The sequence below is a fragment of the Bradyrhizobium sp. LVM 105 genome (genome assembly GCF_003957705.1).
GTDB lineage: Bacteria > Pseudomonadota > Alphaproteobacteria > Rhizobiales > Xanthobacteraceae > Bradyrhizobium > Bradyrhizobium frederickii.
In genome coordinates this window covers 1-55,705 of the sequence record NZ_QZMV01000007.1, presented here as the reverse complement: position 1 = coordinate 55,705, position 55,705 = coordinate 1, and the positions used below count along the sequence as shown (strand labels likewise).

Genomic DNA, 55,705 nt, shown 5'->3' with positions numbered 1-55,705 from the left:
GCAATCGACGCAACGAGTGTCTTGTCGACGTTCACCTTCACGGCTTACCCCTGATCCGCTTCGGTGACGAGGGCGAGCTTCTTGAATCCGGCGCCGGACAACAGGCCCATCACCCTGGCCACGGTGCCGTAATCCGCCTTCTTGTCGGCGCGCAGATAGATGCGCTCCTCGAGGCCGCCGCGCGCGTCCGTGATCGCCTTCAGCTTGGGGATCAGCTCGTTGATTGCGATCTCGGAATCGTTGATGAACACCTTGCCCTTGATGTCGACCGACATCTGGATCGGCTTCTGGTCGTTGTTCTCGAGGCTCTTGGCCTGGGTCTGCGGCAGGTCGAGCGGCACGCCGACCGTGAGCATCGGCGCCGACACCATGAAGATGATGAGCAGCACCAGCATCACGTCGACCATGGGCGTGACGTTGATCTCGGCCATGACAGGCTTGCGCCGGCCTCGGCGCCCGCCGCCGCCGGACGAACTCGCAACGTTCATCGCCATGATCGCGTGCCCAAATTGCCCTTCACACTATACATGCCGCCGGTCAGCCCCGCTCGTCGATCTGACGCGACAGAATGGCGGAAAATTCATCGGCGAAGCCTTCCAGCCGCTGGGCCTGCCGGTTCACCTCGGACGTGAACTTATTGTAGAAGATAGTGGCAGGAATGGCGGCGATAAGGCCGACGGCCGTCGCAAACAGCGCCTCCGCGATGCCAGGCGCCACCACCGCCAGAGAGGTATTTTTCGACGCCGCGATCGACTGGAAGCTCGACATGATGCCCCAGACCGTGCCGAACAGGCCGACGAACGGGCCGGCGGAGCCGACCGTCGCGAGCACCAGCAGGCGCCGTTCCAGCCGCTCCACCTCGCGGGCGATCGAGACGTTCATGACCTTGTCGATGCGCATCTGCAGGCCCGCGACCGAGCGGGCATGGCTCTCGAACGACCGTTTCCACTCGCGCATCGCCGCGACGAAGCATGCCGCCATCGAATGCGTCGGCTTGGCCGAGAGCGTGCGATAGAGCTCCTCGATCGATTCCCCCGACCAGAACGCCTGCTCGAAGCGGTCCATCGAGCGGCGGGTGCGGGCAAACAGGAAGATCTTGTCGATGGCGATGGCCCAGACCCAGACCGAGCAGGACAGAAGTCCCAGCATCACCGCTTTCACGATCCAGTGAGCCTGCCAGAACAGCGCGATCAGCGACACGTCCGCGGAAGCGGCAACCGGAAGGGCTGACTGAGCCACGTCGGCCGGATTCATAAGCAGCATCCTCTCAAGGCGATCGTTACCCGATGTGCCGGCCAGCAAATGGCTGCCGGTTCCCCAATGACCGCGCTAGAACCGGCGCGGCCGGCAAGCCCGCTCAAAGCCTTGTCTTTCTGGGGTGCAGGGGCTCGTCCAAAGCCGGCCGCCTGCATTCCCTGCCAAGATGTCAAAACTATGGGCCTTTGGCCCCGGGCCTTGACGGGCCTCGGCTTCGGGCTTTGGGCACGACTGTCCGCCCTTACCAGAGCCCGGCGTTGGTTAATGCGAGGTTACCAGGGGTGAATTGGGCTGCAGGAAAGGCAGGCGGCGCAGGCGGTTGGCGCCCGGACGAGCTCGGGCCGTGTCCCGGCTCGGCAGCGCATCGTCGGGCGGATGCTGCGCTGAGCCGCGGCACGATGGTTATCCCTGCACCGTGGACCGGAGGAACCACCCCTCCTCCGGAAAATTGTCCCGAAAATCACTTTCCGCGAGGTCTTGCCATGACCATCAACCCCAAGACGACCGCCGCCATCGGCGATCACCCGCTCCACCCAATGCTCATCCCCTTCCCCATCGCCTGTCTGGTCGGCGCGCCCATCGCTGACCTCGCCTTCATCGGAACCGGCGACAATTTCTGGGCCAGGGCCGCGATGTGGCTGATCGGCGCCGGCATCGTCATGGCGCTCGTTGCGGCCGCGGCCGGCTTAACCGACTTCTTCAGCGAGCCGCGCATCCGCCGCCTCGACGATGCCTGGTACCACATGGTCGGCAATCTCGCCGCGGTCGTGCTTGCCCTGGTCAATTTCTACCTGCGCTACGCGCAAGGCACGGAAGCGGCCGTCACGCCGTGGGGCGTGGTGCTGTCGCTGATCGTCGTCGGCATCCTCCTGTTCACGGGATGGAAGGGCTGGGAGATGGTCTACCGGCATCACGTCGCGGTGCTGGATGCGCCGGGACAGACCAGTTCGGAGCCGGTCACGCCGCAGCACGGCGGCGAGAGCCGCCGCCGCGCGGCCTGAATCAACGGCACGTCGCGGCCGGCACCGGCGACGATCCGCGCGCTACTGGCTGGCGCGCTGGCGCAGTCCGAACGCACAGAGCCAGCCGCCGCCCGCCTTCATCGATGGGCGTCAGGCCGCGGAAGCGGGCTCGGGGCAGTTGATCAATCGTGCGGGATTTCCGACCGCGGTGCAGCCACCGGGAACGTCGGAGGTCACAATTGTATCGGCGCCGATCCTGGCGAAATCGCCAATCCGGACATCGCCCAAGATGGTCGCGCCCGCACCGATGAACACGCCGCGGCCGATGCGCGGCGAGCGCGGCGGCAGCTCAGTGCTGCGGCCGATGCTGACATTCTGAAGGATGGTGACCGCGTCACCGATCACGACATTGGCGCCGATCACGACGCCCGTGGCATGATCGAGATAGACGGACGAGCCGATGCTAGCCGCCGGATGAATGCTGACCTGCAGGACGTTCGACGCCTCGTTCTGAAACAGCAGCGCCGCATCGCGCTGATCACGATGCCAGAGCCAGTTCGAGACGCGCCAGGCTTGCAGCGCGACATAGCCTTTGAAATGCAGCAGCGGCGCCAACAGGCCGGCGATGGCGGGATCGTTGCGCACGATGGCCTGCAGGTCGCGGCCGGCCGCTTCGATCAGTTCCGGCGAAAATTGAAATGCGTCGCGGGAAAAGGCAGCGAAACGCGCTTGCTCGGCGGCGTTGCCGCCAAGCCTGCACCCGATGAGATCGGCCAGAGCCGCCGCAAGGCCGTCATGGGCGAGGACGGCCCCGGCAAGCGACTTGCCGAAGACGGGATCGGATGCAGCCGCACGCTGCGCCTCGTCGCGGATCTGCTGCCAGAGGCGATCGTTCGTCGCGGTCAGAGCTGCCGTCATCGCCGCCTCCGGGGTGTCGGGCTTGCTTCACGTCTCAAACATAGTCCGCCCGCCCCCTGCGCGCCATGCCGCAGGCGGAGCGGCGCGACCTGAGCAGCATGCCGCAGCTCCCCGTGAGGCTACGAGCTTGCATGCCAGGCATCCGCAACCATATAGTCAGTTTAATCCTCGGCCGATGCTGCTTTGGCCGGGATGTCCATGCAAAGCAGCTCGTTCGAGCCCCGCGGTGGTCCGCCATCCGCGGGTTTTTCGTACCCCGGTGGCCCTCGCTGCTGCCGACACGAATCCCGCATTCCAATACCTGAGGTCACACCAAGACATGTCGCCTAACGCGCCCGCCGACGACCACCACGACGACATCATGTATCCCTCGGCCGTGCCGTTCCTGCTGGTCCACCTCGGCTGCGTTGCGGCGATCTGGTCGGGCGTCACGTGGCAGGCCGTCGCAATCTGCATCTCGTTGTACGTCGCGCGGATGTTCGGCATCGGCGCCGGCTACCATCGCTATTTCTCGCATCGGGCATTCGCGACCAGCCGGGTGTTTCAATTCATCCTGGCGTGCCTCGCGCAAAGCAGCGCGCAAAAGAGCGTGTTGTGGTGGGCGGCCAAGCATCGGCACCATCATCTGCATTCCGACACCGAGATCGACGTGCATTCGCCGCGTCATCGCGGCTTCGTGTACAGCCATCTCGGCTGGATCTTTTACCGCCGGCACGATGCGACCGATCTCGTCAAGGTCTCCGATCTCGCGGCCTATCCGGAGCTGATGTGGCTGCATCGGCTCGAGCTGCTGCCGGCCGTTGTGCTTGCGTCGCTCTGCTTCCTGGTTGCGGGATGGTCGGGTCTGGTGGTCGGCTTCCTGTGGAGCACGGTGCTGCTCTATCACGCGACCTTCTGCATCAATTCGCTCGCCCATGTGCACGGACGCAAGCGCTATGTGACCGGCGATGATTCCCGCAACAACTGGCTGCTGGCGCTCTTCACCCTGGGTGAAGGCTGGCACAACAATCACCACGCCTACCAGAGCAGCGTGCGACAGGGTTTTCGTTGGTGGGAGATCGACGTCACCTATTACATCCTTAAAGTGCTGTCCTGGCTCGGAATCGTCTGGAACATGAAAGCGCCGCCCGAACAGGTGCTGCGCAACGAGCAGCCGCTCGGCGCCCGGGTCATCAATCGGGCGGCCATCGAGCTCGCCGAACGGTTCGATGCACAGAAGCTGGCGCAAGCGATCTCATCGGCGCGACGTCGGGCCGATCTCGCCCAGCTGCAACTGCCGACGCTGCACGACATCCTCAATCGCGCGCATGAAAGCGTCGATGCACTGGCGCATCTGCATCTGCCGAAGATCCCGACCCGCGAAGAGTTTCTCGCCGAGGCCAAGGCGATCTTCGCGCGAACACGATCGCTCAACGAGATCGTGGATCACGCCTACGAGCACTTCCTGGCTTCGGTTCACGCCCAGCTCGTGACAGTGCGCTGAACTCTCGGGGTCATGCGCCTTCCATCAAACGGGTCGCAGGCCTGTGCCCACGCTCCCCCAAAACCAAACCGCCCGCCTGCGGGTTGCGCAGACGGGCGGCTCGGGGCCATCAGGACTTTGGGGGCATGCGCCTGAAGGCTTTGAGAGGTCAGGCTTGAAGGTCAGCCCTGCTGCTGGTCAGTCGGCGGCGGGGTCGGACGCGTCTTGTGCTGCGCCATGAACTGGTCGAACTCTTCCTTGTCCTTGGCGTGACGCAGACGGTCGAGGAAGTTCCTGAACTCGACCTGCTCTTCCTCGAGCCGGCGCAGCGTTTCAGAGCGGTACTCGTCGAAGGCACGGTTGCCGGAGGACGGCGGGCCGAAGCCAAAGCCGAAGCCACTGCGCTCCATGCGGCCGCGCATGCGGTCCATCTTGTACTGCATCCGCTCCATCTTGTTCTGCCAGCGATCCTGGCTGCTCCAGCACGACATTCTTCTGCTCCCGAGTGTGAAAAAGAGAAGGGCAAGTCCGATCGGCCACCAGATGATGAAGCCGAGGATGGTCACGGCGATCCAGCCGGGATGCCAGGGCGTATCCAGCATCCGGGGGCGCTCGTACTGTTGGTATTGATCCGAGGGGCCGCGCCATCGATTGACATCAGCGGTGTAGGCCATTTCCCATCTCCATCACGGCACCTGCGCCGTTGTGAATGTAAATAACATTTACATAGCTAGACGATCTACGGATTTTGTCAAGCTGGGCGCAAGACACGCCCGCGTGATTATTGCGTCACATTATTTATTTCGGCTTGCCCCAGGGGCCCCCGGGCGGCACGCCGGAACCGGAGGAGGCCTCCGGTGGCACCGGCGGCGGCTCGGCGCCTTTCGCCGGCGGACGGCGATCGGTCGGGAAGCCGAGACCGCGCAGATAGATCAGCACCTCGGCCTCGAGCAGCTCGTCCGGAGACATCGGCAGTTTTCGTCGCGCGGCGTCGCCACGGGAGAAGAGCGAAGCCACGCCGTGCGCCATGGTCCAGATGTGCAGCGCCATCATCATCGCCGGCGGCCGCGGCATGCCGGGCGGCGCTAGCGCTGCAAGCCGCTCGGCTGCGGCGCGAATGATGTTGAACGCACGTTCGCTCGCGGCCTGCAGCGCCGGATTGACATCGACCGGCAGACCGGACTCGAACATCGCATTGTAGAAGGCCGGCTCCTCGCGGGCGAAGGCGAGATAGGCCTTGCCGACGCGTTCGAACGCGGTGACCGTGTCGGGACGACCGTCGTCCCAGGCCGCGGTCAGGCGCGCCTCGAATTGCTCGAAGCCGCGCTGGGCAATCGAGGACAGCAGTTCGTCACGGTCGCGGAAATGCCGGTAGGGCGCAGCCGCGCTGACGCCGGCCATGCGTGCGGCATCGGCGAAGGTGAAGCCGGCGGCGCCCTTCTCGGCGATCAGCCCGAGAGCGGCCTGCAACAGGGCCTCCTTCAGATTGCCGTGGTGATAGCCGCGCTCGGCGCGGCGCTGTTCCTTGCGCCAGCTCATGTGAACGAGCTTTACATGAGCCCGGCGTGAAGGTCACTAGCGCGAGGCGGATTGGTTAACCCGTATTTTCACCGTCGTTCCAGGGCGATGCAAAGCCTCCAACCCTGGTGCTGCAATGGCGCACCAGGGAATCTCGGGATTTCGGGTCAAGCCGCCCCGGAATGGCGATCGCGGAGACTACATCTGCGGAATCGGCAAGACAGGCATGACCTCGATCGCCTCGCCCGGGAAGATCGCAAAATGCGGATGGTTCTCGAACAGCTTTGCGGCTTCCTCTTGCGAGGCAGCTCGCACCACCGTGAAGCCGGTCAGTGCGTTGCTGATCTCGGTGATGCCGCTTCCGTCGATCCTGCGGGTTTTGCCGAGCGGACCGCCCAGCTCGACGATGACGTCCTTGTGCTTCTCGACCCAGCCATGCCAGGCGGCCATGCCCTCGCGCTCTTTTGCCTTCCGTTCGGCCTCGGGCATCGCGTGCCAGGCCTTCATCTTTTCGCCGCTCATGCTGCCGAGATAGACGGCGAGGAATTTGTGTTCGGTGCTCATCGGTCTCTCCTTTGGTGATATGTTGATGCCAGCCGCGATCTGATCGCGACCACGCCGCTACGTCTTCAGGTCGCCGAAACCGGCCGCGGCGGCCTGCACGTCAGGCGGAAAGTCGGCCAGCTCCTGCACCTGCCGGATCTCGATGATTTCGTTCGGGGAGGCCGGGCACTGCTTTGCCCAGGCAATCGCCTCGGCCCGCGAGGCAACCTCGATCATCCAATACCCGCCCAGGACTTCCTTGGCCTCGGCGAATGGGCCGTCGGTGACAATCGGCGCGCCGGTCGCAAACGAAACCCGTGCGCCCATCGAGGGCGGGTGCAGGCCGTCGAGCGTGATCAGCACGCCCGCATCCTTCAGCGCCTCGTTGTAGCGCATCATCGCCGCGACCCGCTCGGGATCGAGCTGGACGTCCGGCGGCGCGGTTTCGTAACCGAGCGGGATCATCAGCATCATGAATCGCATGAAATGTCCTTGTTCTTCCTCGTCGTTTGCCGAGGCGTCGAAAGGCGCATGCTCGGGATGACGGCAGATTTGCGCCCGCCGCCTGCGCGTAACGTTCCTCGTGCGCGGGCCAAGCAGGCCGCGCTCCCCTGCAAGACGAACGATCTCTGCCGGAACCGACATTGGGGCAGGAATTATTTTGGGCGGCCAGGTTCCTCATCGAGACCAAAGCGAAGTAAAAGGAATCCCGCGCTCGCGCGACCAATTTCGACAAAGGACCGATCAGCCGATGCCCCCTGCCCCGCAAAAAGTCGCCCTCGTCACCGGAGCCGCGCGCGGTATCGGGCTTGCGACCGCGAAGAAGTTTTTGGCCGAGGGCTGGCGTGTGGCGCTGCTCGACATCGAGGGCGAGTTGCTCGGCCGCGCGGTCGCCGAGATTGACCAAGGTGAGGCGACGCTGGCGCTGACCTGCGACGTCTCGGACGCAGCCGCAGTGAGCGATGCGATGGCGACGGTCGAGCGCCGATTCGGCCGGTTAGATGCGCTCGTCAACAATGCCGGCATCGCGGTGTTCGCGCCGCTGATGGAGACATCCGAGACCGATTGGCGACGCGTCCTCGAGGTCAACCTCACCGGCCCCTTCCTCTGCACCAAGGCGGCCGTGCCCTTGATGCGCGAGGGCCATGGCGGGGCCATCGTCAACATCACCTCGATCTCGGCGGTGCGCGCCTCGACGCTGCGCTCGGCCTACGGCACCAGCAAGGCCGGGCTTGCGCACCTGACCAAGCAGCTCGCGGTCGAGCTTGCCTCTCTCAACATCCGCGTCAACGCGGTCGCGCCGGGGCCGGTCGACACGGCAATGGCCAAGCAGGTGCACACCAAGGAGATCCGCGCGGACTATCACGACGCCATTCCGCTCAACCGCTACGGCCTGGAGGAGGAACTTGCGGAAGCGATCTACTTCCTGTGCTCGGCAAATGCGAGCTACATCACCGGCCAAATTTTGGCCGTTGATGGCGGCTTCGATGCGGCCGGCATCGGCCTGCCGACGCTGCGCGGTCAAAGGCGGAACGGGTAGACACGGAATTGTAGGGTGAGCGTAGGCGCGTGAGCGCCGCGCCCACCACATCACAATGGTGGGCACGCTGCGCTTTGCCCACCCTACGAAAACCGAGCTTGTGGAGTGCTCCATGCGACGCGCTGCTCTTGTCCAAGCTCTGATGCTTGCAGCCACGCTGCTGGCCTCCACGCCCGCCTCCGCGGAAATCCGCATCATTCAGTCGCCGGGCGGACAAGTGGGGCCGTTCCTCGATTTGTTCGAGAAGGTGCGTGAGAGCGGCGAGCGCGTGGTGATCGATGGCCCCTGCCTGTCTGCCTGCACGCTGGTGCTGAGCATCGTGCCGGGCGAGCGCATCTGCGTCACCAAGCGCGCCGTGCTCGGCTTCCATGCGGCACGTTCGGTCGACCGCCGCGGGCGCCTTTATGCCGAACCGGAAGCATCGGTCGCGGTGCTTGCCGCCTATCCCGGCCCGGTCCGCGACTGGATCAGCCGCCGCGGCGGCCTCAGCTCGCGATTGCTTCTGCTCAAGGGCCGTGATCTCGCCGCGATCTATCCGCGCTGCCGCTGACGAATTCGCCAGCCGCAGGCAGGTGAGGCGAATGAGCTCTTATGTGAACCGCGTCACATCAAAGGCATCTGGCGTGGCTGGCCCGAGGCCATAAGACAGGTTCCCTGTGCTCGCACCCAATGTGCGCACCGGGTCTCTACGCCATCACGCTTTGGCTGCCTTCAATAAAGAGTCTGAATCACCGGCACCAGCTTCATGCTGGCGCAGATGAGCATCCCCCAAAGAGCAAAATTGATCTGTAGCGCCGCCGCCATCGGTCGCTCCCTTGCAAGTGACGTCCACCCCAGTTTGTAGATTTTATGAATCACAAATAGCGATTCTGACGTGCAGATCACAGCCCAATATTGCGCCAATTGTTGTGCGATGCAGTCCGCACGATTTCACGAAGCGGCCTCACTGCTCCCGCAAAGTATGCGAATCGTAAGTTCATTCCTCGGCCATGCCGGCCAACTCGTTTGCCTTAAGTTCCATTTGACCGACGCTGTGCAAGTTTCCTGTGCGGGACTTGCGCATTGCGCAGTGAAATTTGGGTCCCGGCATGATGCGACACGGCTTCATCTTGCTCACTTTCTGCACAGCGCTGCTTGGATGTGCAGTCGCGCCCGCGCAGGAGCGTCGTCCGATCGCCTGGGATGGCCTCGGCCAAGATCCGAACAAGAGCCCGAGGCGCCCTCATATCGCGAAGCAGCGCGCAACAAATCCTCCGCCCGCAGCAAGCGATCCCAATCAGGAGCGGCAGCGCGTGCTCGGCACCTTGCGGCCATACTCCGAGGCGTGGTGGGCGGTTCACGACGAGATCGAAGCGGAGAACGACAGGCAGCTCGGCACCAAGCTCGTGATCTGCCCCCGCTGTGTTCAGCCGCGGCAGGACGAAGACGTGACCGGATCGACCCGCTGAGCAAGCCCACCACAGATCCGGGCACGATGCGATAGGCCCATGGATCCCCTCTCGCGCAAAGATGGAGAGAGGGGATCGCGGCTCAACCAATCATGCGCGCGGGCGCGCGCGTCACATTTCCTCGGGACAATTCACCATCCAGGGAATGCCGAACTTGTCGACGCACATGCCGAAGCCCTTGGCCCAGAAGGTCTTGCTGAACGGCATGGTGACGGTGCCGCCGTCGGCGAGCGCGTTGAACTTGCGCTCGCCATCGGCGGGATCCTTGACCGTGAACGAGATCGAAAAGCCTTGCGGCTTGCTGAAATGCTCCGGCGGCACGTCGGAAGCCATCAGCACGCTGCCGTCGGGCAGCGACATTCGCGCATGCATGATCATCTTCTCGCGGCCGGGCGCGGCGGGCATGTCCGGCGGCGCGTCGGATGACCGCATCATGGCGTCGATCTTGCCGCCGAGAATCCTGGCGTAATGATTGAACGCCGCTTCGCAATTGTCCTGATAGAACAGATACGGATTGAGCATCGTTTCTCTCCTCTTCGTTTGCGCTGAGGCTTAGTGCTTCTCGGTCAGCTTCTTCAGGCTGGCGAGACCGGCCTCGAAATCCTTGCCGATCATGCTGTCCATGTTGATGAACACCTGCATGATCTTGGACATGAACGGAGCCGGACCGTACATCGCCCAGGTGACCAGTGTGGCATCGCCTTGCGGCACAAAGGTGAACTCGGCGGTATTGTGACCCTCGAACGGCCGCTCGAAATCGAGCTTGATGCGAACCTTGGACGGCCCGTTCGCCTCGAGGATCTCCATGCGGCCGGCGCCGACATTGTTGTTGCCGTCCCAGGCATAGGTCGCGCCCTTGCCTTCCGAGGGTCCACCGAAGCTGCGCTTCATGGCGGGATCGCGGTTCTCATAGGGGGACCAGCCGGTCCAGCGGTGGAAATCGGCGACTTGCGGATAGATCGCACCGGCCGGCGCCTTTACCGCGAGGCTGCGCTCGACGCGGAAGGCGTCGGGCTTTGTCAGCGCGAAGACGAGGACGCCCGCGATTCCGGCGACGAGCAGGATGGCGATGATGGCAATGGCTTTCAGCATGAGAGGCTCCGTGGATACGGGCCTAGGACGAACGGGAATGGCTGGGGCCGACAATTCGAAGGCGAAATTATTCTACCGTCATTCCGGGGCACCCGAAGGGTGAACTATGGTGCGCAATTGCGCACCTGAGAATCTCGAGATTCCGGGTTCGGTCCTGCGGACCGCCCCGGAATGACGGCGACCATCACTTCACCTTCACGCTCCCTTTGCCTTCGGCTGACTGTCCCGGATCAGGCGATCGAGATGCATGCGGATATGAGCGGCTTCCGCGGACGTGTTGGCGAGCGCAATGGCGCGGTCGAAGGCGATGCGGGCCTCGTCGTTGCGGCCGAGCTGCATCAGGAAGGCGCCGCGCACGCCGTAGAAATGGAAATAATTGGCGAGCTTCGGGGCCAGCGGCTCGATCAGATCGAGCGCGGCTTGCGGCCCCCTCACCTTGGAGACCGCGACCGCGCGGTTGAGGGTGACCACGGGAGAGGGTTGCACGACTTCGAGCGCGCCGTAGAGCAGGTCGATCTGCGCCCAGTCGGTCTCCTCCGGTGCCGACGCGCGGGCATGCAGCGCGGCGATCGCGGCCTGGATCTGGTAGGGCCCGCTGCGGCGATGGCGCATCGCCTTGTCGATCAAGGCAAGCCCCTCCGCGATCATGGTCCCGTTCCACAATGAACGGTCCTGATCGTCCAGCAGGATCAGCGTGCCATCCCCGGCGAAACGCGCGGCGCTGCGTGCATGCTGCAACAGAATGAGCGCGGTCAGCCCCATGATCTCCGGCTCGCTCGGAAACAACCGCAGCAGCAGCCGTGCCAGCCGGATCGCCTCCTCGCAGAGCGGCTTTCTGATCTCTGCGGTGTCACCGCTCGCCGAATAGCCCTCGTTGAAGATCAGGTAGATCATCGCCGCGACACCGGCGAGCCGCTCGGAGCGCTCGACCGCGCCGGGCGTCTCGAACGGCGTCCCCGCCTCGGCGACCTTCGCCTTGGCACGGGTGATGCGCTGCTCCATCGCCGCCTCCGAGACCAGGAAGGCACGCGCGATCTGCTTCACGGTAAGGCCCGAGACGATGCGCAGCGCCAGCGCGATCTGCTGCGTCGCCGGCAATTGCGGATGGCAGCAGATGAACATCAACCGCAGGATGTCGTCGCGGTAGTGCGAACCGTCGAGCCGCTCGGCCAGCGCACCCTCGGCGTCGTCGAGATCGGAGATCGCCTGGTCGTCCTCCGGCAGCGGCTGCTGCCTGCGCGTGCGTCGCACCTCGTCGATGGCGACATTGCGGCCGACCATGATCAGCCAGGCCGCAGGATCGCGCGGCGGCCCATTCTGCGGCCAGGTCTTCAGCGCGCGCAGACACGCGTTCTGGAAAGCCTCCTCGGCCGTATCGAGGTCGCGGAAATAGCGCAGCAGCGCGCCGACCGCCTGGGGGCGCGCCGAGGTCAGCGCGGTCTCGATCCAGGCGGTGTCGGCCTCGCTCACGTCAGGTTTCCTCCGGGCCGGAACACGCCGACGGGGCGCACCTCATAGGCACCGCCCGGATTGGCGGCGCCGAGATCGCGCGCGACGTCGAGAGCCTCGTCGAGATTCTTGCAATCGACGATGTAGAAGCCGAGCAGCTGCTCCTTGGTCTCGGCATAGGGGCCGTCGAGCACCAAGGGTGGGTCCTCCTTGCGCAAGGTCGCCGCCGCTGTGGTCGGCAACAGCCGCGCCACCGGACCGAGCCGGCCTTGGCTCGTGAGCTTCTCCTGCACCACGGCGAGCTTCTTCATCACGGCCTCGTCCTGCTCCTTGCTCCAGGAGCCGACGAAGTCCTCATCGTGATAGCAAAGGATGGCATAAAGCATGGGCGGCACTTTCCTCGTCTGTTCTAAAGACGCGCCAATATGCCCCGCCCCGACAGGACTGCGGAAAAAATTTGCAAGAAAAATCCGGCAGATCGTGCCAAGGAAGGCCTTCTTGAGCGGAACCTTGACGAGGCACTTCGAATGACCACGGGCACACTGGCCGTCCTGATCAACAGCACGCAGCAGAACTGGTTGCCGGAACGCTGGAAGGCCCGGTTCGACGCGGTCTGCGGCGATCGCCGCGTGGTGCTGCTGCCGGATGCCGGGCTCGATCCGGCCGAGGTGCACTATGCCGCGGTATGGAAGCCGGTGCCGGGCGATCTGGCCTCCTTCACCAATCTCCGCGCGATCTTCAATCTCGGCGCCGGCGTCGACGCGCTGATGGCGGACAAGAGCCTGCCTGACGTGCCGCTGGTGCGCGTCGCCGTGCCCGACCTCACCAACCGCATGACCGAATATGTCGTGCTGCACGTGCTGATGCACCACCGCCAGGAGCTTTATCTCAGGCAATCACAGCGCGAGAAGCGCTGGGAGCCGAAATATCAGTGGCCGGCGAGCGCAGTGACGGTCGGCGTCATGGGGCTGGGAACGCTGGGTGCCGATGCCGCCGACGTGCTGCGGCGGCTCGGCTTCGGTGTCGCCGGCTGGAGCCGCAGCCCGCGCACGATCGACGGCATCGACTGTTTCCATGGCGCCGCGCAGATCGATGCCTTCCTGCGCAAGACCGACATCCTGGTCTGCCTGCTGCCGCTGACGCCGGAGACGCACGGCATCCTCAACCGCGACGCTTTCGCCAAACTCAACCGCAACAGCCCGCTCGGCGCGCCCGTGCTGATCAATGCCGGCCGCGGCGGCTTGCAGAACGAAGCCGACATCCTGGCCTGCCTTGACGACGGCACGCTGGGCGCAGCCTCGCTCGACGTCTTCGTGCAGGAGCCGCAGCCGGCGGACAGCCGGTTCTGGACCCATCCCAAGGTGGTGCTGACGCCGCACAACGCAGCCGATACCGATGCGGACGCGATCTCGGCCTACGTCGCCGAGCAGATCGCGCGGTTCGAGGCTGGCGGTGCGCTGGAGAACGTGGTGGACCGAGCGCGGGGGTACTAGGCGTTGGCTGGCTGGAAGAGGCGCTGCCGCTCCATACTCGCTGTCGTCCCCGCCTAGTGCGCAATTGCGCACGGGGGCGGGGATGACACCATTGGCTGGGCTGGCAGCCCGGGCCATCCTAACGATCCCCCACAACCTCCGCGCTCCACCGGTATCCCGTTCACCCTCTCTTAGCGAGAAGTTGATAAGCGTCGTCAACCAACGCTCACACAACGAGTCGGACATGCGCGCGAGCCTCGGCCTCAGGATGCGGATCACGGTTGCCCTTGCGGTGACGGCGGCGGCGACTGCCCTGTTTGCCGTGCTCGGGGCGATGTGGATCATCGCTGGGATCATCGACCGCGCCGATCAGCGCGAGCTGCGCAGCCATTATGATGCCCTTCAGTCGCGCATTGCCGAGGAATCCCACCGCGCCGCCGCCATGAGCGCGGTCGTCGCCGCGATGCCGGCGACGCAGGACGCGATGGCCAAACAGGACCGCACCGCCCTGGTCGGCCTGTTCGGGCCGGTGTTTGCCGCCACCAAGTCGGAGTACGGCGTCGATCAGTTCCAGTTCCATATCGCGCCGGCGACCTCGTTCCTGCGCGTGCATCAGCCGGCCAAATTCGGCGACGACCTCTCCGGCTTCCGCAAGACCGTTCTGGTCGCCAATCAGGAGCATAAGGTCGTGGTCGGGCTCGAAGGCGGCGTCGCGGGGCTTGGCATCCGCGGCGTGGCACCGATCGCGCAAGGGGCCAAGCATCTCGGCACGGTCGAATTCGGCCTGACCTTCGGCCAAACCTTCCTCGACGATTTCAAGGCGAATCGCCGCGTCGACGTCGCCTTCCATCTCGCCGACGGCTCGGGCTTCAAGTTGTTCGGCGGCACGCTGAAGGGCAAGAGCTTCTTCGACGCGGCCGATTATGGCCGCGCCACCGCAGGCGGGTTCACCGTGAGGCAGGCCAAGCTCGACAACACGCCGGTCGCGGCGCTGCTTGGGCCGATCAAGGACTTCTCCGGCAAGCCGCTCGGCGCCGTCGAGCTGGTGATGGACAACGCCGATTACGAAGCCTCGGCCGACCGCGCCTGGCTGCTCGCCATCGGCATCGCCGCGCTCGGCCTCGTGCTGGCCGCGATCGTCGGCTATCTCATTGCCCGCAGCATCTCGCGTCCGATCCTCTCCATCACCTCCGTCATGCGCGAGCTTGCGGACGGGCGCCTCGACGTCGCCGTTCCCGCCAGCAAGGCGAATGACGAGGTCGGCGCGATGGTGAAGGCGGTCACGGTGTTCCGCGACAATGCCGTCAGATTCAACGAGCTCCAGGCCGAGCAGCTGGAAGCCAAGGCAAAGTCGGAAGCGGAGAAGCGGCGCGCCTTCGCCGCGCTTGCCGACAATTTCGAGGCCAGCATCCGCGACGTCGTCACCACGGTGTCCTCGGCTGCGGTCGAGATGGAGCATACGGCGCGCTCGATGTCGGCCATCGTCGAGCAGTCTCGACAGCAAACGGGCGCGGTGTCGTCCGCATCGGCGCTGGCCTCTGAGAATGTGCAGACCGTCGCGGCAGCGGCGGAAGAATTGTCTTCTTCGATGACCGAGATCAGCCGCCGCCTCGCCCATGCGACCGAGGTGGTCGGCAAGGCCGCCAGCGACGGTCGGCAGTCGAATGCACGCGTGCAGAGCCTTGCGGAAGCCGCACAGAAGATCGGCGACGTCGTCTCATTCATCAACGGCATCGCAGGACAGACCAACCTGCTGGCGCTGAACGCGACGATCGAGGCGGCGCGCGCGGGCGAAGCCGGCCGCGGCTTTGCCGTGGTCGCTTCCGAGGTCAAGGCACTGGCGACACAGACGGCGAAGGCGACCGAGGAGATCGGCGCTCAGGTCACCGCGGTGCAGGGCGAAACCACCGGCGCGGTGGATGGCATCCAGTCGATCTGCGCGACGATACAGCAGGTCGACGAGATCTCCGCCGCGATTGCGGCTGCGGTCGGCCAGCAGGGCACGGCGACGCAGGAGATCGCACAGAACGTCCAGCAGGCCGCCGCCCGCACCGGCGAGGTCTCGCAGAACATCGCGGGCGTCACCGACGGCATCGCAGCCACCGGCACGGCGGCAGAGGAAGTGCTGGGTTCGGCGATCGAGCTGTCGAAACAATCGCAGCGGCTGCGGGACGAGGTGGATCGCTTCCTCGCGCAAATCCGCGCGGCGTAGCTGGACGCGGGATCGCGCCCCATCCTCGCTGTCGTCCCTGCGAACGCAGGGACCCATACCGCGTGATCTATCGATAGCGCGTGGTCTTCGCCTCGAAGACTCCTCAACTCCGAGTCTTCGCCAAACCTCTCCCTGGGGTTATGGGTCCCCGCGTTCGCGGGGACGACAGCCTACTCCTTGGCCCCTACCATCAGATCGATCGCGCCCTTGACGATTGCCTCCAGCTCCTGGCGCGACACGCGCGCGCGGGAGCGGATGGCGATGCTGTGGACGGTGGCTGATGCGATCTGTGCCAGCACGAGCGGATCGGCATTCTCCGGCAGCTCGCCCTTCTCCCTGGCGCGGCGGAAGCAGCCCGCAAAGGCCTTGTCGAGCTCGCTGAGGCCGTCGAGCACCATGGCGCGGATCTCGGGATCGCCGACGGCTTCCGACGCCGCCGTCACCACCGTGAAGCAGCCGCGCGGGCCGGTCTCGCCGGACAGATAGATGTTCAGCGCCGAGGCGAAGATGCGCTCCAGCCGTTGGCGCACCGGCATTTCCTCGCGAAAGATCGCAGCCATGGATGCGCGCGCTTCCTCGCGGTAGCGCTGATAGCTCTTGATATAGAGCTCCCGCTTGTCACCGAAGGCGCCATACAAACTCGGGCGGTTCATGCCGGTCGCTTCGCTCAAATCGTCGAGCGAGGTCGCGGCGAAACCTTGCTTGCGGAACAGGTCCAGCGCCTTGCCGAGCGCGATATCGGGCTCGTACGCGCGCGGACGGCCGCGGCGCTTCGGCTCATTGGCGGCAATCGGCGGCTTTGATTTTTGTACCATTTCGCAAAATAATCCTTGACCGACCACATATTATGCAAGACAGTACAAAAATCAATCTGGCCAGGTTGAGCGAAACCTCAAGAATTGCCCAAGGAGGCTACAGATGGATCTCTATTTCTCGCCGCTCGCCTGCTCGATGGCGACGCGCGTCGCGCTGTATGAAGCCGGCGCCGAGGCGAACTATCTCGAGGTCGACCCGCCGACCAAGACCGTGCTGAGCGACGGCTCCGACTTCCGCGCTGTCAATCCGATCGGCCTGGTGCCGACGCTGCGCACCGACGACGGCGTGGTTCTGACCGAGAACGCAGCGATCCTGCAATACGTCGCCGACCGCTTCCCGCAATCCGGGCTCGGCGCCGCGGAGGGCATCGATCGCACCCGCCTGCATCAATGGCTGTGCTTCATCGGCACGGAGCTGCACAAGGGCCTGTTCGTGCCCGTGCTCGACCGCAAGGCGCCGCAGGAGGTCAAGGCCTATGTGCTGGAGAAGAACCTGTCGCGGCTCGACTATCTCGACAATTACCTGAAGGGGCGCGACTTCCTGCTCGATCATTTCAGCGTAGCGGACGCCTATCTCGTCACCGTCATCAACTGGACCATGGCGACGCCGCCGATCGAGCTTGCGAAATGGCCGAACGTGAAGGCCTATTACGAGCGCCTGCGCCAGCGGCCCTCAGTCGCAAGAGCGATCGCGGAAGAGTTCGAGCTGTACAAGGCCGAGCTGGCGCGCAAGAAGGCGGCGGCATAGGTCGGGTTCGACGCCGCATAGCCATGCCGATCAAGTCGTTGTCCCCACGAGGCGGGGACAACGACCTTCTTTGAGATCGCCGCTTTTCCCGGCGGCCAGGAGGAGCTGCGTTCGTTCAGGCGGCCCGAACGCCGTCGAGAAAGCGGCCGACCTCCGTTCGCAGCCGATTGCTGTCGGTTGAAAGCGCTTGCGCTGCATCGAGCACCTGCGCGGACGCCGAGCCGGTTTCGGTCGCTCCACGCTGGACGTCGGCAATGTTCGACGAGACCTGGTGCGTGCCTTGCGCAGCCTGCTGGACGTTGCGCGCGATCTCCTGGGTCGCCGCGCCCTGCTCCTCGACCGCCGCCGCGATGGCCGACGAGATCTCCGACAAGGCCTTGATCGTACTTCCGATCGTCTTGATGGCGTTGACCGAATCCTGGGTCGCGCTCTGAATGCCGGAAATCTGCTGGGAAATCTCGCCGGTGGCCTTGGCGGTCTGCTCGGCCAGGGCCTTCACTTCGGAAGCGACCACGGCAAAGCCGCGGCCGGCTTCGCCCGCCCGCGCGGCCTCGATCGTTGCATTCAATGCGAGCAGATTGGTCTGGCCTGCGATGGTGGTGATCAGCTCGACGACGTCGCCGATCCGCGCCGCAGCCTTGGAGAGCTCACCGACCTTGTGATCGGTGAGGCGTGCCTGCTCCACCGCCTCATTGGCCATCCGCGCGGATTCCTGCACCTGCCGGCCGATCTCGTTGACGGAGGATGACAGCTCCTCCGTCGCGCTCGCGACGGACTGCACGTTGGTGGAGGCCTCTTCGGAAGCCGCCGCAACCATCGTTGCAAGCTTCTCTCCGCGCTCCGCGGTCGAGGTCAGCGTGTTCGCCGAAGCCTCCAGCTCCGTCGAGGCCGACGAGACGGTCTCGATGATCTCGCCCACCGCGCTCTCGAAGCTGCCGGCGAGCTTGTTCATCTCTATCTTGCGCTGGGCAGCCGACCGTCTCTCCGTCGCCTTCAGCTCGTCGCGGTCAAATCGAACGATGGCCTGCAACGTCTGCAGATTTCGAAGAGCCTCGCCGAGTTCGTCGTCTCGCTCGACGACGATGCGGTTGTCGAGCTTGCCCTGGTTGATGCTGAGCATGGCGTCGTTCAGGCGCTGAAGCGGGCGGACGATGGCACGGATGGTCTGCCGGCCGACGAGTCCGCCGATGGCGATGCTCGCCACGAGGAGGGCAAGCGCACCGCCGACCAGCCAGCCATATTCGCGCTCGGCCGCATCGTATTCCGCCTTGGCTTCCTTGACCTGGATTGCCACAAGCCTGTCGAGGTCGGCCTTCGCCGCCTGATACAGTTCGCGCGCCCGCCCGGCCAGCAAGGTGGCGAGCTCCTCATACTTTCGCTCGGCAGAGAGCGACAGCGCCGGCTTCAGACCTTGCTCGACATAATTCATGCGCTTGGGCGTAACGCTGTCGGCAACGCTTTTTTCTTCCGGCGTCAAGTAGGTCGCTATGTAGTCAGCCCAGGCCTTTCCGACCTTCTCCACGTTGGCATTGACCTTGGCTGCAATTTCGTCGACCGGCTTTCCAGCCCGTCCGTTGGTGGCCGCCTCGAACAGCAGCACCGTGTTGTCTCTCATCCGGTCATTGATCTCGAAGAGCTGTGCCAGCGGCACCGCACGGTCTTCGTAAATCGATTTCAGCCGCGAATTGCTCTGGCGCGTGCCCTGCAAGCCCATGACGCCGATCACGAGCAGGAAGAGCGAGAGGATGGTGACAAGCGTGACCAGGCGCGCATTGAGCGTGCCGGTGAAGATGGCCAATCGATCGCCAAACGAACGTCGGCGGAGCACGCCGGCATCCAACCTGTAGTCATGCGGCTTGTTCTCGCGGATCTTCGCATACACCTGCTCGGCCTCGGCGCGCTGGTCGGCGGGCAGCTTGGTGCGGATCGAGCTGTATCCGACGATCTGTCCGTTCTGCCGAATCGGAGAGGCGGTCGCCAACACCCAGTAGAAGTCGCCGTTCTTGCGCCGGTTCTTCACCGCGCCCGACCAGGACTTGCCTTGCTGGAGCGTGGCCCACAGATTTTCGAAGGCCGCGGGCGGCATATCCGGATGGCGGATAATGTTGTGAGGCTGCCCCATCAGCTCGGCCTCGGAAAATCCGGAGGCTTCGACGAACTGATCGTTGACGTAGGTCAGCTTTCCTTTCGTATCGGTGTGAGAGGCGATGAGTGTCTCATCGGTAATCGGATATTCGACGGGCGTGACCGGAAGATTGGTCCGCATGAGAGCCTCCAGCGCGGCATTCGCAAAAATCGAACCTGTGAACTTCAGGTAAGCGCCGAAAGGATTTAATTTGCCTAAATTTCCCGAACTCATCGCACGCTGAAATGACGCTGCAACTGACTATTTTCGGCAAAAACGCACTCAACGCGCGAGCCGGAGAGAGCCAGGCAACCAGCGGATGGTCAAAAGAGAGTCACGGCGCTTCGGTCGTGACACATCGTCGGCCTACGACATGCGCGGTCGCGCTTGCGACTCCTACCCGTACAGCAGCCGCGGTAGGATCGTGACGATGCCCGGCCACAGCGTCAGCAGCAACACGAAGCCGATCATGATCATCAGGTACGGCATCGTGACGCGCGCGATGTAGCCGAGGCCGTCTTCGGTCAGGCCCTGGATCACGAACAGATTGAAGCCGACCGGCGGGGTGATCTGCGCCATCTCGACGGCGAGCACCAGGAACACGCCGAACCAGACCTCGTCGAAGCCCGCCCCCTTCACGATCGGCAGCACGATCGGCAGCGTCATCACGATCATCGAGAAGCCGTCGAGGAAGCAGCCGAGGATCAGGTAGAAGACGATCAGCACGACGATCAACATGAAGGGCGACAAACCGAGCCCCTTGACGAAGGCGGCGACCGCCTGCGGGATGCCGAGGAAGGCCGCGGCATTGCCGAGGATCGAGGCCCCTAATACGATCAGCGCGATCATCGAGCAGGTGACGACCGAGCCGATCAGCACGTCGCGCATCACCTGCTGCGACATCGCGCCCTGCGCCCAGGCCACCAGCGCCGCGCCGAGCACGCCGACGGCGGCGGCTTCTGACGGCGTGGCGAGCCCGCCATACATCGAGCCGAGCACGCAGGCGATCAGGAACAGTGCCGGCGCGAGGTCCTTCAGCGCAGCGAAGCGTTCGCTCCATGGCACCTGCGAAAGCTTGGCTTCAGTCTCCGGCACCATCGTGCGGTCGAGACTCGTATGCAGCATCACCCAGGCCATGAAGGTGGCGGCGAGCAGGAATCCCGGCAGCACGCCAGCCGTGAACAGCTTCAGGATCGAGACGTCGCCGAGCACACCGTAAATGATCATGATGTTGGAGGGCGGAATCAGGAAGCCGAGCGTGCCGGCACCGGCGAGCGAGCCGATCGCGATGTCGCGCGAATAGCCGCGGCGCAGCAGCTCGTTGAGCGACATGCGGCCGATCACCTGTGTGGTCGCGGCCGAGGAGCCGGAGATCGCCGCAAAGATGGTGCAGCCGATCACGTTGACATGCAGCAGGCGGCCGGGCAGCAGGCCGGCCCAGGGCGCGAGGCCCTGAAACAGCGACCGTGACAGGCGGGTGCGAAACAGCAATTCGCCCATCAGGATGAACAGCGGCAGCGCCAGCAGCTCCTGCGTGGTCAGGATGTTCCAGGCGTATTGCGGCAGCAGCTTGTCGAGCGGGATCGAACGGAACATCGCGAGCAGCAGCGTCGCGGTGAGCGCAAGCGTGAGGCCAATCCAGACGCCGCACGCCAGCAGCGCGAACAGGATCGCGAACAGTGCGACGACTTCGATGGTCATGCGATCTTGAATCCGGGTGCGGGCAAGGCGGTCATTCGACGGGCGAGGCCTTCATGCGATGATCCTCCAGGGGCAGGCCGAGCGCGGCCTGGATCGCGCGCGCCAGGAACTGGAGCGTCAGCAGCAGCATGCCGAAGGTGACGATCGCCTGTGGAAACCACAGCGGCGTGTCGCTCGAGGTCGAGACCTGGCCACGCACGAAGGCGCTCCAGGCGAACTTCGCCATGGCCGAGGTCAGGAACGCCATGAAGGCGAAGCCGGCCGCCGCCGAGAGGATCTCGAGCGCGCGCTGCACTGGCGCCGGCACGTTCTTCAGCAGCAGCACGACACGGATATGGCCGCCGACGCGCAAGGTCATGGCGGCGCCGAAGGTGAAGGACGCCGCCATGAGATAAGAAGAGTATTCCCACGCGATCGAGATGCTGGGCGGGAAGAACGGCAGGAAGTTCGACAGGAAGCGCGTCGCGACCTCGCAGAGCATCAGCAGCGTCAGCATCAAGAGACAGCCGCCGCCGATCCAGCCGTCGAGCCGGCCAAGGCGATCGATGCCGTCGAGCAGGATGCGCAGCGGCGCGGGCGCCGCTGCGTTGAGACTTTGCGGTGCTTCGGGCGAGACGCTCACCACGGCTCCGCCCTCAGCCACGCTTCATTTCGGCGAGATAGGCCCGCACAGGCTTGTCCGCTGCCGGCACGCGCTTGAGGAAGGCGTCGAGCTGCGGCGCAGTCTTGGCCCGAATGTCCGTCATCATGGCTTGCGAGACCGGCACCACCTCCATGCCGCCTTCCTTCAGGCGGTTGAGGCTGTCGACGTCGGCCTTGAGCGAATTGGCCCAGAAGCCCGGCTCCATCTTCGCCGCAATATCCGCGACGAGCTTCTGCTGGTCGGCGCTGAGCGCCTTCCAGGACTCGAGATTGACGGTGAGCATCTGCGACGACCAGACGTGATTGGTCGGGTAGACGTATTTCAGGAACTCCCAGAACTTGCCGTCGACGCCCGACACCGACGAGGTGGAGACGCCGGCCACCGCGCCGGAGGCCAGCGCGGGGATCGTTTCGCCCCAGGGGATCATCACGGCCGCCATGCCGACCGCATTCAGCATGTCAACCGCATTCTTGTCAGGCACGCGGATCTTGATGTTCTTCAGGCCCTCGACGTCGGCGACCTTCGCCTTGAGGTGCAGATATTGCGTCGGCCATGGCACGATGTAGAGAATCTTCTGGTTGTTGCGCGCGGCGATCTTCTCGTATTCGGGCCGCACGTATTTGTGCAGCACCTTCAACTCGTCCACCGAGCCGCAGAGGAACGGAATGCTCTCGACGCCCATGAAGGGCTCGTCGCCGACCTGCTGGATGTTGAGGACGTCGGCGAGCGGCACCAGGCCGTCGCGCACGGCGCGCAGGTGCTCGGGCCCCTTGAAGCCGAGCTGGCCGCCGGCCTTCACGGTGATCGCGACCGAACCGCCCGTCTGCTTCTTCACCTCCTCCGCGAAGGCCATCGCGTTCTGGGTGTGAAAGTTACCGTCGGGCCAGACCGTCGACATGTCCCAGCTCGTCGTCGCCGCCCGCGCACGGGTCGAGATGTGACCTGCGGCGAGCAGCGTCGCTGCGCCCGCGGTGAAGTTCCGTCGCGTGATCATTGCACCCCTCCGTTGATCCAAGCGCCCTGACGCGTCAGCGCGCGTACCCGTAAACTGCAGCGGCATTGCCGGCGGACACGAGCCCGCTTTCGATATCGTCCTTGACCGCCGCACGCTCGCGCGTCGCGGGATCGCCGATACCGGCGCCGCCGGGCGTCAGCACCACCAGCCGATCGTCCGGCGGCACCTGCTGAAAGCCCTTGCCGCGCAGCTTCTTGCCGGACTTGAGGCCGACATAGCCGGCCTCGCCGTTTCGGCCGCCATCGCGTCCGCGCGGCGGATGATCGATGCGGTCGAATGCCGCCAGGATGTCGAACGGCGCATCGACGCCGCTGCCGACCTCGATGATCTGGCCGAGACCGCCGCGGGTGCGCCCTGCCCCGCCGGAATCCGGCCGCAGCTCCTTGCGCCAGAAGATCAAAGGCGTCTGCGTCTCCGCGATCTCGACCGGCGTGCCGCGCACGCCGCTCGGATAGGCGGTGGCCGACAGGCCGTCCTTGCCGAAGCGCGCGCCGGTGCCGCCATTGGAGGTCACCGCCATCGAGAACCCGTAATTGCCGCCGACGCCGGAGCGGGTCTGGCCGCGCACGTTGAGATTCCACAGGCAGGAGGTGCCTTCCGCCGGCACACGCTCCGGAATGATCTGGCGCAGGCAGCCGAACACCACGTCCGGCAGCATCTGGCCGATGATATGGCGCGAGGCAACCGGCGCGGGCTTGGGCGCATTGAGGATCGCACCCGCCGGCGCCGACACCGTCAGCGGCGAGAGCGAGCCGGCATTGTTCGGAATCTGCGAGGCGACCACACAGCCGAGGCCGAACACTGTATAGGCGGTGGTGTAGGACAAGGGCACGTTGATGCCGAACTTCGAGGCTGCGGATGTGCCGTCGAAATCGACGTGAATGCCCGCATCCGAGATCGTCAGCGTCGCCGCCAGCGTCACCGGGGCATCATAGCCGTCGACCACCATGGTGTTGCGCCAGCTGCCCTTCGGCAGCTTCGCGACCTCGGCCAACACGGCCTCGCGCGAGCGATCGCAGATGTAATCGCCGAGCTCGTCGAGCGTGTCGATGCCGAACTCGCTCATCATCTCCACCAGTCGCTCGCAGCCGACGTCGTTGCAGCCGGCCAGCGAATAGGTGTCCCCCTCCGTATCGATCGGCAGCCGCGTGTTGGTGCGGATCATCGCCATCAGCGTCTCGTTGACGACGCCCTGGTTGATCAGCTTCAGCATGGGGATGTAGAGCCCCTCCATGAACACGTCGGTGGCGTCGGGCCCGAAGCCGATGCCGCCGATATCCATGAGATGGCTGGTGCAGGAGAACAGCGCCACCGGCTTGCCGTCCTTGAAGCAGGGCGTGGTGACGACGAAGTCGTTGAGGTGGCCGGTCCCCATCCAGGGATCGTTGGTGATATAGGCGTCGCCCTCCTTCATCGTCTCGATCGGAAAGTGGGCGATGAAGTGCTTGACCGATTCTGCCATCGAGTTGACGTGGCCGGGCGTGCCGGTCACCGCCTGCGCCAGCATGCGGCCCTTGAGATCGAAAACGCCGGCCGAGAGGTCGCCGCATTCGCGCACGATCGGACTGAAGGCGGTGCGGAGCAGCACCTGCGCCTGCTCCTCGACCACGGCGATCAGCCGGTGCCACATGATCTGAAGGTCGATCAGGCTCGCGCCATTTGCCTTGCTCATGATCAGGCCGCCTTTCGTTCCATGACGATGCTGCCGGCACCGTCGATATGCGCGTCGAAACTGGTGGAGACGAAGGTGGAGGTCTCGTCCTCCGCGATCACGGCCGGGCCCGCGATGGTCGCGCCCGGCGCCATGTCCTCGCGGCGATAGAGCGGGATCTCGATCACCTCGCCGGCGCGGCCGTCGAAGAATTTGCGGCTGCCGGCCGCCTTGCCGGCGGGCTTGCGCGCGACGGCCGCAACGGTCGGCGGATTGCGCGCCTCGGTGGTCGCGAGCACTGACCAGCTCAGCACCTCGATCGCCGCCCCCGGAATCGACCGCTCGAACATCGCTGCATAATCGGCCTCGAACTTCCGGCGCAAACCGGCGAGATCGGCCGCCGTCAGCCGCCGGTTCGGCAGCTCGACGGAGATCTCATGGCCCTGACCGACATAGCGCATGAAGGCAGCACGACGCTCGCGCACCGGCGCGCCGGCCGCGCCAGGCTCAACCAGCGCGCGCGCTTCGGTCACCATGTCCTGCAACAGGTCGGAGACCGCCTCAGTGTCGAAATCGTCGAGCCGGACATGGCGGCTGCGCACCAGCTCATAGGCGATCGGCGCGGCCAGGAAGCCGACGGCCGAGCCGACGCCGGCATTCGAAGGCACGATCACCCGGGAGACGCCGATCTTCTCGGCGACACGCGCCGCATGCAGCGGCGCAGCACCGCCAAAGGCGATCAGCGTGTGCTGGCCGACGATCTCGCCACGCTCGACCGCATGGACGCGCGCCGCACTCGCCATGTTCTCGCAGACGACCTCGTGCACCGCGTAGGCCGCGGTTTCCGCGGACAGGCCAAGCGGCTCGCCGACGTCGCGCAGCAGTGCCTGCTTCGAAAGCTCAGGGTCGAGCTTGATCGTGCCGGCCGCGAACGCATCGGGATCGATCATGCCCAGCGCAACATCGGCATCCGTTACCGCCGGACGCCGGCCGCCGCGACCGTAACAGGCGGGGCCAGGCTCCGACGAGGCACTCTCCGGGCCGACCGTGACGCGCTTCATGGCATCGACATGGGCGATCGAACCGCCGCCGGCGCCGATCTCGACCATCTCGATCACGGGAATGCGCACCGGCAGGCCGGAGCCCTTGAGGAAGCGCGCGGCGCGGTCGACCTCGAACACGCGCGAGGTCTCGGGCTGGTATTTCTCGATCAGGCAGATCTTTGCGGTGGTGCCACCCATATCGAAGGACAGCACCTTGCTCTCGCCGAGCCTTGCCGCGATCTGCGCCGCGAAGATCGCGCCGCCGGCGGGGCCGGATTCGACGAGGCGCACCGGAAAGCGCCGCGCGGTCTCGATCGACGTGACGCCGCCGCCTGAAGTGACCAGGTAGATCGCGCCGCGGAATTGCTCGACCTGCAAGGCGTCGGCCATGCGCGCGAGATAACCGTCGATCAGGGGTTGCACATAGGCATTCGCGACCGCAGTCGATGTGCGCTCATACTCGCGGATCTCGGGACAGACGGCGGAGGACACGGTCACGGAGACGCCTGGCATCTCCTCCGCCAGGATCGCAGCTGCACGTCGCTCATGCTCGGGATTGGCGTAGGAGTGCAGGAAGGCGATGGCGACGCTCTCGACGCCCAGCTCGCGCAATTTCGGCGCGAGTGCGCGCACTGAAGCTTCGTCAAGCGGGAGGCGGACGGCGCCGTGGGCGTCGACGCGCTCGGGCACGGTGAAACGAAGGCTGCGCGGCGCCAGAGGCCTGGGCTTGTCGATACTGAGATCGTACTGGTCGTAGCGGCTTTCGGTGCCGATATCGAGCACGTCGCGAAAGCCTTCGGTCGCAATCAGGGCAGTCTTGGCACCCCGGCGCTCGATGATCGCGTTGGTCGCCAGCGTGGTGCCGTGAATGAAGACATCGATGTCGCTGATATGGGCGCGGGCATCGGCGAGGATGAGACGCATGCCGTCCAGTACCGCCTGCTCGGGCCGCTGCGGCGTCGTCAGCACCTTGCGCGTCTTGCGATCCAGGCCAACGTCCAGCACGATGTCGGTGAACGTGCCACCGATATCGACGGCAAGCCGCACTTCGGCTCCCTCAAGCATTCCAAATTCTCCGTGCTGATCGTCAAGACTGCGGTCGAAAACGCAGCAATTTCCATGCCATGAACGGCAAGGACCAAGCCGCGTCCGGCTATTCTGCTTGGCACCTATGCAATAGGCAAGGCGTGTTCGGCACTGGCGCGATCAGAGCAGGAATGCAAGCGCCGCCTCGCAGCGCTCCTCGACTTTCAGCGTCAGCAGATCGTCGGCGCGGGTGCGGCCGAGATTGACGGCCGCAATCGGAATGCTGCGTTGCGCTGCAGCCTGTACGAACCGAAATCCGGAATAGACCATCAGCGACGAGCCGACGATCAGCATGGCGTCGGCCTTAGCCAGATGATCCTGCGCTGTGGCGACGACGTCGCGCGGGACGTTCTCCCCAAAGAACACGACGTCAGGTTTGAGAATGCTGCCGCAGGCTTCGCAAGGAGGCACCTGGAAGGACGAGAATTCCTCGTGCTCCAGATCGGCGTCGCCATCGGGAGCATCGGCGGCATCGAGTGTCAGCCATTCCGCATTGGCGCGGCCGAGCGCATCCTGGAATTCGCTCCGCGGCGTCTTGCGGCCGCAGCCCATGCAACGAACGAGATCGAGCCGGCCGTGCAGGTCGATCACCTGGCGGTGGCCGGCGGATTGATGCAGCCGATCGACGTTCTGGGTCAGCAGCATCTCGCACCGCCCGTTCGCCTCGAGCCGGGCCAGCGCGTGATGCGCGTCGTTCGGCTTGGCCTGGCCGAACCGCCGCCAGCCGATCAAGCTGCGTGCCCAATAGCGCCGCCGCGTATGCTCGTCCGACATGAAGGCCTGGAAGTTGACCGGCTGGGTCCGCTTCCAATTGCCAAAGCTGTCGCGATAATCGGGAATGCCCGAATTGGTGCTGCAGCCGGCGCCGGTCAGCACGAACAATTTGTCGTGCCGGTCGATGAAGTCCTGGAGCGGCGGGTTTGACATGGCCCCTATGTAGTCTGCGCGCCGCGGTCTTGCCAGATCAATGCCGCCCATCGTGGCGGCCTGCGATAGCGGATGGGCGGGATATCTCCGGGTCTGCCTTGCGCGCGGCTTGTTGCAGCGTCAGCCGGAATTCGTCCCGCTTCTCGTGCACCGAGGCTATCGCGGGCCCGACCGCAACTCCGAGGCCGATCAGCGCGGCTTCGGAAAGCTGCAGGCTTGCCTCGATGGTTTCGGGCACAGCATCGGTTGCCCCGATCGCATAGAGGTGGCGGGCATGCTCGGCATCCCGCGCACGCGAGACGATCAGCACATCCGGGCGCACCGCGCGAACCCGCTCGACGACGGCGTCGATCGCCGACCGCGACTGGATGGTGATGATCACGCCGGTCGTCTGCATCAGGCCGCAAGCTTCGAGGAAGCCCGGCTCCGTCGCATCGCCAAAATAGACCTTGTGACCGTCGCGGCGGTCGCGTGCCACGGCGATTGCCTCGTGATCAACCGCGATGTAGTTCAGGCCGTGGCCGGTCAGCAGCGAGCAGACGACCTTGCCAACGCGGCCATAGCCGACCACGATGGCCTGCGCCCGGTCGCCGGGCGGGCGAACCGCCAGTTCAGGATCTGGCGTGCGCTCGCGACCCAATTTCGCGGCCAATCGTTGCCCGAGCATGCCCAGGAGCGGCGTCAATGCCATCGTCACGGCGGTGACGGCAACGGCAAAGCTCGACACACCAGGCTGGATCAGGCCGCCGGCCGCCGCCATTCCGATGCTGACGAAAGCGAATTCGCCGACTGGACCCAGCAGGAATCCGATCTCGATCGCCGCGGACCATGACAGCCTGAAGAGGCGGCCCAGGACGATGAGCACGATCGCCTTGCCGGCGAGAATACCGACAACGGCGGCCAGCAGCCAACCCGGCTCGCGCAAGAACACGCGAAAGTCGATGGCCATGCCGACGGTGAAGAAGAAGATGCCGAGCAGCAGGCCCTTGAACGGCTCAACGGTGGCCTCGATGGCTTTGCCATACTCCGTTTCCGCCAGCATCAGTCCTGCAACGAAGGCTCCGAGCGCCATCGACAAGCCGGCTTGGTGGGCGGCCAGTCCTGCGCCGACGATGACGAACAAGGTTGCGGCGACAAACAACTCGGTCGAATGGGTGCCCGCAACCATCTGGAAGAGCGGACGCATCAGCAGCCGTCCGAGCAGAATGAGGACAGCGACCGCCAGCGCGGCCTTTAGAATCGCACTGGAGATGTGCGCCAGGACGGAGCCGCCGCTGTCTGCGCCGAGCACCGAGACGAAAACCAGAATGGGAACCACCGCGAGATCCTGGGCAATCAGCACCGCGAAGCTGGCACGCCCGGTCGTGGTCGCAAGCCGCTTCTCGCCGGACAGAAGCTCGAGCACGATCGCGGTAGAGGACAGCGCAAGACTGGCGCCGAGGATGACGGCCATATCGGAGCTCTGCCCGGAGAGAAGCGCCACGCCGAAAATCATCGCGGACGTCACCAGCACCTGCAGGCCACCGAGCCCGAACACCAGACGCCGCATCGTGACGAGCCGCCGGAAAGACAGTTCGAGGCCGATCAGGAAGAGCAGGAATACGATGCCGAGATTGGCGATACCCTCGACGTTCTGCGCATCCGTCACCGTAAACCAGTACAGGAACGGTATTTCTCGGACGAGCGAGCCGAGCCCGAGCGGACCGAGAATGGCGCCGGCGCCGAGATAGCCCAGCACGGGATTGATGCCCCAATGGCGGACAATCGGTACCACGACGCCGGCGGTCGCGAGGACCACCAGTGCGTCACTGTAAGCGTTGATGTTGATGGGTGTGGTCACGAGCCCTTCATGTGTCGGCACTCGCAATAGCGGTAGCGTCGTCGAGGGTCGATAGCACACGGCGCCGCAGGCCCCTGCCCGGTCGCAGCCACCATCCCGGAGGTCCGAAGCCGACGTTCAGCTTGCCCAATTCTCCCGGAATTCCGGGAACAGTGTCAGGCCTCCGCACGCATAGAGGGTCTGCCCGGTGATGTAACTCGCATCGTCGGAGGCGAGGAAGGCGAAAACGGCGGCGATCTCCTCCGGCGTGCCGACGCGCCCCATGGGAATGTGGCTGGTGACGACGCCGCGCTTTTCGGGGTCGCCGGTCCAGGCCGCATTGATCGGCGTATCGATCGCGCCGGGCCCGACAGCGTTGACGCGGATGCCGCGGCCGGCAAATTCGAGCGCCAGCGTGCGGGTCAAATTGGCCATGCCGCCCTTGCTGATCGAATAAGCGAGATAGCCGGGCTTGGGAATGATCTGGTGCACGCTGGAGCAGTTGATGATGCTGCCGCCTCCGCCGCGCTTGACGAAATGTGCAAGTGCCCTCTGCGCGCAGAGCACGGCGCCGTTCAGATTGACGTCGATGATGCGGCGATAGGTTTCGACGTCCAGCGCCTCGCTCGGCGATTCCTTCTGGAAGCCGGCATTGTTGACGAGACAATCCAGGCGCTTCCAGCGCGAAAGGATCGCCTCGAACATCGCAGCAATGTCCTGCTCGTCGGCGACATTGGCCTTGACGATGCAATGATCGGGCTCGCCGTGGCCGCGGTCGCTCGAAGCCGTCCGAGCGAGTGCCAGCGTCTCCTCCGCCCGCTCCTCGTGCTCGAAATAATTGATGGCGACGGTCGCACCTTCCTGCGCAAGCCTGACGGCGACGGCGCGGCCGATGCCCTGCGAGGCGCCGGTCACCAGCGCATATTGGCCGACAAGGCGCGAGGGAAACGAAGTCGAACGATCGGGTTGCGGCATGTGTTCTCTCCAGATGCATCATCATGGATGGAACCGGCGTTTTGTTCCAGCCGGTTGTGCATACGCTGCACGCATCCCTGGACACACGGCGCGGCCGGCAGCCGGGTGGAGTCAATCGGCATGCCGAGGCGAGGCCGTTCACCAAGGACCCGAGGCGTCCGCCGATCGCACCGAGGATGATCGGCAGGCAGCGTCGCAGGCGATCGACAACAAGCGCGCTTGCGACTCCGCGATCGATCTTCGTGCAAACAGACAAAAATGTGATTGTCACTTCTGCGGCGGCCATCACATGGTGCAGGTCATGCAAGATTCAAATCCCGCAAGATCAATGCGTTCCGGGGCCCACTCTATGACACAAGTCGCGATCCAGCCAGCCATCCTCCGCCGCCGCCAGCCCTGGTACAAGATCCTCTACGTCCAGGTGCTGATCGCGATCGCGCTCGGGGTGCTGATCGGCTATTCCTATCCCGATCTCGGCAAGGCCTTGAAGCCGCTCGGCGACGGCTTCATCGCGCTGATCAAGATGATGATTGCGCCGGTGATCTTCTGCACCGTCGTGCACGGCATCTCCTCGATGGGTGACCTCAAGCGCGTCGGCCGGGTCGGGCTGAAGTCGCTGATCTATTTCGAGACCGTCTCGACCGTCGCGCTTGCGGTTGGCCTCTTGGTCGGCGAGATCCTCCAGCCCGGGCACGGCTTCAACATCGACCCCGCCACGATCGATCCCAAATCGGTGGCGACCTACGTCACCAAGGCCAATGAGGAAGGCATCGTCGCCCATCTGATGGCGATCATTCCCGACAGCTATCTGGGCGCGATCGCGCGCGGTGACCTCTTGCAGGTGCTCTTGATCTCGATCCTCTCGGGCTTCGCCATCGCCTTCCTCGGCAAGGCCGGCGAGCCCATTGCGGACGCGATCGACAAGGCCGCGAAGATGTTCTTCGGCATCATCCGCATCATCGTGCGCGTCGCGCCGATCGGCGCCTTCGGGGCGATGGCGTTCACGGTCGGTGCCTACGGCCTCGGCTCGCTGCTCAACCTCGCGGCGCTGATCGGCACGTTCTATCTCACCAGCATCCTGTTCGTGCTGATCGTGCTCGGCGCGATCGCGCGGCTCGCCGGCTTCTCGATCCTTCGCTTCATCGCCTATATCAAGGACGAACTTCTGATCGTGCTCGGCACCTCTTCTTCCGAGACGGTGCTGCCGCAGATGATCCAGAAGATGGAGCATCTCGGCGCCTCGCGCTCGGTGGTCGGCCTCGTCATTCCGACGGGGTACAGCTTCAATCTCGATGGGACCAACATCTACATGACGCTGGCGACGCTGTTTCTGGCGCAGGCGACCAACACCCATCTGACCATCTGGCAGGAGCTCGGCATCCTCGGCATCGCCATGATCACCTCGAAGGGCGCCTCTGGCGTCACCGGCGCGGGCTTCATCACGCTCGCCGCGACGCTCTCGATCGTGCCTGACATCCCGATCCAGTCGATTGCGATCCTGGTCGGCATCGACAAGTTCATGAGCGAATGCCGCGCGCTGACCAATCTGATCGGCAACGGCGTTGCCTGCGTCGTCATCAGCATTTCCGAAGGCGAGCTCGATCGCAAGGCGCTGCACGAGACCATGGCCCATCCGCTGGAGATCGGCGAAGCACTGGAGCCGGGTGGAAGCGCGGGCTCATAGGCCCACGCAGGAGAAACGAGGCCCGGTTCCAACGCGGTAGTTTCCCGGAGTAGAAAATCGGTGCGGCACAGGTCACAACAATGGCGTTGGGATCACCGATTGATACTCATTTTTTCCACCCGACGCGCTGGGGGCAGGGCGTCGGGTTTTTGAAAATCACTGCAAGATCCGAACGGTCAAGCGGGATCAGACGATCCCGCCATGAACGCGCAGCTTGGCGGCGACATCGATCCGCCGCCTGATCCCGATTGCAAGCAGGCCAGCGTGACTCGTGCTGACGCCTGTCGCGATCAGCCTTTCAGCGCAGTGACCACGACCTCGATCAGCGCGCCGCCGCCGAGATCGGCAACGCCGACCGTGGCGCGGGTCGGCAGATTATCGCCGAAGAACTCGGTCCAGGCCGCGTCCATCTCCTTCTTCTTGGCAAGATCGGTGACGAAGATCGAGGCGCTGACGACGCGGCTCTTGTCGGTTCCTGCTTCCTTCAGATAGCCGGCGATCTTGCCGAGGATGTTGCGGGTCTGCTCGCCCATCGAGACCGAGGTGTCGTCGGCGATGGTGCCGCCGAGGAAGACGAAGCCGCCTGCCTCGACGGCGCGGTGCATGATGGGCGTGCGGATGCTGCGGGTGATGCTCATGTTGTCCTCTTCTTAGAGCGTGGAAGGATGGAAGCGGTCGATGCCGAGATCGCTGATTCGAGTCTGGGTGCCGCCGTTGACGATCAGCTCGGCCATCACGGCGCCGGCGCCGGGGCCGAGCTGGAAGCCGTGCAGCGAGAAGCCGAACTGATGATAGAGGCCTTTGTGACGGCTGCTCGGGCCGAACACCGGAATATCGTCCTTCATCTTCGCCTCGATCCCGGCCCAGGCGCGGACGATGGAGGCGCTCCGCATCACCGGAAACAGCTCGAACACGGTGCGGGCGCTGGTCGCGAGGCTCTTCCAATCCAGCACGGTCTCGTTGCGATCCTGATAGGGCGTCGCCAGGTGGCCACCGCCGATCAGCACCGTGCCGTTGCTGAATTGCTTGAAGGAGAGCTTTCGCCCGCGCAGGATCACGACGGGATCGATGAAGTGCGGCACGCGCGAGGTGATCATCAGCATCGGCGCCACGGTCTCGACCGGAACCGGCTCCCCAAGTGCGGCGGCGATCTTGCCGGCCCAGGCGCCGGCGGCATTGACCAGCACCGGCGCGGCAAAGGTTTCAGAGCCAACATCGACATGCCAGAGACCGGCACCGTAGCGGACGTTGGAGGCGGCGATGCCCTCACGCACGGTCGCACCAAGCTGCTCGGCCTTGCGGCGGAATGCCGTCGTCGTCTGCGCCGGATTGGCGGCCCCATCACGGCGCGAGACCACGCCGCCCGGACAGGTCTCGGCCACGGCCGGCACGAGGCGCCGCAGCTCAGTCGCATCGATCAGCTCTTCATGGGTGAAACCGAGCGCGTTGAGCTCGGCGACACGCGCGCGGCAGACCGCCAGCTCCTCCTCGTTCTCCGCGACCAGCACCTGGCCGTGGCTCTCGAAGCTGCAATCGTCGTCGACGAGATCTGCAATCTTCTCCCAGATTCCCATCGAGCGGATCGAGAGCGGAATCTCGGGGATGTGGCGCGCGAGCTGACGCACGCCGCCGGCATTGACGCCCGAGGCGTGGCGGCCGGCATAGTCCTTCTCGATCAGCACCGGCTTCAGGCCGGCGAGGCACAGATGCAGCGCGGTCGAGCATCCGTGGATGCCGCCGCCGACGACGATCGCATCCACGTTCTTGGTCATCCGCGAACCACCGCCTTGACGTCCGCCTCGCTCTTGGGAACAGCGGCGAGCTCGGCGAGCGTGATCGGCTTCACCGGCGCGCGCAGCCGGTAATAGCCGATCTCCTGCGGCGTCTTTCCGCGTGCCTGCGCCATCAGCTCGGTGACGGTGAGGCCGCAGAGCCGGCCCTGGCACGGTCCCATGCCGGTGCGGCGATAGGCCTTGAGCTGGTTCGGACCGGTCGCGCCGATCGCGACGGCATCGAGAACGTCCTTTGCCGTGACTTCTTCGCAGCGGCAGACGATGGTGTCGCCCGAGGGAATCCGGAACTGCGTTGCGGGGCGGAACAGCGTGTCGAGGAAGACGCGGCCGCGCTCGGCCTTGGCGAGATCGGAACGGAGCGTTGCCATCGGTGGGAGCTTCGCCGCAGCTGCGGGCGATAGCGCTTCCACGGCCGCGCGCGCCGCGATACGGCCGCGCACCACGGCGGCGCTCGCACCGCCGATGCCGGCGCCGTCGCCGGCGATCGCAATGCCGGGAATGGTCGAATTGCCGCTCGCATCGAGCACCGGCGACCAGCAGACTTGCAGGTCGTCCCAGCGATGCTCGACACCGGCGGACATCGCCAGATTGACGTTGGGCACGACGCCTTGATGCAGCAGGAGCAGATCGGCGGGAATGATCTCGCGCTTGCCGCCCGCGACATAACTCACGCTCGCGAGTTGGCCGTCACCGGATGCCGAGAGTTCGGTGACGCCGGAGACGACCTGCACCTTCGCTTTGACCTCGCGCATCATCGACAGGCCCTTGGCGAAATAGGGCGAGGTCAGGAAGGCGAAGGCGTGGGGCAGCGCGGCGAAATAATTGCCGCGCTCGGTGGTGTCGAGAATGCGATCGATGCGGCCGCCGAGGCGCAGGATCTGTGCGGCCAGCAGCCAGAGCAGCGGGCCCTGCCCTGCGATCACCGTGCGGCCGTCGGGCACGAGCGCCGAGGATTTCAGCATGGTCTGCGCCGCGCCCGCGGTCATCACGCCCGGCAGCGTCCAGCCGGGAATCGGGAACGGCCGCTCCAGCGCGCCGGTCGCGAGGATCACGCGCTCGGCCTTGACGAAGGCGGACGCGCCGCCGATCGAGACGGCGATCTCGAGATTGCGGTCGAGGCTCCAGACGGTCGCACGATGAATCACCTCGGCGCTGCTCGCGCGCAGCGACTGCACGAGATCGGCTCCAGCCCAATAATCGGCGCCGAGCTGGTTGCGGTCGGTCACGGGCGTCGAGGCGATGGCGCGGAACACCTGGCCGCCGGGGCCGATATTCTCGTCGAGCAGCAGCGTCGACAGGCCGGCTTCGGCCGATGTCGCGGCAGCAGCAAGACCCGCAGGCCCGGCGCCGATCACCACGACGTCATAGTCTTCGCGCTTGGGAGCCACAGTCATTTCCCGATCTCCCGCTTGCCCTTCTGGATCTCGATTTGCATGCCTTCGGCCACTGGCACGAGGCAGCCCTGCCGGTTGCCGACGCCGTCGATGGTGACGAGGCAGTCGAAGCACACGCCCATCATGCAATAGGGCAGACGCGGCGCGCCGCTCACCGCAGTCGAACGACGTGCGTCGCAGCCGGAGGCCAGCAACGCGGCGGAGACCGTGTCGCCCTGGCGCGCCGCGACCGCAACGCCGTCGACGAAGATCTGCACCGGTGGACGCTTGTCCTGTTCGGATCTCTTGAACATGGGGATGCCTCTTGGCTCCTTCCTCGGTATCTCTAATAGCCGCTGTTGTTCGCCGCGCCCGCGCCGAAGCGGCTGGCCGAGAACGCGCCGACCAGCTCGGGCTCGAGCGCGCCCTGCACCACCATGCGCGCGATCTCGAAAGCGTGGTTGGAGGCGAGCGTCACGCCGGAGTGGCAGCAGGCGACGAAGGCGCCGGGATGCGTCTCCGACTGGTCGTAGATCGGAAAGCCGTCCTGCGGCATGACGCGGATGCCCGCCCAGCTCCTGACCACGTTGAGGCGCGACAGATGCGGGAACATGCGCTGGGCGCGATCGGTCATGACCGCGCTGATCGAATGCTTCAGCGTACGATCGTCGAGCTCGTCCTCCTTGCTGTCGCCGATCATCACCGTGCCCTCGTCGGTCTGGCGGATCGTCGTCAGCGGGTGCGGCAGGAACGGCATGGTGCGCTCGGTCACCACGATCTGGCCGCGGGTCGGACCCATCGGCGCATAGAGGCCGACCATCGGCGCCAGCGTCTGGTTGGCGTTGCCCGCGGCCAGCACCACCTTGGCGGCGCGGAGCTCGCCCTTCGGCGTGGTGAGGCGGAATTCGCCGCCGCTCTTGCCGATCGCGGAGACCGGCCGCTCCGGGAAATAGTCGATGCCGAATGCCTTGAAGCCGGTGTGGAACGCACGGAACGTCCGCAACGAATTGACGTGGCCGTCGAGCGGGCAATAGCTGCCGCCGGAGACCTCGGGGCCGATCAGCGGCAGCGACTTCTTCACGTCGGATGCGGAGAGCATCTCCATCTTGTAGTCGGCCGCGCCCGTCTGGTTGTGCATGCGCTTGACCAGCTCGGTGCGCTGGCCGAATTCGTCCTCGCCAAGGGTGAGGTGAAAGCCGCCATTCTGCTGGAGGCAGACGTCGAGCCCGGTCTGCTGCTTCAGCTCGGACGCCAGCCGGCTCCAGGCCTGCGACGCCTGCACGGTCCACACCGTATAGGCGGGCATGCCGAGGCCTTTGCTCTGCACCCAGACCAGCGCGAAGTTCGCGCGCGAGGCGCGCTTGGTGATGTCGCCTTCGTCGAGCACGGCGACCGTCTTGCCGAGCCGGCCGAGGCCCCAGGCAATGGCGGAGCCGAGCAGCCCGCCGCCGACGACGGCGACGTCATATTCTCCTGACATGGGTTCTCCTATCGCCCCGTATCGCCCTTGCCGGCGAGCACGCGGTCGAGCCCGTAGAAGCGGTCGAGCAGAACGAGGGCGGTCATGGTGATCGCGATCACGCAGGCCGAGACCGACGTCACCAGCGGATCGATGTTGTCCTGGATATAAAGGAACATGCGCACCGGCAATGTCTCGGTGCCGGGCGCGGCGAGGAAGACGGTCATGGTGAGATCGTCGAAGGACTGGATGAAGGCGAGCGCCCAGCCACTGATGACGCCGGGCAGGATCAGCGGCAGGGTCACGCGGCGGAACAGGGTCCAGCCGCCGGCACCGAGCGAGACGGCGGCCATCTCGACCGTGCGATCCATGCCGGTCGCTGCTGCCAGCGTCAGCCGCAGCGCGAACGGAAACACGATGATGACATGGGCGATGATCAGCGCGGCAAAGCTGCCGCCGAGGCCGGCCGAGGTGAAGAAGCGCAGGAAGGCGATGCCGAGCACGACATGCGGGATCATCAGCGGCGACAGGAACAGCGCGGCGAGCGCATCACGTCCAGCGAAACGATAGCGCGCGATCGCGAGCGCCGCCGGCACCGCGAACAGCAGCGCGACGAACGACGAGAGCGCCCCCAACCCAAGGCTGACCCAGAAGGCGTGAATGAATTCGGGATAGTTCGCGATGGTCCTGAACCAGCGAAGCGAGAAGCCATTGGTCGGCAGCGACAGGAAACCCTCGGGCGTGAAGGCGACCAGGCACACCACCAGGATCGGCGCCACCATCACGATGACGAAGATGGCGTGGAAGATCAGCGCGAGGGGGCCGTTCCGCCTCATCGGAACACCTCGGCATAGCGCCGCTCGATCAGCGCGTTGCTGCCGACGACGATCAGGACCAGCGCGACCAGCAGGAGCGTCGCGACCGCGGCCCCGAGCGGCCAGTTCAGGGTGTTGAGGAATTCGTCATAGGCCAGCGTCGCGGCGACCTTGAGCCTGCGGCCGCCGATGATCGCGGGCGTCGCAAAGGCGCTGGCCGAGAGCGAGAACACGATAATGGCCCCCGACAGCACGCCCGGCATGATCTGCGGCATGATGATGCGGCGGATGATGGTGACGGGACCGGCGCCCAGCGACATCGCCGCGTTCTCGATCTGCGGATCGAGCCGCTGCAGCGCCGCCCACACCGACAGCACCATGAACGGCATCATGACATGCGCGAGCGCGATCACCATGCCGGTTTCGGTGAACATGAAGGGAATGGGGGAGCGCATCACCCCGAGCGACATCAAGAGCTTGTTGACGAGGCCGTTGTTGCCGCCGAACAGCAGCGCCCAGCCGAGCGTGCGCGCCACCACGGAGATCAAAAGCGGCCCGAGAATGACCAGCAGGAAAAAGCTTTTCCACCGGCCGCTCATGCGGTTGAGGATGTAGGCTTCAGGTGCCCCGAGCAGCGCCGTGAGCACCGTGGTCAGGATCGCGATGCGGAACGTCCGCCAGAACATCTCGGCGTAATAGGGATCGGTCGCGATCTCGTGCCAGTTCTTGAGGATGAAGACCGGCTCGATGCCCTTGTACTGACCCCAATCGTGGAACGACAGCATCACGGTCATCACCAGCGGGATCAAGAGCACGCCGACGAACAGCATCAGGGCTGGTGCGGTCAGCGCCCACGGCGCGCGTACGCTGCGCTCCTCGGCGGCCATGCTCATGCGACAGTCCTCGCGCGCACGCTCATGTCCTCGGGCCGCCAAATGAGGCGAACGGTCTCGCCTTCGCCCGGTTGCGCCTTGCCGTCATTCTGGCGGATCACGATCGCCGGACCGCACTCGCTGTCGCACTGGAACAGCCAGTGATTGCCCTGGAAAATTCGCGTGATGATCTTTGCAGAGAGGCCGGCATCGCCGAAGCCGATCCTTTCAGGACGAATGCTGACCGTCACGGGGCCGCTCAAGCCCACCGACGCCGGCGCGCTCCAGGAGCCCGCCACCAGCTGCGCGGGCGTCGCGGTCCGGTCGATCGTCCCGGCAAAGTCGTTGGTCTTGCCGAGAAACTGCGAGACGAAGGCGGAGGCCGGCTTCTCATACGTCTCCTGCGGCGTGCCGATCTGCTCGATCTTGCCCTGGCTCATCACCACGATGCGATCGGACAGCGACATCGCCTCGTTCTGGTCATGCGTGACCAGAATCGTCGTGGTGCCGACGGTACGCTGGATCTGGCGCAGCTCGATCTGCATTTCCTCGCGCAGCTTGGCGTCGAGGTTCGACAGCGGCTCGTCGAGCAGGAGCACGCTCGGCTTGATCACCAGCGCACGCGCCAGCGCCACGCGCTGCTGCTGGCCGCCGGACATGCGGCGGGGATGGCGGTCCTCGTAGCCGGCGAGGCCGACCATCGCGAGCGCGGAGCGAACGCGCTCGACCCGCTCGTTGCGCGGCACATTGCGCATCTCGAGGCCAAAGGCGACGTTCTCCGCCGCCGTCATGTGCGGAAACAGCGCGTAGCTCTGGAACACGATGCCGAGGCCACGCTTGGCCGGATGGATCGCGGTCAGATCCTTGCCCTCCAGCCGGATCGCGCCGCGTGTGGGATCGAGGAAGCCCGCGATCATCTGCAACGTCGTGGTCTTGCCGCAGCCGGAGGGGCCGAGGAAGGAGATGAACTCCCCCTTCCCCACCGACAGGCTGAAGTCGTCGACCACAGTCTGCGCGCCAAACTGCTTTGCGACCCGGTCAAGCTCGAGATAGGCCATGCGCTGTCTCCGCGAACGATCAGATCAGCGCTCGACCTCGCGATTCCAGCGCTTGGTCCACTCCTCGCGCTTCTCGTTGATGACGGTCCAGTCCGGATTATAGAGCTTCGCCGCACGCTCGCCGATCGGCGCCATCTTGCCGAGCTCGGGCGGGATCACCAGCGACTTCAGCACCGGGCCGTAGCCGTAATCCTTCAGCATCACGAGCTGGATTTTCGGGTCGAGCAGCATCTTGACGAAGCTCGCCGCGAGCGGCGAAGCATTGGGCTTGTTGATCGGACACGCCGTGGTCAGCAGCGTCGCTGCGCCTTCCTTGGGATAGACGAAGTCGACGGGGAAGCCGGTATTGGCGAAGCTCTGCACGCGGCCGGTGCCCCACACCGCGATCACGGCCTGGCCGGACTGGAACAGCTCGGTCATCTTGCCCGGCGACGGCTCATAGGCGAGCACGTTCGGATTGATCTGTTCCTTGAAGATCTTGAAGCCCGAATCGACGTTGGTCTCGCCGCCGCCGTTCATCTTCGACAACATCACCAGCGCTTCGAGACCGTAAGTGTTGTTGATCGGCGGGATCACGAGCTGCTTGGCGTATTTGGTGTCCTTCAGATCGTTCCAGGAGGTCGGCGGCGCCCAGCCTTTCTCCTTGAACACCTTGGTGTTGTACATCAGGCCGGTCGCGACGATGCCGATGGCGACGGCACGATCGTCCTTGAAGCGCGCGGTGTCGTAGAGGTCGGCGGGCAGGCCGTCGAGCTTGCCGCAGAAGCCGAGCTGGATCGCCTGGTACATCGGGCCGTCGTCGACGATGGCGACGTCGATCTGCTGGTTGCCCTTCTGCGCCTGGAGCTTGGCCAGCGTATCGGTGGAATTGCCGGCGACGTATTCCACCTTGACGCCGTTCTCCTTTTCGAACGCCGGGATCACCTCGTCGCGAATCGTTTTCTCGAACGAGCCGCCGTAGCCGGCGACATAGAGCGTCTTTTGCTGGGCCGAGGCGGCCGACGGGGCGGCAATGAGTGCTGCGATGCTGACCGCGGTCAGAAGGCGAAAAGTCTTCATGTGGACCGATCTCCATACCGGAATGAGGTGACGTGCCGACAAATCTCCGGCTGGGGCGCCTTCCGCATTTTCTTCCGCGCAAATCCCTCTCAGATCAGGGCTCCGGCCCCTGCTCGGCGGGTTTTGGCGCGATTTGGAGGTTTGAACGCCTCCAATCTGCCGAAAAAGCGAGCTGGCTCCAGCTCTGATGAAAAAGATCGCAGACCTATACTTCCATCGTCCAATGAATAATGGCACCCTCTGCATGCCGAAATGTTATGATTGGACGATGGGATGGCGCGGATTAATTCGCGGCAGGTAGAGGCCTTCCGCGCGATGATGCTGACCGGCAGCGTCACGGAGGCTGCGAAGCTGATGGTGGTGACGCAGCCTGCGGTCAGCCGGTTGCTGCGCGACTTCCAGGCGCTGTTGAAGATGGAGCTGTTCGAGCGGCGCGGCACCGGCCTGGTGCCGACCGCGGCGGCGATGGCGCTTTATACCGAGGTCGAGCGCTCGTTCGTCGGCCTCGAGCGCATCACGGCGGCAGCCGAGGAAATCCGCGGCCGCCGCACCGGCTCGCTGCGCATCGCCGCGCTCCCGGCGCTTGCGAACGGCTTTTTGCCGCGCCTGGCCGGGCACTTTCTGCAGGAGCGGCCGAACCTCAATCTCGCTTTCTTCGGCGTGATCTCTCCGATCGTGGTCGATTGGGTTCTGAACAATCAATGCGACATCGGCTTTGCCGAGGTGCCGATCGCCCATTCCGGCCTGCCGAGCCTGCGGCTGCCGGCGCCGGCGCGCGTCGCGGTGCTGCCGACCGGTCATCGCCTCGCGGAGAAGGAAGTCCTGGAGCCGCGCGATTTCGAAGGCGAGACGTTCATCTCGCTGTCGGCGGGATCATCGAGCCGGCATCTCGTCGACCAGGTCTTCAATCGTCACGAGGTCCGCCGCGTGCTCAGGGTCGAGACCACGTTGTCGGAGATCATGTGCGGCATGGTGTCGTCAGGGCTTGGCGTCGCGATCTGCGACCCTTTCACCGCGCGGGAATTCGCCACCCGCGGCGTGGTCGCGCGTCGCTTCCTGCCACGCATCGACTTCGAATTCTCCGCCGTCTTTCCGGCACAGCGCAGTCCGTCGCCGGTGGCGCTCGATCTGGTCGAAACCATGCGCAAGGCGTTGGTCGAATTCGAGGACGCTGCCGAAACGCATTGAGTTGAATCACGCTCGCCCCGGGCTCGCTGCAACCTCTCCCGCTTGCGGGGAGGTCGGCGCGGAGCGCCGGGTGGGGGCTCTCTCCTCATTGGGAGTGCCCCTGTGCTGAGAGAACCCTCTCCCCTACCCTCTCCCGCAAACGGGAGAGGGAGCGCACCTTCTTTAGCCGTTGAACGCGGCCTGCGCTTCCGGCAGGTCCCAGATCTTGCCGATCGCGGCGGTGCCGGCCGCGGTGATCGCAGCTTCGTCGGCTCCGAGATAGCGGCCGGCATCGATCAGCACACGACCGTCGACCATGACCTGATCGATATTGGCGCGGTTGGCGAGCGCGATCAGCGCGCGGCGGGGATCGAACAGCGGCTGAAGATGCGGATGGGTGAGATCGACAACGGTGAGATCGGCGGTGGCGCCCGGCTCGATGCGCCCGAGATCCGGGCGCTTGATGACATCGGCGGCGACAGCCGTGTTCGCTTCGATCAGCTCCGGCGAGTTCGCGACGTCGGGACGCGCCGAGGTGATCTTTGAGATCAGTGAGGCGGCATTGAGTTCGCCGAGCAGGTCCATGTTGTAGCCATCGGTGCCGACCACGGTGCGCACACCGTGGCCGGCGAAGCGGCTGAAGGCAGCGGTGATGCCGGCGCGCGCGAAGACGCGCGGGCAGTTCAGCACGGTCATGCCACGCGCGGCCATCAGCTTGAGGTCGTCGTCGCTGCTGAACATGCAATGTGCCGCCATGAGGTCGGGCGCGAGCAGGCCGAGCCAGTCCAGATATTGCGCCGGCGTGCGGCCGCCATAGCGCTTGCCGATGGTCTCGACCTCGGCGCGGCTCTGCGCCATGTGCGTCGTGATGGGCACCCCGAGCTCGCGCGCCCGGGTGGCGCATGCTTTCAGCAGATCAGGACCGCAGGTGTCTGTGGCGTGCGGGCTCATCGCAAGGCTGATGCGGCCGTCGCCGCGATTGTGCCAGCGCTGGTAGAGTGCATCCCAGATCGCCATGTCCTTGGCGCCGTCATCGCCGGAATAGTGCACGATACCGTCCGGGCCCGCTTTGGCGTCGGATGTGGAGAACAGATAGGGCGCGCCGTAGAAGCGGATGCCCATCTCCTCCGCCGCGTCGAACATTTCCGGAATCGAATTGCGGAACGGCTCCATCACCGTGGTGGCGCCGCCCTTCAGGAGTTGGAGAATGCCGAGCCGTGCCACCGCGAGCCGCTCTTCCGCCGACAAGATGTCGGCCCCGCGTTTCGTCAGCGGCAGCAGCACCGTATAGACGATGCTCTGGTTATTGCGGCGGCCATTGCCGTCTTCGGTGTGGCTGCGCGCGACCGCCTCGGAGAAGCAGTGATTGTGCAGGTTCAAGAGGCCCGGCAGCACGAACCGGCCCGGACGATCATGGACCTGGTCCGCGCTGGGCCTGTCGCGTGTGATTGCCGCGATCCTTTTGTCCTCGACCAGGACCCAATGGTCGCGCAGCACATCCTGCGCGCCGTCCTTCCGTGACAGCACATAGCTGCCGAAAATTGCTGTGGTGCTCATGCGGGGCGCACGTTCCAGAAGACGGCGGTGCCGTCGAGAATGCCGGTGATGGCCTTGCGATAGGCGGTCGGCTGTTTGTACAGGCCGATCGGAATATAGGGGATTTCCTCGAACGCGACCGCCTGGATCTCGCGGCAGATGCGTTGCTGCTCCGCGAGCTCGGAGGCCGCAAGCCACTGGCTGCGCAACGGCCCCATCTTCTCGCTCGCGTACCAGCCGGCGACCTTGCCTTCGCCGCGGATGTTGGTGTTGCCGGCCGGGTTGAGCCAGTCGATGCCCTGCCAATTGCCGACCGCCGCGCTCCAGCCGCCCTGTCCGATCGGGTCCTTCTTGAGCTGGCGCTGCAATACGACGGCGAAATCGAGTCCGGCATATTCGACGTTCATGCCGGCCTTACGCAAGCTATCAACCGCGATCTCGCCAAGCGGCTTCTGCGCCAGCGAGTTGGTTGGGACCAGCACCACGATCTTCTCGCCGTTGTAACCGGCGGCTTTCAGATCGGCCTTCACCTTGGCGTAGTCACGCGGGCCACGGAACACATCGAGGCCAACGTCGGTCGCCATCGGCGTGCCGGGCGCGAAGAAGCCGATCGGCGAGACCTGAAAGGCCGGATCGGTGCCGGCGACCGCGGTCATGAACGCGGACTGGTCGATCGCACCCAGCAGGGCACGCCGGATGGCGGGATTGTCAAACGGCGGCTGCAGGTGATTGAGGCGCAGCATGCAGGCGTAGCCGCGGCGATCGAGGATACGCGTCTCGATGTCGCCGGCAGCCTTGATCACCGGCAACAGATCATGCGGCGTGGTCTCCTGCCAATCTTGCTCGCCGGTCTGGAGCGCGGCGACGCCGGTGCCGGCATCAGGCGTGGTGGTCCAGACCACGCGGTCGTAGTGCACGATCTTCGGACCCGCCGTCCAATCCGGTCTGCCGTCCGTGCGCGGCTGGTAGCGCTCGAATTTGGCATAGGCGTTGCGGGCGCCCTGCACGCGCTCGTCGGCGAGATAGCGGAACGGGCCGCTGCCGATCACTTCGGTCAGCGGCTTGAACGGATCCTGGCTTGCCAGCCGCTCCGGCATCATGAAGCAGGCATTGATCGCGGCCTTGCCGAGCGCCTGCGGCAGCAGCGGGAACGGGCGCTTGAGGCGAAAACGGATGGTGCGATCGTCGGCAGCCAGCAGTTCGGCCGTCGCCTCCAACAACTCGCCGCCAAAGCCGTCGCGGGCCGCCCAGCGGCGGATGCTGGCGACGCAGTCGCGCGCGAGCACGCGCTCGCCGTCGTGCCAGAACAGGCCGTCGCGCAATGTGAGATCCCATTGCAGCCCGTCAGCGGAGACGACATGGCCCGACAGCATCTGCGGCGACACCTGGAGCGACGAGCTCATGCCATAGAGAGTGTCGTAAACCATGAAGCCGTGGTTTCGCGACACCTGCGCGGTGGAGTAGATGGGATCGACGAAGGCGAGATCGATGACGGGAATGAAGCGCAAGGTGCTCTGCGCTTCGGCGCGTACGACACCCGGCAACGACAGCGCCGGCATGGTTGCGGCCGCCTTGAGGAGCGAGCGGCGGGAGATGGGCATTGCGAGGAGCTCCTAAAGGGACAGATGCATTCGTTCAGTGGTTCAACAGCACCGCACCCAACGCGGCCGCGACGGCCTGCTGCGCCGGTTCGATCACGGGCACGCCGATCGCTTCCGCAATCGCCGCACGGTGCGAGGCCATGCCGGCGCAGCCCATCACAACGACGTCGGCGCGGCATTGCGTGACCAGGGCATGGCCGGCTTCGATCAGGCGACCACGGATATCCGCACCGGCCGTCTCCGCCGCGCTCGCGCCGACCGACCAGCTCCCGGCATAGCGGCTGTCAACGCCCATGACCCGCACCATGCGCTGCTGGCGGCGGATGCTCGACGGCGACAGCGCGATGACGCCAAAACGTTCGCCCAGCATCAGCGCGCGAAAGATGCCGCATTCGGCGATACCCAGCACCGGGCGCCCGCCGGCCGCCTCGCGCACCGCATGCAGGCCGGGATCGCTGAAGCAGGCGAGCACGAAGGCATTGGCATCGTCGCGCGTGACGCGGGTCACCAGCGGCATGACGACGCTGTCGGCATCTCGCTGCGAGCTGATGCCCGGCGGCCCCTCGGCAAGGCCAACCACCTCGATCTCAGGCCCGCCGGTTATACGCAACGGCGCGACCGCGTCGTCGATCGCCGCCGTCACCGACGCGGAGGAGTTCGGGTTGATGACGAGGATGCGGGTCAACGGTTGCCGGCCTCGTGGCGCAGGAAGTTTTCCGCGATCTTCTCGCCGGTCGTGATCCAGACATCCGGGCACGACCTAGCGTAGGTCAGGAACTCGCGCAGCAGACGCAGCCGCATCGGGCGGCCACTGCATTGCGGATGCAGCACCGTCGTGACCATCGCGCCCCAGTCGCGGACCTCGTCGAGCTCGTCCCTCCACATCGAGAGCACATGCTCTTTCGGGAAGATCGAACGCGGGCTGAAACGGGCGGACAGGCCGTGCATCCAGTCGTCATAGCTCGCCGTCACCGGCAGCTCGATCGTGCCGGGCTTGCCGTCGGCGAGACGATGGCGATAGGGCCTGACGTCGTCGCGGAACGAGGACGTGTAGACGATGCCGTGGCGCACCAGTGCCACGCGCAGCTCCTCGGTGAACTCGCCGTAGGGCGCGCGATAGCCGGTCGGCCTGACGCCGAGCCGGCGCTTCAGCGCCTCGAAGCCGCGCTCCAGCTCCTCCTCGATCCAGGGATCGCCGGGATCCGGCAGCAGATGGTGATAGCCGTGATGGCCGATCTCATGGCCGGCCTTCAAGATCGATTCCGCCATCGCCGGATGCGCATCGACCGACCAGCCCGTGACGAAGAACGTCGCCTTGAGATCGAGCTGGTCGAGCAGCTCCAAAAGCTTCGGCGTGCCGACCCGCGCCTCATAGCCGCCATAGCTCATGGTGATCAGCCGCTGCGCATGCAACGCGTCCTTGCTGGTCCAGGCACTCTCGGCGTCCACGTCGAACGACAGGAACATCGCGGATGTGTACGGCTTCGGCCAGGGATAGTCGGGCGCGGGATCCGCGGTGTTGGCCGGAACGAGCGGGATGCTCCGGAGTGCCTTACTGTCCAGCATTGATGGTCGCCTTCTCGATTGCGTTGTCGCTCAATTTCCACTTCGCCAGCAGCGCCTTGTAGGTGCCGTCCGCAATCAGCGCGTCGACCGCCTCCAGCATTGCTTGCTGCAATGCCTTCTCCTTCACCGGTAGGGCAATGCCGGTGAATTGCTGCGCGATGGGCTCGCCCACGGTCGCATAGGTATTGGGCTCGAGGTCCATGATGTAGGGCAGCGTCTCGTTGCCCTGGGCGGCGGCATCGATGCGGCCTTGCCTCAGCTGAGTGCGCGCATCGGCCGAGCCGTCGGTGCCGACGACCTGGATCGGATTGCTGCCGCAGTTCTTCTCGCTCCACGCCGCGATCTGCGCCGGGAACATGGTACGGCGGCTGGAGCCGACCTTCTTGCCGCACAGCGACATCGCATCCTTGAATTCCGCCTTGCGCGAGTGTTGCACGAAGAACTGCGGGCCGCTGCGCAAATAATCGACGAAGGTCGCGACCTCGTGCCGGCTCGCATAGTCGGTGAAGCCGGACAGGATGGCATCCACCCGCCCCGTCGAGATCGAAGGCATGAACTCGGCAAAGCTGGTCTCGGTCCATTCGATCTTGACGCCGAGCTTGCGGCCGATGGCTTCGCCGAGATCGACGTCGAAACCGGAGAGCGCGTTGGTGGCGGGATCGCGGAATTCCATCGGCGGGTAGTTCGGCACGATCGCCACTTTGAGGCTGCCGCGCTTGGCGATCTCAGGCGGCAATTCGGCCGCCATCGCCGACGCGCTCATGACGCCCAGGAACACCGCCGCAAGCAAGAATCTCTTCATCATCATACCCCCAATGTCAGATCACTGCCGAAAGAAATGCCTTGGTGCGCTCCTCGCGTGGCGCGCCCAACACGTCGGAGGCGCGACCCTGCTCGACGATCGCGCCCTGATCCATGTAGACGACGCGGTCGGCGACCTCCCGGGCGAAGCCGAGCTCGTGCGTCACCACCATCATGGTCATGCCGCTCTTCGCCAATTCCCTCATGACCGCGAGCACCTCGCCGACGAGCTCGGGATCGAGCGCGCTGGTGGGCTCGTCAAACAGCATCAGCATCGGCTTCATGGCGAGGGCCCGCGCGATCGCGACGCGCTGCTGCTGGCCGCCGGAGAGTTGCGCTGGATAGGAATCCGCCTTGGCCGCCAGCCCGACGCGACGAAGCAGTTCGATCGCCTCGGCGCGCACCTCGTCCAACTTGCGTCCCTGCACCTGGGTTGGACCTTCCGTGATGTTCTCCAGCGCGGTCTTGTGCGGAAACAGGTTGAAGCGCTGGAACACCATGCCGGTCTTGAGCCGCTGCCGCCCGATCTCGCGCTCGCTCAGGCGATGGAGTTTTCCGCCCTGCTCGCGCACCCCGAGCAGCTCGCCGTCGAGCCAGATGCCGCCGGCATCGATCGTGGCAAGCTGGTTGATGCAGCGGAGCAGCGTCGTCTTGCCGGACCCGGAGGCGCCGATCAGGCACATCACCTCGCCGGGCCAGACGTCGAGCGAGACGTTCTTGAGAGCCTGAAACTCTCCAAAGTTCTTGGCTACGGAGCGGATCGCGACGAGCGGTTTTGTCATCGCGCCAGCCGCAATGTGCCGCGTGCAAAGCGGCGTTCGAGCAACATCTGGAGCGGGGTCAGGATCGAGACCACGAGCAGGTACCAGAGCCCGGCGACGATCAGGAGCTCGATCACGCGGGAGTTGGCGTAATAGATGTTCTCGGCATTGTGCAGCAGCTCCGGATACTGGATCACGCTCGCGAGCGAGGTCGCCTTCACCATTCCGATGAACTCGTTGCCGAGCGGCGGAATCACCACGCGCATCGCCTGCGGCAGCACGATCCGGCGCAGCGCGCGCAGCCGCCCCATGCCGATCGCCTGCGCCGCCTCATATTGCCCGATGTCAACCGACAGCATGCCGGCGCGCATCACTTCGGAGGTGTAGGCACCCTGGTTAATGCCGAGCCCAAGCAAGGCGGCAAGGAACGGCGTCATGACGTCGACGGCGCGTGCGGACCACAGGCCGGGGATGCCGATGGTCGGGAACACCAGCGCGAGATTGAACCACAACAGCAGCTGCAGGATCAGCGGCGTGCCGCGGAACAGCCAAGTGTAGCCGGCCGCCACCGTCTTCAGCACCGGATTGGGCGACAGCCGCATGATCGCGACGACGATGCCGAGAAAGATGCCGAGCATCATCGCCAGCACCGCCATCACCATGGTGTTGACGATGCCTTCGAGGATGACCTTTGCGGTCAGGAAGCGGTTCACATAGGACCATTCGATCTGGCCATTCGCAAAGGCGCGCGCGATCGCCGCCAGCACGAGCACGATCAGGGCCGCGCTGATCCAGCGAAACCAATGCGGCTCGCGCGCGATCCGCAGGCCCGACAGATCGGGAAATCCTTCCGCGAGTGCCGGCGCCGGCTTCATTGCGGCGCCGCGTTCAGCATGGGCTGGGCGACTGCATTGGTCCCCAAGCCCCATTTGTCGAGAATGGCCTTGTACGAGCCGTCAGCGATCATCGCCGCGAGCTTCTCCGTCACGACCTCGCGCAAGGCCGCATCGTCCTTGCGGAACATGATGCCCTGATAGCCCCTGGCAAAGGGCTCGCCGACGACGCGGTATTTGCCGGGCTCCTGCGTCTGGGCGTAAGGCAGCGTCTCGCTGCCCTGCACGGCGGCGTCGATGCGGCCCTGCTTGAGCTGGTTGCGGACGTCGATCGAGTTCTCGCCCGGAACATACTGGATCGCCGGCTTGCCGGCCGGCTCGCAATTCTGCTTGCTCCACTTCTCGATCTCGACCGGAAAGCTGGTGCTGCGGGTGGTACCGACCTTCTTGCCGCAGAGATCGGTCGCATCCTTGGCCCCGCTCTCCGCCATCACGAAGAACTGCGGGCCGGTTGCGAGGTAGTCGACGAAATCGGCGGTCTCGCGCCGCGAGGCGCGATCGGAGATGCCGGAGATGATGAAGTCGGCGCGCTTGGTCTGGAGCGAGGGGATCAGCTCGGCGAACGGCGTCTCGCTCCAGGCGATCTTCAGCCCGCCGAGCCGCTTGGCAAGTTCTTTAGCGAGATCGATGTCGAGCCCGACCAGCTCGTTGGTCGCGGGATCGCGATATTCCATCGGCGCGTAGGTGGAATTGACCGTGAGCTTCAGCATGCCGGCCTGCTTGATCTCCGCCGGAAGCTCGGCCGCCTGCGCCGACGTCACGGCAGCCAACGCTGCGAAGGCAAGCAAATGCGAGAGGCGTGTCATGTCAGCTCCTTTGCCAACGGTGCGATCGGCCGTTTGAAATCAATCTGCGTCGAGAACGGCCGGCTCGATGACGCCGGCGCGCTCGATGATCACCCTGTACTGCTCGGGCCGCCGATGGGCGGCGAAATTGAACATCTTGTCCTTGCCCTGGCGGCAGAGGTCGAGATCGATGTCGGCCACGATCACTTCGTCGGCCAGCGTCTGCGCCTGCGCGACGATGCGGCCGTTGGGATCGACGATGCAGGAGCCGCCGATCAGCCCGGAGCCGTCCTCCTCGCCCGCCTTCGCCACCGAGATCGCCCAGGTCGCGTTCATGTAGGCGTTGGCCTGCGTCACCAGCGTCGAGTGGAAGGTGCGCAAGGCTCCGTCTTCGGTCGTGCCGCCGTTGGGGTCGTAGGCCGCCGAATTGTAGCCGATGCAGACGAGCTCGACGCCTTGCAGGCCGAGCACGCGCCAGGATTCCGGCCAGCGCCGATCGTTGCAGATCATCATGCCCATGATGGCATGGGCCCAGGACGAGCCGGCGCGGAAGGCGGGAAAGCCGAGATCGCCATATTCGAAATAGCGCTTCTCGAGCTGCTGGTAGCGCGCGCCCGGACGCGGCTCGACCGACCCGGGAAGATGCACCTTGCGGTAGCGGCCGAGAATCTCGCCGTCGCGATCGACCAGGATAGAGCAGTTGTAGCGCCGACCGTCCGGCGTCAGCTCGGCATAGCCGACATAGAAGCCCACGCGCAGCGCACGCGCCCGCTCGAACAGCCTTGCCACCGCCGGGTTCGGCATGCTGCGCTCGAAATACCGGTCGAGCGCCTCGCCTTCGAGCAGCCAGCGCGGGAAGAAGGTGGTGAACGCGAGTTCTGGAAACACCACAAGGCTCGCACCCCGACCAGCCGCCTCCTCCAGCATGTCGAGCATCCGCGACAGCGTATGCTCGCGCGTATCGGCTTTTTGCGTCGGCCCCATCTGAGCGGCGGCGGCGCGAAGGACACGAACCAAGTTTGCCTCCAATCTGTGCGCAGTGCTGCCTCAATGGGCGAATGAACCCTTTGATGCGACGCGCAAATCCGCTGCCATTACGGGCGAGCGGGGCTGCAAAATCAATTCGCTTTGCTATGATGTTTTGGCCCTGAGTATAATCGGCAGTGATATGAACCTGCGTCAGCTCGAGATTCTGCGTGCGGTCATCCGCCACCGCACCACGGTTGCGGCGGCGGACGAGCTGGCGCTGTCGCAGCCCGCGGTGAGCAACGCGCTGAAGACGATGGAGGCGCAAGCCGGCTTCGCGCTGTTCGAGCGCGTCAACAACCGGCTGTTTCCGACCGCCGAAGCAATGGCGCTCTACAAGGAGAGCGAAGCGATCTTCGCCTTGCACGCAAAGCTCGAGAACCGCGTGCGCGATCTGCGCGAGAACCGCTCCGGGCATCTCGCCATCGTGGCGACCCCGCCGCTCGCCTACAGCATCATCCCTTCCGCGCTGTCAGGCTTCCTGCGCCGTCGCCCTGAGACGCGCGTGTTCTTCGACGTGCGTCGCTACGAGGGTATCATCGAAGGCGTGCTCAGCCGCGTCGCCGAGCTCGGCTTCGCCCTCGGGCTGACGCATCATCCCGGCATCGCGCATGAGGTGGTGCATACCGGCGAGATGGTGTGCGTGGTGCCGCCGCAGCATCCGCTCGCCGACAGGCCGATGATATCCGCGTCCGATCTTTCCGGCCTGCCCTTCATCGGGCTCGAGCGCGGCACGCGGCTTGGCGAAGCCGTGCGCGACAGCTTTGCCCGTGCCGGTGCGCCGTTCCGGCCGACTGTCGAGGTGCGCTACTGCAACACGGCCTGCGTGCTCGCGGCCGCCGGCGTCGGCGCTGCGGTGGTCGATCCGTTCTCGCCGCGGCAGAACGGCGGCAGCGGCCTCGTCGTCCGTCCGTTCACGCCGACGACGCAGGCGGTCGCCTATATGCTGTGGTCGGAAGCCGAGCCGCTGTCGCGTCTGGCCAAGGCCTTTCTCAACGAGGTCCGCAAGGAGAGCGCGCTGCTCGAGCGCACAGCGCCGCACCAGCAACATGGGGCAGAAAGCGACTGAGCTTGGGATCACACGCGCAACCTTCTACCCGAGGCGCACATGGCACGCATCACGATCATCGAGACTGGGCTCGTTCCTCCAGAGCATCGCGAACGCCACGGTTCATTTCCCGAGATGTTCGAGCGCATGGTCCGCGCCGAGGATCCGGCCGCCACGGTCGAGGTCATCAGCATCCCGAATGGCGATGCGCTTCCCGATCCGGGCAAGCTCGAGGCCGTCCTGATCACCGGCGCGGCCGCCGGCGTCTATGACGGGCTCGACTGGATCGCGCCGCTGGAAGATTTCGTGCGCACGGCGTACGTCAACAAGACGCCGATGGTCGGCGTCTGCTTCGGCCACCAGCTAATCGCTCAGGCGCTCGGCGGCACCGTGCGCAAGTCGGAGAAAGGCTGGGGCATCGGCCGTCAGGTCTATCAGGTGCTGCCGGAGAACGGCGTCATTGAAGGCGAAGCGGTCGCGATCGCCGCCTCGCATCAGGACCAGGTGATCGAGCCCCCGAGCGATGCGCTGACGATCCTGTCGTCGGAGTTCACCCCGCACGCCGGCCTGCTCTATGCCAACGGCACGACGCTGACCGTGCAGCCGCACCCCGAGTTCGACGTCGCGTTCGCACAAGTGTGCTGCGATCTTCGCGACGGCAAGGCGCCGGACGATGTCGTCGCGACGGCAAGGGCATCGCTGGCGGAGCCGATGGACAACGCGAAGCTCGGTGGCGCGATTGCGAGGTTTCTGGCGCGCAAACCCATCGCCTCATCCTGAGGAGCCCGCCAAAGGCGGGCGTCTCGAAGGATAGCGGCCCCGCTGCAGCAGCGAGGCCTGCATGGTTCGAGACGCCGCTTCGCGGCTCCTCACCATGAGGGTTGAGACCTCAGAACGGGCTCTCTCCCAAGCCCGCCACATCCGCCGGCCGCGACCCCGGCGCCGGCCAGTGAAACCGGCGATCCTTCTCGGCGATCATGATGTCGTTGATCGACGCCTCGCGCCGCTTCATCAGGCCGTGCTCGTCGAACTCCCACTGCTCGTTGCCGTAGGAACGATACCACTGGCCTTTGCCATCGTGCCACTCGTACTGGAAGCGCACCGCGATGCGGTTGCCGTCGAAGGCCCAGAGGTCCTTGATCAGGCGATAATCCTGCTCCTTCTCCCATTTGCGGGTGAGGAAGGCGACGATCGCTTCGCGGCCCTGAAACACCTCGGAGCGATTGCGCCAGCGGCTGTCCTCGGTGTAGGCGAGCGAGACCCGCACCGGATCGCGTGAATTCCAGGCGTCCTCGGCCATGCGCGCTTTCTGCGCGGCGGTCTCACGGGTGAAGGGCGGAAGCGGCGGGCGCGACATGGTAGCCTCATCGGTTGATCGGGGCCGCAATCTATCGCCGCATTTGGCGGAGTCGATAGGCCGTCACAAATCAGGCGATCACTTATCGGGCGATCACGAAATCAAATCGGCCTTCATCAGCGTGCGGATCGATTTCGGGATCGGCTGGGCGCGGCCGCCGCTGATGAAGGCGACGCGGACCTCGGCCTTCACCAGCACGTCTTCACCGCGCCGCACCTCCTGCGCCAGCATGATCGAGGCGCCCTTCACCGCGACGGGCCAGGTCACGACGTCGAGCACGTCGTCCATCCGCGCGGGTTTCAGGAAATCCAGATGCATCGAGCGCACCACGAAGGCGAAGCCTGCGCCTTCCGTCTCCACCTGCTCGAACAGCGCCTGCTGTTCGGCGCCCATCAGTCGCAGATGATTGGTGCGTCCACGCTCCATGTAGCGCAGGTAATTGGCGTGATAGACGATGCCGGAAAACTCTGGTTTGACGATATCGCAACAGAAGTCGAGCACCTTGATTTCATTGGGTCGCTGGAAGACCATAGCATGAACGTGGGGAAGATTTATCCAGGCCCTTCCATGGCAAGCCTCAGCGACTTCGGTATCCGCTGCGCCTTTCCGCCTGAGATAAACGCCACGCGTACATGCGCCTTGACTAGGAGATCGTCTCCCCGCCTGCATTCCTGCAGCAAGGCGATCGACGCGCCCCTCACCTCTTGCGGGACGGTCACGACGTCGAGCAGGTCGTCCAAGACCGCCGGTCTTAGAAAATCGATTGTCATTGAACGGACAACGAAGGCAAAGCCGGGCGCGTCGTTCTGCGCTTCCTCGAGCAGCGCTTGCTGGTTGGTTCCGAGTAGGCGCAAGTAATTCGTTCTGCCGCGTTCCATGAAGCGCAAAAAATTCGCGTGATAAACAATCTGGCCGGCGTCAGTATCTTCGAAATAAACGCGGACCTGCATATGATGGCGGCCATCGCGGATTTCGCCATCAAGAGAGACTGTCACAGAACGGTTCCCATTAATGCCTTCTGGGGCCAGTTGTCTTGCACAGAGGCGCCCTCCTCAGCAAGGAGCTATGCGGGAAACTGGGTGATGACGGACTGAGATAGGCGGCGTATCGAGGCGGGTGTCAAGCCTGCCAGAACCTCTCAAGGAGAGCGATACGCCATGAACGAGACTAGCAATATTGTTGCCCTTCGTCAGCCCGACGATATCGACGATCCACTGACCAATATTCTGCGAGCTGGTGCTCGGCAGCTTCTGGCGCAGGCCTTGGAGGTCGAAGTCGTGACGTTTCTCGCCACGGTGAAGGATTTGAAGCTGGCCGACGGGCGCGCCCGTGTCGTGCGACATGGTTACGGCCCGGCGCGGACGATCCAGACCGGCATCGGCCCCGACGATTGCGACCGGCATCGGACCGGTCGAGGTCGCGCGGGCGAAGATTCGGGACCGCGGGGCGGCCGGTGGCGGCGAGCGGATCCGCTTCAGCTCGGCGATCCTGCCACTGTGGGCGCGGCGCACCAGGAGCCTGGATGCGCTGTTGCCGGTGCTGTACCTGCGCGGCATCTCGACCGGTGATTTCCAGGAGGCGCTGACGGCCCTGCTGGACAAGGACGCGCCGAACCTGTCGCGGCGGTCATCTCCCGGCTGACGGCCGAGTGGCAGGGCGAGTATGAGCGCTGGCAAAAGCGCGATCTGTCGGCGCGACGCTACGTGTATGTGTGGGCCGATGGCGTCTTCCTGCAGGCGCGCATGGAAGACCACGGCGAATGCATGCTGGTGCTGATCGGCGCGACGCCGGAAGGCAAGAAGGAGCTGATCGGCTTTCCGGTCGGCGTCCGCGAGAGCGCGCAGAGCTGGCGTGAGCCTGATCGACGTGAAGCAGCGCGGGTTGCAAATCGCCCCGGAAATTGCCGTTGGCGACGGCGCGCTCGGCTTCTGGAAGGCGCTTGACGAGGTCTTTCCCGGCACGCGGCACCAGCGCTGCTGGGTGCACAAGACCGTCAACGTCCTGGACAAGGTCCCGCTCTCGGTGCAGGCCAACATGAAGAAGGACCTGCGCGAGGTCTATTGGGCGCCGAGCCGGGCGGCCGCCGAAGCGGCGATCGACGTCTTCGCCGAGAAATATCGCGCCAAGTACGGCCGGGCGGTCGAATGCCTCGCCAAGGACCGCGACGCGCTGCTGGCCTTCTACGACTTCCCTGCCGAGCATTGGGATCACTTGCGCACGACGGATGAGATGGACAAGCAATTTCTTCATGGCCGAGACGACGATTGCGGAGATTGCTGTAAGTCCATTCTTTTGTTCGGCTGCGCTGCGGGCCATTCTTCCGTCCCGGCCACCGATCTCGCAGCCGCCGCGCGCAGGGGCGGTCAAGGCTGGCCGCATTTGCGGCCACCGGAAGGCTTGGCCTTGACCGGCCCGAGCACGGCGGCACGCTGGCGTGGAATGGGACTGCATTCCTGCTAGAACTTGCCGTCAGGCGCGACTATGGTTGTTGGGCGCGGGTGACCTCGTGGCGAAGCGTGATGCGTCGGCTGCAAGCGTCACCGGACTGCCTATCCCGGCCGCCTGCAGACTGGCGAGCGTGCCGGCATCGATCTTGTCGGTCTTGACGTGAGCCTGGGCGATCGCCTTCA

The 55,705-nt window shown here is 65.0% G+C and carries 55 protein-coding genes and 1 pseudogene (1 of these 56 cut by a window edge); 13 read left to right on the top strand and 43 right to left on the bottom strand.

Features of this window, described 5'->3' with window-relative positions; genetic code table 11:
• The 3 genes in view from tolA to tolQ are tightly spaced (at most 43 nt apart) and all read right to left on the bottom strand, a layout consistent with a single transcriptional unit that may run on beyond the window.
• A protein-coding gene (tolA, locus tag D6B98_RS20645; RefSeq protein ID WP_126258776.1) for a cell envelope integrity protein TolA crosses the window boundary here: on the bottom strand, window positions 1-41 show its beginning. It extends 919 nt beyond the left edge of the window; the window shows 41 of its 960 coding nt (coding positions 1-41); its start codon is at window positions 39-41; the stop codon falls past the left edge of the window.
• A gap of 3 nt (window positions 42-44) precedes the next feature.
• Window positions 45-494, bottom strand: a complete 450-nt coding sequence (tolR, locus tag D6B98_RS20640; RefSeq protein WP_126258775.1) for a protein TolR — start codon at window positions 492-494, stop codon at window positions 45-47.
• Between the two features lie 43 nt (window positions 495-537).
• Window positions 538-1,254 carry a protein TolQ gene (gene tolQ, locus D6B98_RS20635; protein WP_018641591.1) on the bottom strand — a complete coding sequence of 239 codons (717 nt, stop codon included), beginning with the start codon at window positions 1,252-1,254 and terminating at the stop codon, window positions 538-540.
• A gap of 485 nt (window positions 1,255-1,739) precedes the next feature.
• Here tolQ and D6B98_RS20630 point away from each other — a divergent pair, with 485 nt between their 5' ends.
• Window positions 1,740-2,258, top strand: a complete 519-nt coding sequence (locus D6B98_RS20630; protein WP_126258774.1) for a DUF2231 domain-containing protein — start codon at window positions 1,740-1,742, stop codon at window positions 2,256-2,258.
• A gap of 111 nt (window positions 2,259-2,369) precedes the next feature.
• On the opposite strand, the gene D6B98_RS20625 is transcribed toward D6B98_RS20630, so the two are convergent.
• Window positions 2,370-3,137, bottom strand: coding sequence for a serine acetyltransferase domain-containing protein (locus tag D6B98_RS20625; protein WP_126258773.1), 768 nt, complete (start codon window positions 3,135-3,137; stop codon window positions 2,370-2,372).
• A gap of 319 nt (window positions 3,138-3,456) precedes the next feature.
• Between D6B98_RS20625 and D6B98_RS20620 the strand changes: the two genes are divergently transcribed.
• A complete protein-coding gene (locus tag D6B98_RS20620) occupies window positions 3,457-4,620 on the top strand; it encodes an acyl-CoA desaturase (RefSeq protein ID WP_126258772.1) in 1,164 nt (387 codons plus the stop codon).
• Window positions 4,621-4,781: 161 nt separating this feature from the next.
• Here the strand turns inward: D6B98_RS20620 and D6B98_RS20615 are convergent, their stop codons facing one another.
• The 4 genes from D6B98_RS20615 to D6B98_RS20600 form a co-directional block, all read right to left on the bottom strand.
• Entirely contained in the window at window positions 4,782-5,273 is a 492-nt protein-coding gene (locus tag D6B98_RS20615; RefSeq protein ID WP_126258771.1) for a DUF2852 domain-containing protein, read from the bottom strand.
• 124 nt (window positions 5,274-5,397) lie between these two features.
• Window positions 5,398-6,138 (bottom strand): TetR/AcrR family transcriptional regulator, encoded by a 741-nt coding sequence (locus D6B98_RS20610; RefSeq protein WP_126258770.1) that lies wholly within the window; start codon window positions 6,136-6,138, stop codon window positions 5,398-5,400.
• Between the two features lie 177 nt (window positions 6,139-6,315).
• A complete protein-coding gene (locus D6B98_RS20605; protein ID WP_126258769.1) occupies window positions 6,316-6,681 on the bottom strand; it encodes a YciI family protein in 366 nt (121 codons plus the stop codon).
• A gap of 57 nt (window positions 6,682-6,738) precedes the next feature.
• A complete protein-coding gene (locus D6B98_RS20600; RefSeq protein ID WP_126258768.1) occupies window positions 6,739-7,143 on the bottom strand; it encodes a YciI family protein in 405 nt (134 codons plus the stop codon).
• Between the two features lie 268 nt (window positions 7,144-7,411).
• On the opposite strand from D6B98_RS20600, the gene D6B98_RS20595 reads away from it, so the two are divergent.
• The 3 genes from D6B98_RS20595 (at window position 7,412) to D6B98_RS20585 (ending at window position 9,648) form a co-directional block, all read left to right on the top strand.
• On the top strand, window positions 7,412-8,200 hold the full coding sequence (locus tag D6B98_RS20595) for an SDR family NAD(P)-dependent oxidoreductase (protein ID WP_126258767.1): 789 nt from the start codon (window positions 7,412-7,414) through the stop codon (window positions 8,198-8,200).
• Between the two features lie 112 nt (window positions 8,201-8,312).
• Window positions 8,313-8,750 carry a hypothetical protein gene (locus D6B98_RS20590; RefSeq protein WP_126258766.1) on the top strand — a complete coding sequence of 146 codons (438 nt, stop codon included), beginning with the start codon at window positions 8,313-8,315 and terminating at the stop codon, window positions 8,748-8,750.
• A gap of 538 nt (window positions 8,751-9,288) precedes the next feature.
• The gene (locus tag D6B98_RS20585; protein WP_126258765.1) at window positions 9,289-9,648 is read left to right on the top strand and encodes a hypothetical protein; all 360 of its coding nucleotides are present in this window, start codon (window positions 9,289-9,291) and stop codon (window positions 9,646-9,648) included.
• A gap of 111 nt (window positions 9,649-9,759) precedes the next feature.
• Here D6B98_RS20585 and D6B98_RS20580 read toward each other — a convergent pair whose 3' ends face one another.
• From D6B98_RS20580 to D6B98_RS20565, 4 genes are all read right to left on the bottom strand, one after another.
• Complete coding sequence (locus D6B98_RS20580) at window positions 9,760-10,170, bottom strand: VOC family protein (RefSeq protein ID WP_126258764.1); 411 nt, start codon at window positions 10,168-10,170, stop codon at window positions 9,760-9,762.
• 30 nt (window positions 10,171-10,200) lie between these two features.
• On the bottom strand, window positions 10,201-10,740 hold the full coding sequence (locus D6B98_RS20575) for an SRPBCC family protein (RefSeq protein WP_126258763.1): 540 nt from the start codon (window positions 10,738-10,740) through the stop codon (window positions 10,201-10,203).
• Between the two features lie 195 nt (window positions 10,741-10,935).
• Entirely contained in the window at window positions 10,936-12,210 is a 1,275-nt protein-coding gene (locus D6B98_RS20570) for an RNA polymerase sigma factor (RefSeq protein ID WP_126258762.1), read from the bottom strand.
• Window positions 12,207-12,575, bottom strand: a complete 369-nt coding sequence (locus D6B98_RS20565) for a YciI family protein (RefSeq protein WP_028138414.1) — start codon at window positions 12,573-12,575, stop codon at window positions 12,207-12,209. Before D6B98_RS20565 ends, D6B98_RS20570 begins: the two co-directional genes overlap by 4 nt.
• Window positions 12,576-12,716: 141 nt before the next feature.
• Between D6B98_RS20565 and D6B98_RS20560 the strand changes: the two genes are divergently transcribed.
• Together D6B98_RS20560 and D6B98_RS20555 are read left to right on the top strand one after the other, a co-directional pair.
• Entirely contained in the window at window positions 12,717-13,682 is a 966-nt protein-coding gene (locus D6B98_RS20560; protein WP_126258761.1) for a 2-hydroxyacid dehydrogenase, read from the top strand.
• Between the two features lie 223 nt (window positions 13,683-13,905).
• Complete coding sequence (locus D6B98_RS20555; protein WP_164718745.1) at window positions 13,906-15,873, top strand: methyl-accepting chemotaxis protein; 1,968 nt, start codon at window positions 13,906-13,908, stop codon at window positions 15,871-15,873.
• A gap of 170 nt (window positions 15,874-16,043) precedes the next feature.
• On the opposite strand, the gene D6B98_RS20550 is transcribed toward D6B98_RS20555, so the two are convergent.
• Window positions 16,044-16,688, bottom strand: a complete 645-nt coding sequence (locus D6B98_RS20550; protein WP_126258760.1) for a TetR/AcrR family transcriptional regulator — start codon at window positions 16,686-16,688, stop codon at window positions 16,044-16,046.
• A 103-nt stretch (window positions 16,689-16,791) separates the two neighbouring features.
• Between D6B98_RS20550 and D6B98_RS20545 the strand changes: the two genes are divergently transcribed.
• Window positions 16,792-17,436 (top strand): glutathione binding-like protein, encoded by a 645-nt coding sequence (locus D6B98_RS20545; protein WP_126258759.1) that lies wholly within the window; start codon window positions 16,792-16,794, stop codon window positions 17,434-17,436.
• A gap of 115 nt (window positions 17,437-17,551) precedes the next feature.
• Here the strand turns inward: D6B98_RS20545 and D6B98_RS20540 are convergent, their stop codons facing one another.
• The 9 genes from D6B98_RS20540 to D6B98_RS20500 form a co-directional block, all read right to left on the bottom strand.
• Window positions 17,552-19,702: a methyl-accepting chemotaxis protein gene (locus D6B98_RS20540; RefSeq protein WP_126258758.1), complete on the bottom strand. Its 2,151-nt coding sequence runs from the start codon at window positions 19,700-19,702 to the stop codon at window positions 17,552-17,554.
• Between the two features lie 255 nt (window positions 19,703-19,957).
• Window positions 19,958-21,262: a TRAP transporter large permease gene (locus D6B98_RS20535; protein WP_126258757.1), complete on the bottom strand. Its 1,305-nt coding sequence runs from the start codon at window positions 21,260-21,262 to the stop codon at window positions 19,958-19,960.
• A 31-nt stretch (window positions 21,263-21,293) separates the two neighbouring features.
• The gene (locus tag D6B98_RS20530) at window positions 21,294-21,887 is read right to left on the bottom strand and encodes a TRAP transporter small permease subunit (protein ID WP_126259014.1); all 594 of its coding nucleotides are present in this window, start codon (window positions 21,885-21,887) and stop codon (window positions 21,294-21,296) included.
• A 10-nt stretch (window positions 21,888-21,897) separates the two neighbouring features.
• Window positions 21,898-22,899 (bottom strand): TRAP transporter substrate-binding protein, encoded by a 1,002-nt coding sequence (locus D6B98_RS20525; protein WP_126258756.1) that lies wholly within the window; start codon window positions 22,897-22,899, stop codon window positions 21,898-21,900.
• A gap of 34 nt (window positions 22,900-22,933) precedes the next feature.
• Window positions 22,934-24,592, bottom strand: a complete 1,659-nt coding sequence (locus tag D6B98_RS20520) for a hydantoinase B/oxoprolinase family protein (protein ID WP_126258755.1) — start codon at window positions 24,590-24,592, stop codon at window positions 22,934-22,936.
• 2 nt (window positions 24,593-24,594) lie between these two features.
• A complete protein-coding gene (locus D6B98_RS20515) occupies window positions 24,595-26,679 on the bottom strand; it encodes a hydantoinase/oxoprolinase family protein (protein ID WP_126258754.1) in 2,085 nt (694 codons plus the stop codon).
• Between the two features lie 141 nt (window positions 26,680-26,820).
• Window positions 26,821-27,627, bottom strand: coding sequence for an NAD-dependent protein deacetylase (locus D6B98_RS20510; RefSeq protein ID WP_126258753.1), 807 nt, complete (start codon window positions 27,625-27,627; stop codon window positions 26,821-26,823).
• Window positions 27,628-27,664: 37 nt separating this feature from the next.
• Entirely contained in the window at window positions 27,665-29,467 is a 1,803-nt protein-coding gene (locus D6B98_RS20505) for a cation:proton antiporter domain-containing protein (RefSeq protein WP_126258752.1), read from the bottom strand.
• Window positions 29,468-29,584: 117 nt separating this feature from the next.
• Window positions 29,585-30,421 carry an SDR family oxidoreductase gene (locus D6B98_RS20500; protein WP_126258751.1) on the bottom strand — a complete coding sequence of 279 codons (837 nt, stop codon included), beginning with the start codon at window positions 30,419-30,421 and terminating at the stop codon, window positions 29,585-29,587.
• A gap of 349 nt (window positions 30,422-30,770) precedes the next feature.
• On the opposite strand from D6B98_RS20500, the gene D6B98_RS20495 reads away from it, so the two are divergent.
• A complete protein-coding gene (locus tag D6B98_RS20495; RefSeq protein WP_126258750.1) occupies window positions 30,771-32,105 on the top strand; it encodes a dicarboxylate/amino acid:cation symporter in 1,335 nt (444 codons plus the stop codon).
• A 290-nt stretch (window positions 32,106-32,395) separates the two neighbouring features.
• Here D6B98_RS20495 and D6B98_RS20490 read toward each other — a convergent pair whose 3' ends face one another.
• Genes D6B98_RS20490 through D6B98_RS20450 form a run of 9 tightly spaced genes read right to left on the bottom strand, consistent with a single transcriptional unit; the run spans window position 32,396 to window position 40,534 of the window.
• Window positions 32,396-32,743 (bottom strand): RidA family protein, encoded by a 348-nt coding sequence (locus tag D6B98_RS20490; protein ID WP_126258749.1) that lies wholly within the window; start codon window positions 32,741-32,743, stop codon window positions 32,396-32,398.
• A 12-nt stretch (window positions 32,744-32,755) separates the two neighbouring features.
• On the bottom strand, window positions 32,756-33,877 hold the full coding sequence (locus tag D6B98_RS20485; RefSeq protein WP_126258748.1) for an NAD(P)/FAD-dependent oxidoreductase: 1,122 nt from the start codon (window positions 33,875-33,877) through the stop codon (window positions 32,756-32,758).
• Window positions 33,874-35,292, bottom strand: a complete 1,419-nt coding sequence (locus tag D6B98_RS20480) for a (2Fe-2S)-binding protein (protein WP_126258747.1) — start codon at window positions 35,290-35,292, stop codon at window positions 33,874-33,876. Before D6B98_RS20480 ends, D6B98_RS20485 begins: the two co-directional genes overlap by 4 nt.
• Complete coding sequence (locus D6B98_RS20475; RefSeq protein WP_126258746.1) at window positions 35,289-35,585, bottom strand: (2Fe-2S)-binding protein; 297 nt, start codon at window positions 35,583-35,585, stop codon at window positions 35,289-35,291. Before D6B98_RS20475 ends, D6B98_RS20480 begins: the two co-directional genes overlap by 4 nt.
• 32 nt (window positions 35,586-35,617) lie before the next feature.
• Complete coding sequence (locus D6B98_RS20470; RefSeq protein WP_126258745.1) at window positions 35,618-36,751, bottom strand: NAD(P)/FAD-dependent oxidoreductase; 1,134 nt, start codon at window positions 36,749-36,751, stop codon at window positions 35,618-35,620.
• 8 nt (window positions 36,752-36,759) lie between these two features.
• On the bottom strand, window positions 36,760-37,566 hold the full coding sequence (locus D6B98_RS20465; RefSeq protein WP_126258744.1) for an ABC transporter permease: 807 nt from the start codon (window positions 37,564-37,566) through the stop codon (window positions 36,760-36,762).
• Window positions 37,563-38,438: an ABC transporter permease gene (locus D6B98_RS20460; RefSeq protein ID WP_126258743.1), complete on the bottom strand. Its 876-nt coding sequence runs from the start codon at window positions 38,436-38,438 to the stop codon at window positions 37,563-37,565. The genes D6B98_RS20465 and D6B98_RS20460 overlap by 4 nt, the downstream gene beginning before the upstream one ends.
• Window positions 38,435-39,475: an ABC transporter ATP-binding protein gene (locus tag D6B98_RS20455; RefSeq protein ID WP_126258742.1), complete on the bottom strand. Its 1,041-nt coding sequence runs from the start codon at window positions 39,473-39,475 to the stop codon at window positions 38,435-38,437. Before D6B98_RS20455 ends, D6B98_RS20460 begins: the two co-directional genes overlap by 4 nt.
• Window positions 39,476-39,499: 24 nt before the next feature.
• Window positions 39,500-40,534, bottom strand: coding sequence for an ABC transporter substrate-binding protein (locus tag D6B98_RS20450; protein ID WP_164718744.1), 1,035 nt, complete (start codon window positions 40,532-40,534; stop codon window positions 39,500-39,502).
• A 273-nt stretch (window positions 40,535-40,807) separates the two neighbouring features.
• On the opposite strand from D6B98_RS20450, the gene D6B98_RS20445 reads away from it, so the two are divergent.
• Window positions 40,808-41,722, top strand: a complete 915-nt coding sequence (locus D6B98_RS20445) for a LysR substrate-binding domain-containing protein (protein WP_126258740.1) — start codon at window positions 40,808-40,810, stop codon at window positions 41,720-41,722.
• 162 nt (window positions 41,723-41,884) lie between these two features.
• Here the strand turns inward: D6B98_RS20445 and D6B98_RS20440 are convergent, their stop codons facing one another.
• From D6B98_RS20440 to D6B98_RS20400, 9 genes are read right to left on the bottom strand one after another with little or no spacing between them, the layout of a single operon-like run.
• Window positions 41,885-43,258 carry an amidohydrolase family protein gene (locus tag D6B98_RS20440; protein WP_126258739.1) on the bottom strand — a complete coding sequence of 458 codons (1,374 nt, stop codon included), beginning with the start codon at window positions 43,256-43,258 and terminating at the stop codon, window positions 41,885-41,887.
• Window positions 43,255-44,838, bottom strand: a complete 1,584-nt coding sequence (locus D6B98_RS20435) for an ABC transporter substrate-binding protein (protein WP_126258738.1) — start codon at window positions 44,836-44,838, stop codon at window positions 43,255-43,257. The genes D6B98_RS20440 and D6B98_RS20435 overlap by 4 nt, the downstream gene beginning before the upstream one ends.
• A gap of 34 nt (window positions 44,839-44,872) precedes the next feature.
• The gene (locus D6B98_RS20430) at window positions 44,873-45,523 is read right to left on the bottom strand and encodes an aspartate/glutamate racemase family protein (RefSeq protein ID WP_126258737.1); all 651 of its coding nucleotides are present in this window, start codon (window positions 45,521-45,523) and stop codon (window positions 44,873-44,875) included.
• Window positions 45,520-46,404, bottom strand: coding sequence for a polysaccharide deacetylase family protein (locus tag D6B98_RS20425; protein ID WP_126258736.1), 885 nt, complete (start codon window positions 46,402-46,404; stop codon window positions 45,520-45,522). The genes D6B98_RS20430 and D6B98_RS20425 overlap by 4 nt, the downstream gene beginning before the upstream one ends.
• The gene (locus tag D6B98_RS20420; protein WP_502699906.1) at window positions 46,391-47,206 is read right to left on the bottom strand and encodes an ABC transporter substrate-binding protein; all 816 of its coding nucleotides are present in this window, start codon (window positions 47,204-47,206) and stop codon (window positions 46,391-46,393) included. Before D6B98_RS20420 ends, D6B98_RS20425 begins: the two co-directional genes overlap by 14 nt.
• Before the next feature lie 16 nt (window positions 47,207-47,222).
• Window positions 47,223-47,987 carry an amino acid ABC transporter ATP-binding protein gene (locus D6B98_RS20415; RefSeq protein WP_126258734.1) on the bottom strand — a complete coding sequence of 255 codons (765 nt, stop codon included), beginning with the start codon at window positions 47,985-47,987 and terminating at the stop codon, window positions 47,223-47,225.
• Complete coding sequence (locus D6B98_RS20410) at window positions 47,984-48,841, bottom strand: amino acid ABC transporter permease (protein WP_164718743.1); 858 nt, start codon at window positions 48,839-48,841, stop codon at window positions 47,984-47,986. The genes D6B98_RS20415 and D6B98_RS20410 overlap by 4 nt, the downstream gene beginning before the upstream one ends.
• On the bottom strand, window positions 48,838-49,665 hold the full coding sequence (locus D6B98_RS20405; protein ID WP_126258732.1) for an ABC transporter substrate-binding protein: 828 nt from the start codon (window positions 49,663-49,665) through the stop codon (window positions 48,838-48,840). Before D6B98_RS20405 ends, D6B98_RS20410 begins: the two co-directional genes overlap by 4 nt.
• 39 nt (window positions 49,666-49,704) lie before the next feature.
• The gene (locus D6B98_RS20400; protein ID WP_126258731.1) at window positions 49,705-50,661 is read right to left on the bottom strand and encodes an N-carbamoyl-D-amino-acid hydrolase; all 957 of its coding nucleotides are present in this window, start codon (window positions 50,659-50,661) and stop codon (window positions 49,705-49,707) included.
• A gap of 151 nt (window positions 50,662-50,812) precedes the next feature.
• Between D6B98_RS20400 and D6B98_RS20395 the strand changes: the two genes are divergently transcribed.
• Both D6B98_RS20395 and D6B98_RS20390 read left to right on the top strand, forming a co-directional pair.
• On the top strand, window positions 50,813-51,739 hold the full coding sequence (locus D6B98_RS20395; RefSeq protein WP_126258730.1) for a LysR family transcriptional regulator: 927 nt from the start codon (window positions 50,813-50,815) through the stop codon (window positions 51,737-51,739).
• 39 nt (window positions 51,740-51,778) lie between these two features.
• Complete coding sequence (locus D6B98_RS20390) at window positions 51,779-52,498, top strand: glutamine amidotransferase-related protein (protein WP_126258729.1); 720 nt, start codon at window positions 51,779-51,781, stop codon at window positions 52,496-52,498.
• A 109-nt stretch (window positions 52,499-52,607) separates the two neighbouring features.
• Here the strand turns inward: D6B98_RS20390 and D6B98_RS20385 are convergent, their stop codons facing one another.
• From D6B98_RS20385 to ybgC, 3 genes are all read right to left on the bottom strand, one after another.
• Window positions 52,608-53,075 (bottom strand): nuclear transport factor 2 family protein, encoded by a 468-nt coding sequence (locus D6B98_RS20385; protein ID WP_126258728.1) that lies wholly within the window; start codon window positions 53,073-53,075, stop codon window positions 52,608-52,610.
• A 93-nt stretch (window positions 53,076-53,168) separates the two neighbouring features.
• Window positions 53,169-53,606, bottom strand: a complete 438-nt coding sequence (locus tag D6B98_RS20380) for a YbgC/FadM family acyl-CoA thioesterase (RefSeq protein WP_245481428.1) — start codon at window positions 53,604-53,606, stop codon at window positions 53,169-53,171.
• Window positions 53,607-53,626: 20 nt separating this feature from the next.
• Window positions 53,627-54,070, bottom strand: coding sequence for a tol-pal system-associated acyl-CoA thioesterase (ybgC, locus tag D6B98_RS20375; RefSeq protein WP_126258727.1), 444 nt, complete (start codon window positions 54,068-54,070; stop codon window positions 53,627-53,629).
• Between the two features lie 162 nt (window positions 54,071-54,232).
• Between ybgC and D6B98_RS20370 the strand changes: the two are divergent.
• Window positions 54,233-55,319, top strand: a pseudogene (locus D6B98_RS20370) (IS256 family transposase); the annotation flags it as partial.
• Window positions 55,320-55,705 lie beyond the last annotated feature (386 nt).

Bases quoted from the DNA above. Each gene is read 5' to 3' on its own strand.
- tolR (WP_126258775.1), bottom strand. From the start codon at position 494: ATGGCGATGAACGTTGCGAGTTCGTCCGGCGGCGGCGGGCGCCGAGGC.
- tolQ (WP_018641591.1), bottom strand. From the start codon at position 1,254: ATGAATCCGGCCGACGTGGCTCAGTCAGCCCTTCCGGTTGCCGCTTCC.
- D6B98_RS20630 (WP_126258774.1), top strand. From the start codon at position 1,740: ATGACCATCAACCCCAAGACGACCGCCGCCATCGGCGATCACCCGCTC.
- D6B98_RS20625 (WP_126258773.1), bottom strand. From the start codon at position 3,137: ATGACGGCAGCTCTGACCGCGACGAACGATCGCCTCTGGCAGCAGATC.
- D6B98_RS20620 (WP_126258772.1), top strand. From the start codon at position 3,457: ATGTCGCCTAACGCGCCCGCCGACGACCACCACGACGACATCATGTAT.
- D6B98_RS20615 (WP_126258771.1), bottom strand. From the start codon at position 5,273: ATGGCCTACACCGCTGATGTCAATCGATGGCGCGGCCCCTCGGATCAA.
- D6B98_RS20610 (WP_126258770.1), bottom strand. From the start codon at position 6,138: ATGAGCTGGCGCAAGGAACAGCGCCGCGCCGAGCGCGGCTATCACCAC.
- D6B98_RS20605 (WP_126258769.1), bottom strand. From the start codon at position 6,681: ATGAGCACCGAACACAAATTCCTCGCCGTCTATCTCGGCAGCATGAGC.
- D6B98_RS20600 (WP_126258768.1), bottom strand. From the start codon at position 7,143: ATGCGATTCATGATGCTGATGATCCCGCTCGGTTACGAAACCGCGCCG.
- D6B98_RS20595 (WP_126258767.1), top strand. From the start codon at position 7,412: ATGCCCCCTGCCCCGCAAAAAGTCGCCCTCGTCACCGGAGCCGCGCGC.
- D6B98_RS20590 (WP_126258766.1), top strand. From the start codon at position 8,313: ATGCGACGCGCTGCTCTTGTCCAAGCTCTGATGCTTGCAGCCACGCTG.
- D6B98_RS20585 (WP_126258765.1), top strand. From the start codon at position 9,289: ATGATGCGACACGGCTTCATCTTGCTCACTTTCTGCACAGCGCTGCTT.
- D6B98_RS20580 (WP_126258764.1), bottom strand. From the start codon at position 10,170: ATGCTCAATCCGTATCTGTTCTATCAGGACAATTGCGAAGCGGCGTTC.
- D6B98_RS20575 (WP_126258763.1), bottom strand. From the start codon at position 10,740: ATGCTGAAAGCCATTGCCATCATCGCCATCCTGCTCGTCGCCGGAATC.
- D6B98_RS20565 (WP_028138414.1), bottom strand. From the start codon at position 12,575: ATGCTTTATGCCATCCTTTGCTATCACGATGAGGACTTCGTCGGCTCC.
- D6B98_RS20560 (WP_126258761.1), top strand. From the start codon at position 12,717: ATGACCACGGGCACACTGGCCGTCCTGATCAACAGCACGCAGCAGAAC.
- D6B98_RS20555 (WP_164718745.1), top strand. From the start codon at position 13,906: ATGCGCGCGAGCCTCGGCCTCAGGATGCGGATCACGGTTGCCCTTGCG.
- D6B98_RS20550 (WP_126258760.1), bottom strand. From the start codon at position 16,688: ATGGTACAAAAATCAAAGCCGCCGATTGCCGCCAATGAGCCGAAGCGC.
- D6B98_RS20545 (WP_126258759.1), top strand. From the start codon at position 16,792: ATGGATCTCTATTTCTCGCCGCTCGCCTGCTCGATGGCGACGCGCGTC.
- D6B98_RS20540 (WP_126258758.1), bottom strand. From the start codon at position 19,702: ATGCGGACCAATCTTCCGGTCACGCCCGTCGAATATCCGATTACCGAT.
- D6B98_RS20535 (WP_126258757.1), bottom strand. From the start codon at position 21,262: ATGACCATCGAAGTCGTCGCACTGTTCGCGATCCTGTTCGCGCTGCTG.
- D6B98_RS20525 (WP_126258756.1), bottom strand. From the start codon at position 22,899: ATGATCACGCGACGGAACTTCACCGCGGGCGCAGCGACGCTGCTCGCC.
- D6B98_RS20520 (WP_126258755.1), bottom strand. From the start codon at position 24,592: ATGAGCAAGGCAAATGGCGCGAGCCTGATCGACCTTCAGATCATGTGG.
- D6B98_RS20515 (WP_126258754.1), bottom strand. From the start codon at position 26,679: ATGCTTGAGGGAGCCGAAGTGCGGCTTGCCGTCGATATCGGTGGCACG.
- D6B98_RS20510 (WP_126258753.1), bottom strand. From the start codon at position 27,627: ATGTCAAACCCGCCGCTCCAGGACTTCATCGACCGGCACGACAAATTG.
- D6B98_RS20500 (WP_126258751.1), bottom strand. From the start codon at position 30,421: ATGCCGCAACCCGATCGTTCGACTTCGTTTCCCTCGCGCCTTGTCGGC.
- D6B98_RS20495 (WP_126258750.1), top strand. From the start codon at position 30,771: ATGACACAAGTCGCGATCCAGCCAGCCATCCTCCGCCGCCGCCAGCCC.
- D6B98_RS20490 (WP_126258749.1), bottom strand. From the start codon at position 32,743: ATGAGCATCACCCGCAGCATCCGCACGCCCATCATGCACCGCGCCGTC.
- D6B98_RS20485 (WP_126258748.1), bottom strand. From the start codon at position 33,877: ATGACCAAGAACGTGGATGCGATCGTCGTCGGCGGCGGCATCCACGGA.
- D6B98_RS20480 (WP_126258747.1), bottom strand. From the start codon at position 35,292: ATGACTGTGGCTCCCAAGCGCGAAGACTATGACGTCGTGGTGATCGGC.
- D6B98_RS20475 (WP_126258746.1), bottom strand. From the start codon at position 35,585: ATGTTCAAGAGATCCGAACAGGACAAGCGTCCACCGGTGCAGATCTTC.
- D6B98_RS20470 (WP_126258745.1), bottom strand. From the start codon at position 36,751: ATGTCAGGAGAATATGACGTCGCCGTCGTCGGCGGCGGGCTGCTCGGC.
- D6B98_RS20465 (WP_126258744.1), bottom strand. From the start codon at position 37,566: ATGAGGCGGAACGGCCCCCTCGCGCTGATCTTCCACGCCATCTTCGTC.
- D6B98_RS20460 (WP_126258743.1), bottom strand. From the start codon at position 38,438: ATGAGCATGGCCGCCGAGGAGCGCAGCGTACGCGCGCCGTGGGCGCTG.
- D6B98_RS20455 (WP_126258742.1), bottom strand. From the start codon at position 39,475: ATGGCCTATCTCGAGCTTGACCGGGTCGCAAAGCAGTTTGGCGCGCAG.
- D6B98_RS20450 (WP_164718744.1), bottom strand. From the start codon at position 40,534: ATGAAGACTTTTCGCCTTCTGACCGCGGTCAGCATCGCAGCACTCATT.
- D6B98_RS20445 (WP_126258740.1), top strand. From the start codon at position 40,808: ATGGCGCGGATTAATTCGCGGCAGGTAGAGGCCTTCCGCGCGATGATG.
- D6B98_RS20440 (WP_126258739.1), bottom strand. From the start codon at position 43,258: ATGAGCACCACAGCAATTTTCGGCAGCTATGTGCTGTCACGGAAGGAC.
- D6B98_RS20435 (WP_126258738.1), bottom strand. From the start codon at position 44,838: ATGCCCATCTCCCGCCGCTCGCTCCTCAAGGCGGCCGCAACCATGCCG.
- D6B98_RS20425 (WP_126258736.1), bottom strand. From the start codon at position 46,404: ATGCTGGACAGTAAGGCACTCCGGAGCATCCCGCTCGTTCCGGCCAAC.
- D6B98_RS20420 (WP_502699906.1), bottom strand. From the start codon at position 47,206: ATGAAGAGATTCTTGCTTGCGGCGGTGTTCCTGGGCGTCATGAGCGCG.
- D6B98_RS20415 (WP_126258734.1), bottom strand. From the start codon at position 47,987: ATGACAAAACCGCTCGTCGCGATCCGCTCCGTAGCCAAGAACTTTGGA.
- D6B98_RS20410 (WP_164718743.1), bottom strand. From the start codon at position 48,841: ATGAAGCCGGCGCCGGCACTCGCGGAAGGATTTCCCGATCTGTCGGGC.
- D6B98_RS20405 (WP_126258732.1), bottom strand. From the start codon at position 49,665: ATGACACGCCTCTCGCATTTGCTTGCCTTCGCAGCGTTGGCTGCCGTG.
- D6B98_RS20395 (WP_126258730.1), top strand. From the start codon at position 50,813: ATGAACCTGCGTCAGCTCGAGATTCTGCGTGCGGTCATCCGCCACCGC.
- D6B98_RS20390 (WP_126258729.1), top strand. From the start codon at position 51,779: ATGGCACGCATCACGATCATCGAGACTGGGCTCGTTCCTCCAGAGCAT.
- D6B98_RS20385 (WP_126258728.1), bottom strand. From the start codon at position 53,075: ATGTCGCGCCCGCCGCTTCCGCCCTTCACCCGTGAGACCGCCGCGCAG.
- D6B98_RS20380 (WP_245481428.1), bottom strand. From the start codon at position 53,606: ATGGTCTTCCAGCGACCCAATGAAATCAAGGTGCTCGACTTCTGTTGC.